The 44,930-nt window shown below is 66.4% G+C and carries 44 protein-coding genes; 20 read left to right on the top strand and 24 right to left on the bottom strand.

Annotated elements, in window-relative coordinates:
* The 3 genes from AC1D34_RS06685 to AC1D34_RS06675 all read left to right on the top strand — a co-directional run.
* Positions 1–1,246 (top strand): cation:proton antiporter domain-containing protein (locus AC1D34_RS06685; protein ID WP_476823809.1); only part of this gene is annotated, 1,246 nt, incomplete at its 5' end.
* A complete protein-coding gene (locus AC1D34_RS06680; RefSeq protein WP_476823808.1) occupies positions 1,243–2,598 on the top strand; it encodes an MATE family efflux transporter in 1,356 nt (451 codons plus the stop codon). The genes AC1D34_RS06685 and AC1D34_RS06680, both read left to right, overlap by 4 nt.
* A gap of 99 nt (positions 2,599–2,697) precedes the next feature.
* Entirely contained in the window at positions 2,698–3,657 is a 960-nt protein-coding gene (locus AC1D34_RS06675; protein WP_441488895.1) for a DUF937 domain-containing protein, read from the top strand.
* A gap of 122 nt (positions 3,658–3,779) precedes the next feature.
* Here the strand turns inward: AC1D34_RS06675 and AC1D34_RS06670 are convergent, their stop codons facing one another.
* Together AC1D34_RS06670 and AC1D34_RS06665 are read right to left on the bottom strand one after the other, a co-directional pair.
* Complete coding sequence (locus AC1D34_RS06670; protein WP_476823807.1) at positions 3,780–5,684, bottom strand: methyl-accepting chemotaxis protein; 1,905 nt, start codon at positions 5,682–5,684, stop codon at positions 3,780–3,782.
* Between the two features lie 224 nt (positions 5,685–5,908).
* Entirely contained in the window at positions 5,909–6,295 is a 387-nt protein-coding gene (locus AC1D34_RS06665) for a DUF1127 domain-containing protein (protein ID WP_441488893.1), read from the bottom strand.
* Positions 6,296–6,470: 175 nt separating this feature from the next.
* On the opposite strand from AC1D34_RS06665, the gene AC1D34_RS06660 reads away from it, so the two are divergent.
* Positions 6,471–7,352, top strand: coding sequence for a LysR substrate-binding domain-containing protein (locus AC1D34_RS06660; protein WP_069877505.1), 882 nt, complete (start codon positions 6,471–6,473; stop codon positions 7,350–7,352).
* A 6-nt stretch (positions 7,353–7,358) separates the two neighbouring features.
* Here the strand turns inward: AC1D34_RS06660 and AC1D34_RS06655 are convergent, their stop codons facing one another.
* The 4 genes from AC1D34_RS06655 to AC1D34_RS06640 form a co-directional block, all read right to left on the bottom strand.
* Complete coding sequence (locus AC1D34_RS06655; protein WP_476823806.1) at positions 7,359–7,535, bottom strand: Flp family type IVb pilin; 177 nt, start codon at positions 7,533–7,535, stop codon at positions 7,359–7,361.
* Between the two features lie 102 nt (positions 7,536–7,637).
* On the bottom strand, positions 7,638–9,017 hold the full coding sequence (locus tag AC1D34_RS06650) for a glutamate--cysteine ligase (RefSeq protein WP_441488891.1): 1,380 nt from the start codon (positions 9,015–9,017) through the stop codon (positions 7,638–7,640).
* Positions 9,018–9,209: 192 nt separating this feature from the next.
* Positions 9,210–10,382, bottom strand: coding sequence for a carboxylate-amine ligase (locus AC1D34_RS06645; protein WP_476823805.1), 1,173 nt, complete (start codon positions 10,380–10,382; stop codon positions 9,210–9,212).
* Between the two features lie 148 nt (positions 10,383–10,530).
* Positions 10,531–11,283 (bottom strand): 16S rRNA (uracil(1498)-N(3))-methyltransferase, encoded by a 753-nt coding sequence (locus AC1D34_RS06640; protein ID WP_476823804.1) that lies wholly within the window; start codon positions 11,281–11,283, stop codon positions 10,531–10,533.
* A gap of 201 nt (positions 11,284–11,484) precedes the next feature.
* Here AC1D34_RS06640 and AC1D34_RS06635 point away from each other — a divergent pair, with 201 nt between their 5' ends.
* Both AC1D34_RS06635 and ubiA read left to right on the top strand, forming a co-directional pair.
* Positions 11,485–11,961 carry a hypothetical protein gene (locus tag AC1D34_RS06635; RefSeq protein ID WP_113518927.1) on the top strand — a complete coding sequence of 159 codons (477 nt, stop codon included), beginning with the start codon at positions 11,485–11,487 and terminating at the stop codon, positions 11,959–11,961.
* A 7-nt stretch (positions 11,962–11,968) separates the two neighbouring features.
* On the top strand, positions 11,969–12,934 hold the full coding sequence (gene ubiA, locus AC1D34_RS06630) for a 4-hydroxybenzoate octaprenyltransferase (protein ID WP_476823803.1): 966 nt from the start codon (positions 11,969–11,971) through the stop codon (positions 12,932–12,934).
* Positions 12,935–13,053: 119 nt separating this feature from the next.
* On the opposite strand, the gene AC1D34_RS06625 is transcribed toward ubiA, so the two are convergent.
* The gene (locus tag AC1D34_RS06625; protein ID WP_441488887.1) at positions 13,054–13,575 is read right to left on the bottom strand and encodes a DUF6101 family protein; all 522 of its coding nucleotides are present in this window, start codon (positions 13,573–13,575) and stop codon (positions 13,054–13,056) included.
* Between the two features lie 246 nt (positions 13,576–13,821).
* Here AC1D34_RS06625 and AC1D34_RS06620 point away from each other — a divergent pair, with 246 nt between their 5' ends.
* From AC1D34_RS06620 to lpxK, 5 genes are all read left to right on the top strand, one after another.
* Entirely contained in the window at positions 13,822–14,649 is an 828-nt protein-coding gene (locus AC1D34_RS06620; protein WP_441488886.1) for a 3'(2'),5'-bisphosphate nucleotidase CysQ, read from the top strand.
* A 109-nt stretch (positions 14,650–14,758) separates the two neighbouring features.
* Positions 14,759–15,001, top strand: a complete 243-nt coding sequence (locus tag AC1D34_RS06615) for a DUF4170 domain-containing protein (protein WP_441488885.1) — start codon at positions 14,759–14,761, stop codon at positions 14,999–15,001.
* A gap of 39 nt (positions 15,002–15,040) precedes the next feature.
* A complete protein-coding gene (locus AC1D34_RS06610; RefSeq protein ID WP_441488884.1) occupies positions 15,041–15,772 on the top strand; it encodes a lysophospholipid acyltransferase family protein in 732 nt (243 codons plus the stop codon).
* Entirely contained in the window at positions 15,769–17,073 is a 1,305-nt protein-coding gene (locus tag AC1D34_RS06605; RefSeq protein WP_476823802.1) for a 3-deoxy-D-manno-octulosonic acid transferase, read from the top strand. Before AC1D34_RS06610 ends, AC1D34_RS06605 begins: the two co-directional genes overlap by 4 nt.
* Positions 17,073–18,125, top strand: a complete 1,053-nt coding sequence (gene lpxK, locus AC1D34_RS06600) for a tetraacyldisaccharide 4'-kinase (RefSeq protein ID WP_476823801.1) — start codon at positions 17,073–17,075, stop codon at positions 18,123–18,125. Before AC1D34_RS06605 ends, lpxK begins: the two co-directional genes overlap by 1 nt.
* Here lpxK and AC1D34_RS06595 read toward each other — a convergent pair.
* Positions 18,071–18,292, bottom strand: coding sequence for a DUF2093 domain-containing protein (locus AC1D34_RS06595; protein WP_113518934.1), 222 nt, complete (start codon positions 18,290–18,292; stop codon positions 18,071–18,073). The two genes, lpxK and AC1D34_RS06595, sit on opposite strands and share 55 nt — an antisense overlap.
* Before the next feature lie 99 nt (positions 18,293–18,391).
* Here AC1D34_RS06595 and AC1D34_RS06590 point away from each other — a divergent pair, with 99 nt between their 5' ends.
* A complete protein-coding gene (locus AC1D34_RS06590) occupies positions 18,392–19,213 on the top strand; it encodes a dienelactone hydrolase family protein (protein WP_441506424.1) in 822 nt (273 codons plus the stop codon).
* Positions 19,214–19,234: 21 nt separating this feature from the next.
* Here the strand turns inward: AC1D34_RS06590 and xseA are convergent, their stop codons facing one another.
* Positions 19,235–20,764 (bottom strand): exodeoxyribonuclease VII large subunit, encoded by a 1,530-nt coding sequence (gene xseA, locus AC1D34_RS06585; protein ID WP_476823800.1) that lies wholly within the window; start codon positions 20,762–20,764, stop codon positions 19,235–19,237.
* 92 nt (positions 20,765–20,856) lie between these two features.
* On the opposite strand from xseA, the gene purD reads away from it, so the two are divergent.
* From purD to AC1D34_RS06570, 3 genes are all read left to right on the top strand, one after another.
* Positions 20,857–22,137, top strand: coding sequence for a phosphoribosylamine--glycine ligase (gene purD, locus AC1D34_RS06580; protein WP_441506132.1), 1,281 nt, complete (start codon positions 20,857–20,859; stop codon positions 22,135–22,137).
* Positions 22,138–22,213: 76 nt separating this feature from the next.
* A complete protein-coding gene (locus tag AC1D34_RS06575; RefSeq protein ID WP_441488878.1) occupies positions 22,214–23,128 on the top strand; it encodes an alpha/beta fold hydrolase in 915 nt (304 codons plus the stop codon).
* A gap of 27 nt (positions 23,129–23,155) precedes the next feature.
* Complete coding sequence (locus AC1D34_RS06570; protein WP_476823799.1) at positions 23,156–24,025, top strand: patatin-like phospholipase family protein; 870 nt, start codon at positions 23,156–23,158, stop codon at positions 24,023–24,025.
* Here the strand turns inward: AC1D34_RS06570 and AC1D34_RS06565 are convergent.
* Positions 23,988–24,731: an ArsR/SmtB family transcription factor gene (locus tag AC1D34_RS06565; protein WP_476823798.1), complete on the bottom strand. Its 744-nt coding sequence runs from the start codon at positions 24,729–24,731 to the stop codon at positions 23,988–23,990. The two genes, AC1D34_RS06570 and AC1D34_RS06565, sit on opposite strands and share 38 nt — an antisense overlap.
* A 106-nt stretch (positions 24,732–24,837) precedes the next feature.
* Between AC1D34_RS06565 and AC1D34_RS06560 the strand changes: the two genes are divergently transcribed.
* The gene (locus AC1D34_RS06560; RefSeq protein ID WP_441488875.1) at positions 24,838–25,581 is read left to right on the top strand and encodes a sulfite exporter TauE/SafE family protein; all 744 of its coding nucleotides are present in this window, start codon (positions 24,838–24,840) and stop codon (positions 25,579–25,581) included.
* A 51-nt stretch (positions 25,582–25,632) separates the two neighbouring features.
* Here the strand turns inward: AC1D34_RS06560 and AC1D34_RS06555 are convergent, their stop codons facing one another.
* Entirely contained in the window at positions 25,633–26,787 is a 1,155-nt protein-coding gene (locus tag AC1D34_RS06555) for an oxidoreductase (protein ID WP_476823797.1), read from the bottom strand.
* Between the two features lies 1 nt (position 26,788).
* Positions 26,789–27,184 (bottom strand): RidA family protein, encoded by a 396-nt coding sequence (locus AC1D34_RS06550; RefSeq protein ID WP_441488873.1) that lies wholly within the window; start codon positions 27,182–27,184, stop codon positions 26,789–26,791.
* A gap of 195 nt (positions 27,185–27,379) precedes the next feature.
* Here AC1D34_RS06550 and gcvA point away from each other — a divergent pair, with 195 nt between their 5' ends.
* The gene (gene gcvA / locus AC1D34_RS06545; RefSeq protein WP_476823796.1) at positions 27,380–28,258 is read left to right on the top strand and encodes a transcriptional regulator GcvA; all 879 of its coding nucleotides are present in this window, start codon (positions 27,380–27,382) and stop codon (positions 28,256–28,258) included.
* Position 28,259: 1 nt separating this feature from the next.
* Here gcvA and AC1D34_RS06540 read toward each other — a convergent pair whose 3' ends face one another.
* Positions 28,260–28,487: a DUF4287 domain-containing protein gene (locus AC1D34_RS06540; protein WP_476823795.1), complete on the bottom strand. Its 228-nt coding sequence runs from the start codon at positions 28,485–28,487 to the stop codon at positions 28,260–28,262.
* Positions 28,488–28,583: 96 nt separating this feature from the next.
* A complete protein-coding gene (locus AC1D34_RS06535; RefSeq protein ID WP_441489224.1) occupies positions 28,584–29,012 on the bottom strand; it encodes a nucleoside deaminase in 429 nt (142 codons plus the stop codon).
* A gap of 103 nt (positions 29,013–29,115) precedes the next feature.
* Here AC1D34_RS06535 and AC1D34_RS06530 point away from each other — a divergent pair, with 103 nt between their 5' ends.
* Together AC1D34_RS06530 and AC1D34_RS06525 are read left to right on the top strand one after the other, a co-directional pair.
* Complete coding sequence (locus AC1D34_RS06530; RefSeq protein ID WP_476823794.1) at positions 29,116–31,479, top strand: pseudouridine synthase; 2,364 nt, start codon at positions 29,116–29,118, stop codon at positions 31,477–31,479.
* Positions 31,480–31,491: 12 nt separating this feature from the next.
* A complete protein-coding gene (locus AC1D34_RS06525; RefSeq protein WP_476823793.1) occupies positions 31,492–32,052 on the top strand; it encodes an RsmD family RNA methyltransferase in 561 nt (186 codons plus the stop codon).
* Positions 32,053–32,057: 5 nt separating this feature from the next.
* Here AC1D34_RS06525 and mutL read toward each other — a convergent pair whose 3' ends face one another.
* The 9 genes from mutL to AC1D34_RS06480 form a co-directional block, all read right to left on the bottom strand.
* Positions 32,058–33,863 (bottom strand): DNA mismatch repair endonuclease MutL, encoded by a 1,806-nt coding sequence (mutL, locus tag AC1D34_RS06520; protein ID WP_476823792.1) that lies wholly within the window; start codon positions 33,861–33,863, stop codon positions 32,058–32,060.
* 42 nt (positions 33,864–33,905) lie between these two features.
* Positions 33,906–35,174 carry a glucose-6-phosphate isomerase gene (locus AC1D34_RS06515; protein ID WP_476823810.1) on the bottom strand — a complete coding sequence of 423 codons (1,269 nt, stop codon included), beginning with the start codon at positions 35,172–35,174 and terminating at the stop codon, positions 33,906–33,908.
* The gene (locus tag AC1D34_RS06510) at positions 35,056–36,435 is read right to left on the bottom strand and encodes a M16 family metallopeptidase (RefSeq protein ID WP_476823791.1); all 1,380 of its coding nucleotides are present in this window, start codon (positions 36,433–36,435) and stop codon (positions 35,056–35,058) included. Before AC1D34_RS06510 ends, AC1D34_RS06515 begins: the two co-directional genes overlap by 119 nt.
* Positions 36,436–36,493: 58 nt before the next feature.
* Positions 36,494–37,786 (bottom strand): M16 family metallopeptidase, encoded by a 1,293-nt coding sequence (locus AC1D34_RS06505; protein WP_441488865.1) that lies wholly within the window; start codon positions 37,784–37,786, stop codon positions 36,494–36,496.
* 101 nt (positions 37,787–37,887) lie between these two features.
* Positions 37,888–38,547, bottom strand: coding sequence for a hypothetical protein (locus AC1D34_RS06500; RefSeq protein ID WP_441488864.1), 660 nt, complete (start codon positions 38,545–38,547; stop codon positions 37,888–37,890).
* An 86-nt stretch (positions 38,548–38,633) separates the two neighbouring features.
* On the bottom strand, positions 38,634–39,122 hold the full coding sequence (gene lspA / locus AC1D34_RS06495) for a signal peptidase II (protein ID WP_476823790.1): 489 nt from the start codon (positions 39,120–39,122) through the stop codon (positions 38,634–38,636).
* Positions 39,119–42,118, bottom strand: a complete 3,000-nt coding sequence (ileS, locus tag AC1D34_RS06490; protein ID WP_476823789.1) for an isoleucine--tRNA ligase — start codon at positions 42,116–42,118, stop codon at positions 39,119–39,121. Before ileS ends, lspA begins: the two co-directional genes overlap by 4 nt.
* Positions 42,119–42,324: 206 nt before the next feature.
* Positions 42,325–43,308, bottom strand: a complete 984-nt coding sequence (locus AC1D34_RS06485; protein ID WP_476823788.1) for a bifunctional riboflavin kinase/FAD synthetase — start codon at positions 43,306–43,308, stop codon at positions 42,325–42,327.
* 100 nt (positions 43,309–43,408) lie between these two features.
* A complete protein-coding gene (locus tag AC1D34_RS06480) occupies positions 43,409–43,852 on the bottom strand; it encodes a MaoC family dehydratase (protein ID WP_476823787.1) in 444 nt (147 codons plus the stop codon).
* A gap of 254 nt (positions 43,853–44,106) precedes the next feature.
* Here AC1D34_RS06480 and AC1D34_RS06475 point away from each other — a divergent pair, with 254 nt between their 5' ends.
* Entirely contained in the window at positions 44,107–44,490 is a 384-nt protein-coding gene (locus AC1D34_RS06475) for a response regulator (protein WP_043231142.1), read from the top strand.
* A 13-nt stretch (positions 44,491–44,503) separates the two neighbouring features.
* On the opposite strand, the gene AC1D34_RS06470 is transcribed toward AC1D34_RS06475, so the two are convergent.
* A partial coding sequence (locus tag AC1D34_RS06470) for an HAD hydrolase-like protein (RefSeq protein ID WP_476823786.1) occupies positions 44,504–44,930 on the bottom strand: 427 nt, incomplete at its 5' end.

Raw genomic sequence — 44,930 nt, 5'->3', positions numbered from 1 at the left:
CTACCTGCTCAATCCGTTCTTCCGGATCCTCGCCAGCACCGGCGCGAAGGACGTGATGACCGCGGCCGCGCTGCTGATCGTGCTCGGTGCCGCGATGCTGATGGAGCGGGTCGGCCTCTCCATGGCCATGGGCGCCTTCCTCGCCGGAGTGCTGCTGGCGGACTCGCATTTCCGGCACGAGCTCGAAGCCGATATCGAGCCGTTCCGCGGCGTGCTGCTCGGCCTGTTCTTCATGGCGGTCGGCATGTCGCTCGACCTCCAGCTCGTTTTCGAAAACGCCCTGCTGCTGGCGCTTGCAGCGCCATTGCTGGTCGCCTTCAAGATCGTCGTCGCGGCAACGATCCTGCGCGTCTCCTGCTCGTCGAGAACCGAAGCCATACGGGCTGGTGCCCTGCTCTCGCCGGCCGGCGAATTCGCCTTCGTTCTCCTGCCGCTCGGTGCTGCGCTCGGGCTACTCAACAGCCAGCAGGCGGCCCTGGCGACATCTCTCGCCGCACTCTCGATGCTGATCGGACCGGTTGCCGCCAAGCTGATCGACCTCTGGCTGACCCGGAGCGCCGCCCCGGCGGAAACCATGGAAGAGGATTTCGAAGGTGCCGGCGGCTCCGTTATGGTCATCGGGTTCGGCCGGTTCGGGCAGGTGGTGACCCAGGCGCTGCTGCTGCAGCACATCCCGGTGACGATCATCGACTCCAATGTCGAGCGCATCCGTTCGGCGTCCAAGTTCGGCTTCCGCATCTATTACGGCGACGGCACGAGACTGGACGTGCTGCGCGCGGCGGGCGCCGGGAAAGCCAAGATCATCTGCATCTGCATCGACAATCGCGAAGCGGCCTTGCGGATCGTCGAGATGGCGAGGGCCGAATTTCCCTCCGCACGGCTGCATGTGCGGGCCTATGACCGTGTCCATGCGATCGAGCTGATGAAGGCCGATGTCGACTTCCAGATGCGCGAAACCTTCGAGTCGGCCCTCGGCTTCGGGCGGGTGACGCTCGAAAGCCTCGGCCTCAGCTATGACGAGGCCAGTCTGGTCATCGACAGCGTCCGTGACCGCGACGCCCAGCGCATGGAGATCCAGTATCACGAGGGCATCGCCGCCGGCATCCAGAAGGTGCCGCGCGTCTCGCCGGAACCGCTGGTTCAGCCGAAGGCCAAGTCCAAGGCACTCACCGAGGAGACGCGCGAGGTCATCGAGGATGGCGGCGCTGAAGTCGCGGTCGGCGGCGTCGGAGAACCGGAATTGTGAACGCACCCGTCAACCCCAACCAGGCCGTCTTCGTCAGCGGCTCGACCTTTCGCCATGTCGCGGTGATGACCGCGACCGGAGCGGTCGGGCTGATGGCGATCTTCGTCGTCGACCTGCTCTCGCTGCTCTACGTCTCCTGGCTCGGCCGGCCGGCGGCGACTGCTGGCGTCGGCTTCGCGACGATCGTGCTGTTCCTGACGGTCTCGATCAATATCGGCTTCATGATCGCGGTCTCCGCGCTGACCTCCCGCACGCTTGGATCCGGAGACCGCAAGGGCGCGCGCCGGATTGCGGGCTCCGCCATGACCTTGATGGCGCTTGCCGCAATCGCGCTCACGCTGCTAGCGTTGCCTTGCCTGYCCTGGCTCCTGAGGCATCTTGGGGCGCATGGCGAGGCCTATGACGTCGCCCTCTCATTCCTTTGGATCGCCCTGCCCTCCAATCTTCTGATGGCGCTGGGCATCGGATTTTCGGGCGTACTGCGCGCCATCGGAGATGCCCGGCGCGCCATGTTCGTGACGCTCGGGGGCGGGCTCGCAACTGCAGTGCTCGATCCGCTCTTCATCTTTGGCTTTGCACTCGGCACAGACGGCGCCGCCTGGGCGACCGTGCTGTCACGTGTCATTTTTGCCTTTGTCGGCTTCCGTGGCGCGGTGAAGATCCACGATATGGTCGGCATGCCCAACCGGCAGGCGCTGCTGGCCGACACGCCGCGCACGCTCGCGATCGCCGGCCCGGCGATCCTGACCAATCTCTCGACGCCGATCGCAAACGCAGTCTTCGCCAGCATCTTCGCGCGCTTCGGAGATGGCGCGATCGCGGCAATGGCGATCATGGATCGGTTGGTGCCGGTGGCCTTTGGCGTGATCTTTGCGCTATCGGGCGCAGTCGGGCCGATCCTTGGCCAGAACTGGGGAGCCGGCCGTTTCGACCGCATGCGCCGCGCGCTCAGCGATTCCGTGATCTTCGCCGTGGCCTGCGTCTGCGTTGCCTGGCTCGCGCTCCTCCTGCTGCGCGGCCCGATCGTCGCCGTATTCCATGCCAGCGGCCTGACCGCAGAGCTGGTGATGTTCTTCTGCCTAATCTCCGGGCCGATGTGGATCTTCGTCGCGATACTCTTCGTCGCCAATGCCGCGTTCAACAATCTCGGCATGCCGATCCTGTCGACCCTCTTCAGCTGGGGGCGCGCAACGCTCGGGACGATGCCGATGGCCTGGGTCGGCGCCTATTATGCGGGGCCGAAGGGGGCGATGGTCGGCACCGCGCTCGGGGCTGTGGCGTTCGGCCTCGTCGCGCTGGTCTTTGCCTATCGCGGCATCACGCGCCTGGAGCGCCAGCCCAGGGGCGCGTGAGCATCCAGCATCGCGGCGGCCTCGCTTGCCTGCCCGCCCCGCCCTGCTATCGTTCGGGGTGCAGGCGGCGGCAGACCGCGACGAAGACGGAGAGGCGCCATGATGAACCTGTTCGAGATGATGCAATCTGCCCAGAACGGGCAGGCCATGCAGAATCTGGCTCGGCAATACGGGCTCAGCCAACAGCAGACGCAGAGCGCGCTCGACGCCTTGCTGCCGGCCTTCACCATGGGACTGCAGCGCCAGACGCAGGACCCCCGCGCTTTCGGCAATCTCGCCCAGATGATGACGGCCTCGCCCTTCGGCTCGCTCTATGACGCCGATGGCGATGGCATTCCCGACAACGCCGCGATGATGGGCAACAACGTCCTCAACCAGCTCTTCGGCTCGAAGGACGTCAGCAACGCGCTGGCCGCCCAGGCTGCGGCGACCAGCGGCGTCGGCCAGGCGGTTCTGAAACAGATGCTGCCGGTCATCGCCTCCATGATCATGGGCGGGTTGTTCAAGTCGACCAGCAATCAGGGGCTCGGCGGCATCTTCGGGCAATTCGCGGAGATGATGCAGGGCAGGATGCCGGGCCAGCAGCCCGCGCCCCAAACCCAACCGCAAACGCCGGGGAGCTCGCTCGACGCGATTCTCGGGAGCCTGTTCGGGCAGGCGGCTGGTGCCCCTCCGACACAAGGTGGCGGTCCCTTTGGCGGCGGTCCGCTCGGAGGTGGTCCTCTGGGCGGGGCAAGGCCAGGCGAACCGGCCGGGGCCGACCCGATGGGCGGGCTTCTCGGCCAGATCCTGACCGGGATGCTTGGCGGTGCAGCGGCTCAGCCCCAGGCGGCGCCGCCCCCGTCACAACCGCGTGGCCAGGCCACCAGGCCCACGGCAGAGCCTGAGCTTGAGCCGGAACCGGACCAGCCGGCGCCRTCGGGCGAAGCCGGGCCGGGGTCGATCGGCCTCGACGCGCTGAACCAGATGTTCGAGCATGGTCGCCAGGTGCAGGACGACCATCAGAACGCGCTGAAGTCGATTCTGGACGCGATGCTCGGCGGCGGGCAGCGTCGCTAAATCATCGGACCGGATATCGTATCCGGCCTGATGACTTAACCTTTTGTCTTTGCATCGGCTTTGCCGAAAACCGCAATCCACTTTTCGGGCCGATGCTTTAGGCACTCATCGCCCTGTCCCGATCAGGCGCTGCGCCGCTGCGACCATTCGATCTCGGCGCCACGGCCTTCGGACATGGCCGCAGCGATCGCCCGGAGATCGGCGACATTGTCGCGCGTGCGGAAGCTCGAGACGAGATCGTTGAGGCGCCGGATCTGATCGCCGAGTGCGCTGGCAGAGGCTGCGCTCTGTTCGGCCAGTGCGGCGTTCTGCTGTGTCATCTCGTCCATATGCGCGACCGACTGACTCATCTCGTCGATTCCATTGGCCTGCTCGGCCGAGGCCGCGGAGATTTCGGATACGGTCGCGGAGACTTTTCGCGATGCGGCCACGATCTGATCGAGCGCTTCACCGGCAGAGCGGACGAGCCCGACGCCCTGGGCCACCTCCGCTCCCGATTCCGAGATCAGCGCGCTGATACCCTTGGCGGCCTCGCCCGAGCGCTGCGCCAGCGTGCGGACCTCCGAGGCGACCACGGCAAAGCCCCTGCCGGCATCGCCCGCCCGCGCCGCTTCGACCGCCGCATTCAAGGCGAGCAGATTGGTCTGAAAGGCGATCTCGTCGATGACCGAGGTGATGTCGGAGATCTTTCGTGAGGCCGTCTCGATGCGTGCCATTGCAGCGACCGCATCATGGACGATTGCACCGCCCCGTTGCGCCACGCTCATCGCCTCATCGGCCAGCGAGACGGCCTGCTTCGATGCCTGCGCAGAGGCCTTGACCGAGGCGGCAAGCTCTTCCGTGGTTGCCGCAGTCTCCTCCAGCGAGGACGCCTGTTCCTCGGTGCGCTTCGAGAGATCGTCTGCGCCCATATTGATCTCGCGCGCCGCGTTGCCGACATCGGCCGCAGTCGCCTGGATGGTGGTGATCGTCATCGAGAGATGCTCCACCGCCGTATTGAAATCGTCGCGCAGCTTCTCATAGGCAGCGGTAACCTCCGCATCGATGCGATGGCTGAGATCGCTCTTCGAGAGCAGGTCGAGGCCCTCTGCCAGCAGCCCCATGACCAGCCCCTGCTCCCGCGCGAGTTGCTCCTGCTGCTTTGCCTGCTCGGCCCGCTCGGTCTCGATCTGCCGGCGCTGCTGCTCGGAAAGGTCTCGTCCCTCGGCGCTCTCCGCCTCGAGACGCTGCACGGCAAGGCCGTTTTCCTTGAAGACCTGAACCGCACGCGCCATCGCGCCGATCTCGTCCTTGCGCGCCTGGCCCTGAACTTCGACCGCGTAATCGCCCCTGGCGAGATCATCCATGCCCGATCTCAGCGCTTCCAGCGGCCTGGTGATCGAAAACCGGGTCAGCAAGGCAGCACCGCCCAGGCCAAGCAGGATGCCCAGGGCTGAGAGGCCCAGAATGACGATGCTCAGTTCGCTGGCCTCGGCATCGAGCGTTTCCGAGGTCGCCTGGGTTTCCGTCTTGATTGCTTCGTTGAGTTTGCCTGCGGCGGTGACGATCTCGCCAATTGTGCGATCGAGCTGGGACATGACCGACAACGCGGCCAGATCCTCGTCCTTCGCGGCCTGGGCGACGATATCGTCGATCTGCGGTTTGAGCGCGGAGAGTGCCCGGCCCATGGCGTCGAACTCGGCAGCCTTCTGCGGGAAGCTGATCTTGGCCTCGATCAGCTGGAACTGCGCACGGTCATAGGCCTTGCACACATCCTCGATGCTGGTCGCGTTCTGCTTCATGAATTCGGGATAGGCGATCGCCTTGTAGAGATCGCGCACGATGTCGGTCATGGCGCGGGTGGTCCGGCCCGAATCGAGGATCGCCGTCGCATTGTGCGAGATCAGATCGGAATATGCCTTCTGGATCCGCGCATATTCGCGGCCGGCATAGACGGCAGTTGCAACGCTGATCAATCCGAGAACGATCAGCGGGATCGCGATCTTGGTCCTGAGACGCAGATCCTGAAAGCGCAGAGAAATCCGCATACCGACACCCACCCCCCCGAGAAGCATCGAACCGGGCATCGCCGCGGCATGTCGGGAACGTTCGGCGGGAATGCTGAAAAATAGGTTACGAATGCCGATTAGGGCCAAATTGCAGGCGAAATGGCTTCAAATCCCGCTTCCGCCATGCCCGGCGAGAGCTTAGAAAGGAAAAACGGACGGAAGCACGAAGCTCCCGCCCGCAAGAAACGCGCAGTGCCAAGGGGTCAGGCGCTGCACGCAACCGTCGAATTCGAACCGGCCGCGACCGGACGCGGCGTGAGAGGCTTGGCGACAGCATTCTTCACCTGAGCCTGTCGAACGCCCTCTTCGCGCCGGAGCGAGGCGACGCCGGCTCGCGCGCTGGAGCGGGCGGCGAGAGCCGCCGAAGGGTCCTTCAGCCAGGATACGGTCAGCGCGCCGTCGATATCGGAGCGGACGAGACCGATATCCTTGAGGCCGCGCTCGTCGAGTTCGGAGAGCCTCAGCACCTCACGGCGGTGAATCAGAGCGCGCGTCAAGGCTTTCACGCCAACATAACCGCCGGCGACAACACGCGTGACGCCGGTGGCGACGAACGAGAGCGACTTCGGAACGAATGTCAGGATCAGCATGGCGACCTCCTTCAGGGGTCTGGCGGCAAAACGAGCATTTTCCGGCCCGGCTGGAGCGCACCGACGACACGGACTGGAGAATGTCTGGAGGATAGCTTTGCGCTGGCCATCAGCCAAACGAATGGTTATGATGCTTCACAGCACGGATATTGATGATCCATCGTGGGGGTGCTCCATGGCGCATGTTCTCGACGCCGACCAGCTCAAGACCTTTGTCGCCATTGCCGATACGGGCTCGTTCACTCGCGCGGCGGAGATCGTCTACAAGACGCAATCCGCCGTCTCGATGCAGATGAAGCGCCTTGAGGAACGGGTCGGGCGCCCGCTCTTCGGCCGCGACGGACGCCACGCCAAGCTGACGGAAGATGGTGAGCGCCTGCTGGATTACGCGCGCCGCATCGTGCGCCTCAATCTCGAATGCGTGGCGAGCTTCGCCGATGCAGACCTCAAGGGGCGCATCCGCCTCGGCGTCCCCGACGACTATGCCGACCGCTATCTACCCGAGATCCTGGCTCGCTTTGCTCATTCCAACCCGCGCGCCGAGGTGACGGTCGTCTGCGAGCCGACTCCGATGCTGGCCGAGCGCATCGGCACCGGTGATATCGACCTTGCCATCATCACCCATGTCGAAGGCCGCGGTCAGGGCGAGATCATCCGGATCGAGCCACTGCTCTGGGTCACCTCTGCGCGCCATACCGTCCATGAGGAGGACCCGCTCCCGCTCGCGCTCGGCCGTCCGACCTGCAATTGGCGGCAGGCTGCGGTCGAAGCGCTGGAGAAGAAGGGGCGCCGCTTCCGCGTGCTCTATGCGAGCTGGAATTCGACTGCGGTCGGTGCAGCCGTGGTCGCCGGCCTCGCCGTCTCTGTGCTGCCGGAGAGCGCGATCAGGCCCGGTATGCGCATACTCGGCCCCAGCGAGGGCTATGCAACCCTGCCGTCCTGCAAGATCGGGCTATTGCGCACGCGCTTCGACCCGTCGGTGCTCTCCAATGCCCTGGCGGAGCACATCATCCAGAGCCTCGACAACCTCGCGAGCTTCAAGACGGCGGCGGAGTAGCGGCGATCAGGGATTGAAGCCGGCCTGGATCGATTGGAAGAAGCCGGTCACCGATTGGCCGATCTGGGTCGCCCAGACGATGATCGTCATGGAGATCAGGCCAGCTACGAGCCCATACTCGATCGCCGTCGCGCCGCGATTGTCGCGGGCAAAGCGGAGAAGAAGGGTGAGCAATCGTTCCATGGCCGGATGCTCGCTCCGAAGCTTCGGAGAAAGCGTTAACGCCCGATGGCAAATGCCGCGAACCGCCGACCTTGCCTGGGAATTCCCTGGCTGATCGGCCGTTTAGATGAGCAAATCCTTAAAGACCGGCTCGACACGCTCGTTCCATTCCCCGCGATACCGGTCGGCAAGGTCCTGAGCCAGGCTGCGGCCGCTCTCGGCAATCGCGAGAACAGGATCAAGGAAACGCGTCTCGTCCTCGCCCTTGCCGTTCAGGCGGGCGCGGCGCGCGAGACCAGCGCGCGACAATTCCAGAACCTGTTGCGCAATCTCACGCGCGCTGCGGCCGGCGACTGTGGCAGAGAGCCCCGCCGCAGGCACTGCGTCGCGCAGGCCCTGACGCTCCTCGGTGCTCCAGCCTTTGACCAGGTCCCAGGCGGCGTCGAGCGCGACCTGATCATAGAGCAATCCGACCCAGAAGGCGGGCAACGCGTTCAGCAAGGCGGGCGGCCCGGCATCGGCGCCCCGCATTTCCAGAAAGCGCTTCAGCCGGACCTCGGGGAACAATGTCGACAGGTGGTTGGCCCAATCGGACATGGTCGCGTGCTCGCCCGGAAGCTGCGGCAACCGGCCGGCGAGCAGATCGCGGAAGGAGGCGCCCGTCACGTCGTGGTAGACCGGCCCGCGTTTGACGAAATACATCGGCACGTCGAGCGCCCAGTCGACATAGCCCTCGTAGGACATGCCCTCATCGAACACGAAGGGCAGCATGCCCGAACGGGCATTGTCGGTATCGAGCCAGATTTCGGAACGGACCGACTGGAAGCCGTTGAGCTTGCCCTCGGTGAAGGGCGAAGAAGCGAAGAGCGCGGTTGCGATCGGCTGCAGGGCAATCGAAACCCTGAGCTTCTTCACCATGTCCGCCTCGTCGGCGAAATCGAGGTTCACCTGCACGGTGCAGGTCCGGAACATCATGTCGAGGCCGCGYGTGCCGACCTTCGGCATGTAGTTGGCCATGATCCGGTAGCGGCCCTTCGGCATGACCGGGGTCTGCTCCCGCGTCCAGAGCGGCGAGTGGCCCAGCGCCAGGAAGCCGATATCGTGAGGCTCGGCGACCGCTTTCACATCGGCAAGATGCGCGGCGAGCTCCGCCGCCGTTTCATGCAGCGTTTCGACCGGCGCGCCGGAGAGTTCGAACTGGCCACCGGGTTCAAGCGAGATCGCCCCGCCACCTTCGGGCCCGGCCAAGCCAATGATATGGCCATCGTCAATGATCGGCTCCCAGCCGAGCCGCTGCTGCATGCCTTCGAGCAGGTGCCGGATACCGCCCGCGGCCCCGCGCCCCTCGTACGGCACGGCGCCGATATCCGCGCGGTAGAACGGGAACTTCTCGTGCTCGGTGCCGATCCGGAAGGCGGAGCGAGGCTTCTCGCCTGCCGCAATCCAGCCGATCAGCTCGGACTTCGACGCGATCGGGGTGGAATCGGACACATCGCGAGCCATGGGCGCTCCGGCAGGACGAAAGGGTGGCCGACATCTCGCACGCACCGGACGGCACGGGCGAGGCAAGCCCAGGAAGCGTCAGACATATGCGACCGCCGAACGGAGGACAACGACCTCCGTCCCGCGTTCGTGGAAGGAGATTGCTTGCGCAAATGCACAACGCACATGCCGGCATCCGGCATCCGCTTGCGTTCAGGCCACACCGCGCAGGGGCTGGCTTATGTCCTGCAGCCGGCTTGCACCATCGTTTCGTGTCTCTGACGCCAGCCAGTCGATGACTGAGGCCAGGCCTCCCGCGTCGCCCCCGGTGCGCGCGCGGGCCTCCTCGAAGATGGCGAGCTGTCGATCCGCGCTGGTGCCCTGAGCTGCAATCGTCCGGCACTCGCCAAGTTCGGCGGCGCAGCCGAGCGCCGCGGCATCGCCCGAAAGCTGATCGATCAGTTCGTCGACAAGGCTCGGAACCGAGCGCATCCCCTTGCTTTCCGGGCAGACCAATTCGCCATGGATCCCATAGCGCTGGGCCCGCCAGACATTCTCCCCTGCGATGGCGCGCGCGGCCGCGGTCAGATTCGCGTTGAGCCCGGGATTCCTGCAGAGATGGCGAATAAGGCACCGATAGAGCGCGGCGATGGCCAGCGTATCGTCCAGGCGCGTGCAGCTGTCGGCGATGCGCAATTCCAGCGTCGGATGCTTCTCTGAAGGGCGAATCGCCCACCAGATATAGCTGGCATCCTTGATCGCCCCGGCCGCGACCAGGGTATCGACATAGGCGCGGTAGTCGGCGGGTTCGAGGAAGAGCTCCGGCAGGCCGGTGCGCGGTAGTTCCGCGTAGGCGGATAATCTGTAGCCCATCAGGCCGGTGCGCCGCCCCTGCCAAAACGGCGACGACGTCGACAGCGCGAGAAACACCGGGAGGAACGGCATGATCCGCCCCATCAGCCGGATGCGCTGATCTTCGTCCGGCACCTCGACATGGATATGGAGCCCACAGAGCTGGTTCCGGCTGCCGAGCATCTGGAGTTCGCGCATCAGCCTGTCATAGCGAGCCGCCTCGGTGGCGCGCTGGCGCGACCAGGACGCGCTGGGATGCGTGCCGCAGGCGAGCAGGAGCATGTCATGCGCCAGCCCGATGCTCGCAAGGCCGGTCCGCAGCGTCGCCAGCGATTTGCGCGCCTCTCCCATCGTCTCGCAGACCGGTGTCGCCACCTCGATCTGGGACTGCAGCATCTCCCGTTGGACTTCGCTCGGAAACGCATCATGCACGGCATCGAGGAATGCCGGCGAGATCTTCCGGACGATGCCACGTGTCGTGAAATCGGACAGGAAATACTCTTCTTCGATACCGAAGCGGCAGGCTTGGCTCATCTCATCATCCTCGCGGGTCGTCGAATCACGGGAGCAGACCCTCGCGCGCAAAACCGGCCCTGAATGAGCCGGTTCGATGGCACCGCGACGAATGTGGATCTTCCTCCCCAACGACCAACGCGAAATTCGGCGCGTCGTTCCCGCGCGCTCAGCCCGATCTCGAGACCCAGTCGCCCAATGTCGCCTGGACCAGGGCAAGCGCCGCGACCGCCGCCGTATCGGCGCGCAGGATGCGCGGGCCGAGCGAGATACGGATTGTCTTGGGGCGTGACAGCACTCGCCGGCGCTCCTCGTCGTCAAAGCCACCTTCGGGACCAATCAGCAGGGCGAGCGGCGCCGGCGGGGCTTCCGCCAGCGCGCTCAGGGGACTCGCCGCGGCCATGTCCTCGTCGCAGAAGATCAGCAGGCGCTCGGGCTCGAGAGCGGCCAGCGCCGCATCGAGCGGCTGCTCGGAACGAATTTCCGGCAAGGCCAGGATGCCGCATTGCTCGGCAGCCTCGATGGCATTGGCCCTGAGGCGTTCGAGGTTCAACCGCGAGACCTGCGTGCGTCGGGTGAGCACCGGCTGCAGCACGCCGGCCCCCATCTCCACGGCCTTCTGAGCCATGTAATCGAGCCGCGCATGTTTCAGCGGCGCAAAGAGATAATGCAGGTCCGGCACGGGGGTCTGGTGCCGCAGCTGCCGCAGCGGGCGCAGGCTCGCCTGCTTCCGCCCTTCCGGAACGATCTCGGCAAGCCATTCGCCGTCGCGCCCGTTGAAGACGAGAACGCCGTCGCCATCGCGCAGGCGCAGGACGTTGAGAAGGTAATTGGCCTGCTCCCGCTCGAGAGGAACGAGCGCATCCTGTGCCAACGTGGAATCGAGATAGAGCCGATGTTTCGGCAGGTCTGGCATCGGCATAGGCGCAAACAGTCTCCCTCTTGCGACAGCAGCCGATCTTGCGATGCCATTGCGGCGGGAAAGTCGCCACATTCTTCGTCTAATCGCAAGAGTCGGTGACAGAATTCAGTTCAATGTCGCCTGACGCTTGGCGAGACCGCCCCTCTGCTGATATGGAGTGCGCGGTTCCAGGAACCCTCATCGATTGGGAGCAGGACTATTATGCGGCGATACGTGGCCTCGGGGTTGATTGCGACGCTCGGCTTGGCAGCGGCGACATTCCTCCACGTCAGCCCGGCGAGCGCTCAGGCCTCGGGCTGCGAACAGCTTCAAAAGCTCCTGCAGGAGCGGCAGTCGATCGTCGCGCGGTTGAACTCCGCGTCCAAGGCCAAGCGCAAGCTGACGCCGGCGGAGGCCTGCGGAACACTCGGCAGCCTCGTCAACAACGGCAACGCCACCCTCAAATTCGCAACCGCCAATCAGGACTGGTGCCAGATTCCGCCGACCTTCGTGGACGGCATGAAGGCCGACAATGAGAAGGCAGCCGGCTTCCGCAATCAGGCCTGCAATGCGGTGAAGCAGCAGGCGGCCATGCAGCGCAAGGCGCAGCAGCAGGCCCAGCAACAGGGCAACAATCCGTTCGGCGGCGGCGATTCTCTGACCGGCGGCCCGATGCGGGTGCCGCAGGGCGCGCTCTGATCTCGCCATGGTCCTGGCCTCGAAGCCAGCCGACATGCCCCTGGTTGATGCGCCCCTTCCCGACGCCCTGAAAGGTCATTGGGTCGATACAAGGGCGCCGGTCTGGCTGCGCCCTTATCTCAAGCTTGCCCGCATCGACCRGCCAATCGGCTGGTGGCTGCTGCTGCTTCCGTGCTGGTGGGCCGCAGGGCTTGCAGCCATCGCGAGCGGCAGCGCGTTTCCCAATCTCTGGCACGGCCTGCTTTTCATGGTTGGCGCCATCGTGATGCGAGCCGCCGGCTCGACCTTCAACGATATCGTCGACCGAAAGCTCGATGCTCAGGTGGCACGAACGCGCGGACGCCCGTTGCCCTCCGGGCAGATCACAACCAGGTCCGCCGCGCTCTTCATGGTCGCGCTGTCATTGGTCGGACTGCTGATCCTCGTCCAATTCAATCGCTTCACGATCGTGCTCGGCATCGCCTCGCTGGCGATCGTCGCGATCTATCCCTTCATGAAGCGCATCACCAACATGCCGCAATTCGTGCTGGGCCTCGCCTTCTCATGGGGCGGGCTCCTGGGCTGGAGCGCCGTGTTCGGGCAGCTCGACCCACCGGCCTACCTGATCTACGCGGCCGCGATCGTCTGGACGATCGGCTACGACACCATCTACGCCATGCAGGATATCGAGGATGATGTCATTGCCGGCATCAAGTCGAGTGCCCGCTATTTCGGGGCCTGGACGCGCGAGGCGGTCGGGTTTTGCTTCACGCTCTCTGTCGCGCTCGCTGGCGTGGCGACCTGGAGCGCGGGCGGTGGCGCCATGGCCTGGATTGGACTTGCGGCCTTCGCCGCGCATCTCGCCTGGCAGGTTTCCCGGATCCAGGGCGCGACCTCTCCGGTCGCGCTGGGCCTGTTCCGCTCCAACCGCAACGCCGGCCTCCTGCTGGCCGGCGGCTACGCACTCGATGCGTTGAGCCGCTCTTTCCTGTGAAATGAAGACCCAAGGCAGCGGCCCGAAGAGCGGTTTGCGTTCTTCGGGGAAAGCCGATGCCGACATGGAAAGATTAGATCATGGACGGGATGCGATATGCGGTCCCCTGATCTAACCGCTCAATCCGTCAGCCGCTCGCCGGAGACGATGACCGGCCGCGCTGGAAGCTGCGCGGTCTTGCGCCGTGTCAGGAAGCGTGGGCGGCGGCCATTGAGAAAGGCGTGCCGACGGCGGATGCGGATCGGCCCCAGTGCCAGCCGGCCGAGCTGAGGAAAGGGCTCGGTGATCACGCCATCGACGGATTCGAGCAACAGCGGCAAACCGCTGCTGCGACCACAGTCGCGCCAGTGTGCCACGGCATCTTCGGCATCGAAGACCGCGACACTGATCGCACGGCCATCGCCGGCCGTCAGAGCGAGTTCCAGACGTTCATCTTCGCCGGACGGATTGGCCAGCCGCAGGGCAATGCCGCGCCAACCGGGGTTTCCGCGCAAGATCCTCACCGAGGCGATGCGCTCGATGCGGGGCGCCTCGACCTGCACCGGCATCGGATTGCGCGCGACTATGCTGCTATGGTTCGGGCAGCCGAGAAGGTTCGGCGCAAAGCCGACCTCCCCGGCAGCCGGCGTGACGCTGGCCATCGGTTTTACGCCTCTCATGTCCCTGCTGCGCGGAGCCCTCTGTGAAGTCCGGGGCTCTCGTGCTTGCAGGGTGGAGAGTGGACCGCAGCCCTATCCGAGCGCTTAAGAGCTTCGGTTAAAGGAATGTGTTGCGGTCATTTGGGCGTCTAAATCGGCCGCTATCCGGCGTGATGCTTGACGGAATCTTTCGCAACTSCGCTGCTTTTTCACCTTGAAACCGCAGCAGGGAGGCTCGATAGGGAGCGCATGACTTCGCAAACGCTGCCTGTCGCCCCGGATCTTCTGCCTCACGTCCGGGAAAGCTGCATCGAGGCGGGTGCGCTGGCACTCGAACTGTTCCGCCCCGGAGCCAAGACCGCGGCCCGGACATGGTCGAAGAGCGGCGGCTCGCCCGTCACCGAAGCCGACATCGCCGTCGACACCTTCCTGCGGATCAGACTCTCGGAATTGCTGCCGGATGCCGCATGGCTATCGGAAGAGACCGCCGACGACGCGCAGCGGCTGTCGCGCCGTCTCGTCTGGGTCGTCGACCCCATCGATGGAACGCGCGCGTTCATGTCGGGCTCGCCGGACTGGGCGGTTTGCGTCGCCCTCCTTGCTGATGGCGCTCCGGTGACCGGCGTCGTGCATGCGCCCGCCTGCGGCGCAACCTATACGGCCCGACGGCACGAGGGGGCCTACTGCAACGACCGGCCGATCGCGACGACCCGCCTGACCAAGCTCGGAGGCGCTCGCATTGCGGGGCCGAAGCCGATGCTCGACGCCCTGGCGCGGATCGAGACGTTCGACGCTGCCGAGAAGATCCCTTCGCTCGCACTCAGGCTGGCACGGATAGCGGACGGCACGATCGATGCCGGGCTGGTCTCCCCTGATGCGCGGGACTGGGACCTTGCCGCCGCGCATCTCGTGCTGGACGAAGCCGGCGGCCAGCTCAGCGACGGGAGCGGCAACCCCGTCGTTTACAACCGCGAGGTACCGATCCACGGCATGCTTGTTGCTAGTGGCGCAAGCCTCGCGGAGCCGCTGCTTGCTGCAATGCAGCGCCTGCGCGAGACCCCGCCGCAGAGCGCATGAAGGCCAGCAGGCTCGGACAAATTCGACCTCGCTCAATCGGCACTCGCACCGCTCGCGCGGATAGCTTATCTGGTGCCGCGGCAGAGCCTCATTCCCGCTGGAGAGACCAATGAACGCGGACACCGACCAGAAGCAGCTTCTTCATCTCGTCTTCGGCGGCGAGCTGAGCTCCCTTGACGGCATCACCTTCAAGGACCTGTCGAAGCTCGACATCGTCGGCATCTACCCGAACTATGCGAGCGCCCATGCGGCCTGGAAGGCCAAGGCACAGGCGACCGTCGACCAGGCCCAGATGCGCTACTTCGTCGTGCACCTGCATCGCCTGCTCGATCCCGAAACCGCGAAGTCCTGAGCTGCGGGACAGGCATTCAGCGGTTCGGAAGCGGAGTTCATGGGCTTTTCCATCCTCAAGACGCGTGTGGCGCAAGAGACGCTCGGCCGGCTGCTGGCCGGCTATCTCAAACTCGTCCGCCGCACCAGCCGAACCGTTGTCGAACCGGCCGACATCTATGATCATATCCGGCCGGAGCTGCCGCTGATCATCGCGATGTGGCACGGCCAGCACATCATGATCCCCTTCGCACGGCCGGATTGGATGCCCGCCTGCTCGCTGGTTTCCCGCCACGGCGATGGCGGATTCAACGCCGTGGCGCTGCGCGAACTCGGCATCGGCGCCATTCGCGGCTCAGGGGCGCTCGGCCGCAAGGTCCGCGAGAAGGGTGGTGCGAGCGCGTTCCTTGCCATGGTTCGACGCCTGGCCGCCGGCGACACCATGGTGCTCACGGCCGACATTCCCAAGCGCGCCCGCGTCGCGGGGCCCGGCATCATCGCGCTGGCCAAGGCATCGGGTCGCCCGGTCCATCCCGTTGCCGTGGTGACGAGCCGGCGCGTCGACTTCAACAGCTGGGACCGCGCCTCGATCGGCCTGCCCTTCGGCCGCTGCGCGATCGTGGTCGGCGATCCGATCCGGATCGCGCGCGATGCCGACGAGGCCACGAGCGAAGCCGCCCGTCTCGCGCTCCAGGCCGGGCTCGACGCGGTCCATGCCCGCGCCTATGAGCTGGTCGGTTCCCGCGACCCCGGCGCGGGGCTCCGCGCTGCAACAGGAGCCAAAGCGGCATGAGCGGCAAGGGCCCCTTCCTCAGAGCCTACCGCATGGCGACTGCGCTGTTCGAGCCGGCCGCTGCAGGCCTGCTGGTCTGGCGCCGTCGCCGCGGCAAGGAAGATCCGACACGCTTCGCCGAGCGCCGCGGCTATCCCGGCGTCCAACGGCCCGACCAGACGCTGATCTGGCTGCATGGCGCCAGCGTCGGCGAGACGGTGACGCTGCTCCCCCTGATCGAGCGCCTGCAGCGGCGCGGGCTGGCCGTTCTCGTGACCTCCGGCACCGTGACCTCGGCGCGCCTGCTTGCAGCGCGTTTGCCAGCCGGCGCCATCCACCAGTACCTGCCGCTTGACGTGCCGCGCTACATGCGCCGCTTCCTGGACTATTGGCAGCCGGCCATGGGCCTGATCTGCGAATCCGAAATCTGGCCCAATATGGTGATCGAGGCACGCAAGCGGGATATTCCGCTCGTGCTGGTCAATGCCCGGATGTCGGAGCGCTCCTTCAAGCGCTGGTACAGGGCGCCCAGAACCTCACGCTACCTGCTCTCCAGCTTCGATTCCTGCCTTGCCCAGTCGCAGGGCGACGGTGAGCGTCTTGCCCAGCTCGGCGCGCCACGTGTCAGCATCGCCGGCAATCTGAAATTCGATGTCGCGGCTCCCCCGGCCGACCCGAACACGCTCGCGATTCTCGATGGGCTGACGGCCGGCCGGCCGATCTGGATCGCCGCCAGCACGCATCCGGGCGAGGAGGAGCAGATCCTGTCGGCCCATCTCGGCATCAAGCCGCATGTGCCGAAGCTGCTCACGATCATCGCTCCGCGGCACCCTCAGCGCGGCCAGGAGATCGAGGATCTCGCCCGGGCCAACGGTGTCGCCGTCGCGCGGCGCGCGGCTGGAGAGATGCCGGACCCCGATATCGAGCTCTATATCGCCGACACGGTCAACGAGCTCGGCCTCTTCTATCGGCTCTCGCAAGTGGCCTTCCTTGGCGGTTCGCTCGTGCCGATGATCGGCGGACATAATCCGATCGAGCCCGCCAAGCTCGGCTGCGCCCTGGTGCACGGGCCGTATGTCCACAACAACGCCGAGATCTTCGCCGCCTTCGATCAAGGCGGCGGTGCGCGTGAAGTTCCCGATGTGCAGGCGCTCGCAGGCGCGGTGCATCGCTGGCTCAGCGCCCCGGCAGCCGCACGGCAGGCCGCGCGCGCGGCGGGGCAAACCAGCAAGCAGCTCGGCGGCGCACTGAGCCGCACGGAACAGGCCATCGAACCGCTCTTGATGCGCGTCGCTCTGGGCCAGCGCGAGATCGACAGCTGATGCGCGCACCAGCGTTCTGGTGGCAGCATCGGCCGAGCCTTCTTGCCCGGCTGCTGCAACCGATCGGCTCTCTCTACGGCGCGCTCACCGCGCGCCGCATGCGCCAGACCGGTACGGATGCAGGCATCCCGGTGATCTGCGTCGGGAATTTCATCGCTGGCGGTGCCGGCAAGACGCCAACGGCGATCGCCCTCGCCGCGCTTGCGACCGCCCGCGGAGAAACGCCCTTCGTCCTGATGCGGGGCTATGGCGGGCGGCTCGCCGGGCCTGTCGAAGTGGACAGGCGTCACCATGATGCCAACGGCGTCGGGGATGAGGCCGTGCTGATGGCCTCTGCCGCCCGCACCGTGGTAGCCCGCGATCGACCGGCCGGAGCCGCCTTCGCGAAAGCGTTCGGCGCAAGCCTGATCATCATGGATGATGGGCTGCAGAACCCCTCGCTCACCAAACAGCTGCGGTTGGCCGTCGTCGATGGCGCGAGCGGGATCGGCAACGGCCTATGCCTGCCAGCCGGCCCGTTGCGGGCGCCGCTGGCTGAGCAGTTGGCGATGACCGATGCGATCCTGGTGATCGGCCCGGGCGAGGCAGGGGACAGGGTCGCCGCCGCGGCCCAGGAGGCCGGCAAGCCGGTTCTGCGCGGGCGGCTTGCGCTGTCGGCCGGGATTGCCGACAGACTTCGTGGTCAGGCCGTCCTGGCCGTCTCAGGGATCGGGCGGCCGGAGAAATTCAGCACGACCCTGCGCGAGGCCGGCGCCGAGATTCGCGCCGAACATGCCTTCGGCGATCACCACGCCTACACGGCCGAGGACGTGGCCAAGATCATCCGCGAGGCAGCTGCGCAGGATTGCCTGGTGGCGACCACCGAAAAGGACATGACAAAGCTCGCTGCACTCTGGCCGTTTGCGGAGCAGCACCGCCTGCTGGCGGTCCCGGTCTCGCTCGTCTTCGATGAACCGAGCGAGATCACGCACCTGCTCGATGGCGTGAAGGCGGGCTCTCAGGCACGCCCGGCGCGGCGCAGCCGCAACAGCACCGCCTCCGGAGAGACATAGGCTTCCTGCCACTCGACCGACCAGTAACGCAGATCGTCGAGCTTGATCGGGGCGCCGGTCACGGCGCAGCGCACGAAGGCGCCGGGGCGCACCACGCGGAATTCGCCGTGACCATAGTCGACGGCAGCTTCGGGTCCCGGCACGGGAGGACGCTCGCTGATGTTCATCTGTAAGATCGAAAACCGTTGCTCAGGGAATGAATTATCCGATAACTCGGAGCTGTGATAGCGTTCCTGCCGATGATGTCCAGTCTCGTCCGACACGTCATGGCCCTTACAGGCCTCGCGCTGCTTTGGTGCGCGCCCGCGTCTGCGGGCGGCTATGAGCGCGTTCGCATCCCGGTCGAGGAAGGACAGCTGGACGGTGTGCTGTACCGCCCGAACGGTCCAGGGCCATTCCCGGCCGTGGTCGCCCTGCATGGTTGCGGCGGCCTGTGGCGCGACAATGGCAAATTGTCCGCCCGGCATTCGGACTGGGGCGAGCGGCTGGCCGCCGCTGGCTACGTCGTGCTGATGCCGGACAGCTACGGCTCGCGCAGGCTCGGTTCACAATGCGGCGTCAAGGAACTGACGGTTCGGGCGAGCCGTGAGCGCGTCGCCGACGCGGCAGCATCACGGCAATGGCTGCAGGCTCGCGATGATGTGCGCGACAAGGAAATCTCCCTGCTCGGCTGGTCCGGTGGCGGCTCCACCGTCCTGACCGCGATCCGCAAGGACAGGCGCCCGGCCGACGGCCAACCCGATTTCGCACGCGCCATCGCCTTCTATCCGGGCTGCCGCTTCCAATCGGAGTCCGCGAGCTTTTCGGCCAGGCTGCCGACCCTCATCCTGATGGGCGATGCGGACGACTGGACGCCGCCAGCGCCCTGCGACCATCTCGCCAAAGCGGCACGGGCGCGCGGCGAAGCCATCGAACTCGTGCTTTATCCCGGCGCGCTGCATGATTTCGATCACCCTCGCCTCGAGGTGAAGGAGCGCAGCGACGTGGCCTATTCCGCGACCGGAACCGGCAAGGTCACGGTGGGGACACATCCTGAAGCCCGCGATGACGCGATCAAACGCGTCAAGAGCTTCCTGATGGGGCGTTGAGCGACCCCGTACCGCGCTCAGCTAGAAGAGGTCGCCCTGCCCGCTGCGCGGAACGTCCCGGCGCGGCGCACGAGCTGGCCGTGGCGACAGCCCTTCCCCGCCCGCGGTGACGGTGACATCGAAGCTGCCGTCGCTGACCTGAACGCTGAGCGCCAGGCCGGGCTTTGCCTGCTCCACGCCGCGAACGAGCGCTCCCGATCCATCGCGCACCAGCGCGTAGCCGCGCGCCAGAACAGCCTGGGGCCCCAGCGAGCGAACCAGGCTCCAGGCCGATTCAAGCCTGTCGCGACGGCGCCCCAAACCCTGGACAAAGGCGCGGCTTGCCCTCAGCGACAGCTCGTCGCTGCGCTCATGCGCCCGTTGGAGGCGCAGCCGTTCCGCCCTCAGCAAGGCGTCACGCCCGGCCCGCAAGCGGCTTGAGAGCCCATCAAGCCTTGCCACATAGGTCGCGAGCCGGACCGACGGAGATTGCCGCACGAGCCTCTGCGACAAAGCTGCAAGCCGTTGCTCGTAAGCCCGCGCGTTGCGCGCCAATGCCGGTGCAAGACGCGCCGCGGCCAGATCGAGCCGCTGCCGCGGGCCGGAAAGGACAGCCTCCGGCCCCGGCAAGGCCCGCGCAAGCGCACGCAGATCGCTGCGACGGCGATCCGAGAGACGGCGCATCGCCCCCGCCTGCCGACGGGAGAGATCGGCGATCAGCGCCATCAGATCGGCGCGGACCGGCACGACCTTCTCGGCGGCGCCGGTCGGAGTCGGCGCACGCAGGTCGGCGGCGTGGTCGATCAGGGTCCAGTCGGTTTCGTGGCCGACTGCCGAGACGAGCGGGATCAGCGAGGCGGCAGCGGCGCGCACCACGACCTCCTCGTTGAAGCCCATCAGATCCTCGAGCGAACCGCCACCGCGCGCGACGATGATCACGTCGGGGCGCGGGATTCGTCCGCCTTCCGGCAATGCGTTGAAACCGGCAATGGCGGCCGCCACCTCGGCCGCACTGGTCTCGCCCTGGACGCGGACCGGCCAGACCAGGACATGGCGAGGAAAGCGGTCCTCGAGACGGTGCAGGATGTCGCGGATGACAGCACCGGTCGGCGAGGTCACCACGCCGACGACGCGCGGCAGATAGGGAATGAGCTGCTTGCGCCCCTCGTCGAACAGGCCTTCGGCAGCGAGCCTCTTGCGACGCTCCTCAAGCAACGCCATCAGCGCGCCGACACCGGCCGGCTCGAGCGAATCGATGACGATCTGGTAGCTCGATTTGCCGGGGAAGGTGGTGATCTTGCCGGTGGCGATGACCTCCAGCCCTTCCTGAGGCCGTGTCTTCAACCGCCCGAAGACGCCCTTCCAGATCACCGCGTCGATCTTGGCGTTCTGGTCCTTCAGCGAGAAATAGACATGGCCCGAGGCGACCGGGCCGCGATAGCCCGAAATCTCGCCACGCACCCTGACAAAGCCGAAGGCGTCCTCCAGCGTACGTTTGAGCGCACCAGACAGGTCGGAAACCGACCATTCCGGCGCATTGGAGGGCTTGGTGTCGGGCGATTCGATATCCATTGCGCGACCATAACGGTCGCAGCGACGGAGCAGAAGCGTTGCCCCGCGCCGCTGCGAAGGCTATTGCGCGCGGAGCAAGCGGAGACGGCGCGATGAACATCCTTCTGATCGGTTCCGGCGGACGCGAACATGCGCTCGCCTGGGCGATATCCGGCTCGCCGCTCTGCGACCGGCTCCTTGTCGCACCCGGCAATCCCGGCACCGCGCAATGCGGCGAGAACGTCGCGCTCGACATCGCCGATCACGCCGCAGTCGTCGCCTTCTGCAAGCGGGAGAAGGTCGACCTCGTCGTGGTCGGGCCGGAAGGGCCGCTCGTCGCCGGCATCGCCGATGATCTCGTCGCGGCCGGCATCAAGACCTTCGGCCCCTCGAAGACGGCAGCCCAGCTCGAGGGCTCGAAAGGCTTCACCAAGGAACTCTGTGCCGAGTTCAACATCCCGACGGCCGCCTTCGGACGCTTCGGGGATGCAGCATCGGCCAAGGCCTATGTCAGGGCTCAGGGCGCGCCGATCGTGATCAAGGCCGACGGGCTCGCCGCCGGCAAGGGCGTGGTGATGGCACAGACCCTCGACGAGGCCGATGCCGCCATCGAGATGATGTTCTCGGGCGGCTTCGGCGCAGCAGGCGCCGAGGTGGTGATCGAGGAATGGATGATCGGCGAGGAGGCGAGTTTCTTCGCACTCTGCGACGGCAGCCATGCCCTGCCGCTTGCCTCGGCCCAGGACCATAAGCGCGTCGGCGACGGCGATACCGGCCCGAATACCGGCGGCATGGGCGCCTATTCGCCCGCCCCGGTGATGACCAAGGCCCTGGAAGACCGGGTCATGGCAGAGATCATCGCACCAACGCTCGCCGGAATGCAGAAGCGCGGCGCGCCATTCAAGGGCGTGCTTTTCGCCGGATTGATGATCACGGCGCAGGGGCCGAAGCTGATCGAGTACAATGTCCGCTTCGGCGACCCGGAATGCGAGGTGCTGATGCCGCGCCTGAAGAGCGATATCGTGCCGGCCTTCCTCGCCGCCTGCGACGGTGTGCTCAGCTCGTTCGACCTGCGCTGGCTGGACGAAGCCGCGCTGACCGTCGTTCTGGCGGCGCGGGGTTATCCCGCCACGCCTGAGAAGGGCAGCATCATTCGCGGCATCGAGAAGGCCGAGGCTATGGACAATGTCCTCGTCTTCCATGCCGGGACGAAGCAGTCCGGGACCGACATCGTTGCCGATGGTGGTCGCGTGCTCAATGTCGTTGGCCTCGGCAAGACTGTCAGCGAGGCCCAGCAACGCGCCTATGCCGCCGTCGACGCGATCGACTGGCCGGAGGGGTTCTGCCGCCGCGACATTGGATGGCAGGCGGTCAAGCGGGAGCAGGAAGGCTGAACATCCGCGCTCGTCGAGGGTTAGGATTTCAGCCAGACTGATATCAGGCCAGCGGTTACGCCAGGAGCGCTCCTCCATGAGCAATCTCGATTCACTCTTTCCCGGCTTCACGGCCCATTGGGTCGACGGGCCTGTCGGCAAGATCTTTGCGCGTTCCGGCGGTGAAGGGCCGCCGCTCGTGCTCATCCACGGTTTCCCGCAGACCCACGCCGAATGGCACAAGATCGCGCCCGAACTGGCGAAGACCCATCGCGTCGTCTGCTTGGACCTGCGCGGCTATGGCTGGTCGGCGGCTCCCCATGGCGATGGCGGCAAGGAGACCTACACCAAGCGCGCCATGGGCGAGGACGTCGTCGCCGTCATGGAAGCGCTCGGCCATATCCGCTTTGCCGTGATCGGCCATGACCGCGGCGCGCGTGTCGCCTATCGCCTCGCCCTCGACCATCCCGGCAGGGTCGAGCGGCTCGCCGTGCTCGACATCCTGCCGACGCTCTCGATGTGGGACGGCATGGACGCCGCCCGGGCCATGCAGGTTTATCACTGGACCTTCCTGGCCCAGCCCGAACCCGTGCCGGAAAACCTGATCAAGGCCAATCCCCAGGCCTGGCTCGATCATACGATCGCGAGCTGGACACGGGCCAAGGCGCTCGACGTATTCAACCCGCTCGCGCTCCGATCCTATGGGGAATCATTCGACGACCCGCATCGCATCCATGCGGCCTGCGAGGACTATCGCGCCGGCGCCACCACGGATCTCGCCCAGGATAGGGCCGATCTCGCGGCGGGAAAGACTATCCTCTGCCCGGTGCTGGCACTCTGGGGCGAAGCCGGAATACCGGCCAAGGGCGAAAGCCCGCTCGCGATCTGGCGCTCGACCTTCGCGCCCAAGGCCGAGGGGAAAGCGATCGTCAGCGGCCATTTCCTGCCGGAGGAAAACCCTGCAGCAACGCTGGAGGCCTTGAAGCCGTTCCTTGCTGGCTCGGTTGCCTGAGCAGGGTTCAGGCCGCAGCATCGCACCATGCCAAGCTCCACGACGCCTGCCGAGCAACGATCCGACAGCGCCGAGCCCAGGCTCGCGCTCGTGCTTGGGGCCGGAGGGGCACGGGGCCTGAGCCATATCGYGGTACTGGAGGCGCTGGACGAACTCGGCGTGAGGCCCGGCCTCATCGTCGGTTGCTCGATCGGGGCGATCATCGGCGCGGCCTATGCGGCCGGCCTCTCTGGCAGCGAGCTGCGGGAGCATGTGTCACTGACATTCCGTGACCGGGCCAAGGTGATCGCGCGGCTGCTCGACGCCCGCGTCGGCAAATTCACCGATCTCATGCGCGGGCTCGGCAATCCCGTGCTGATCGACGGCGAGCGGCTGCTCGACCTGTTCTGGCCGCAAGCCGTGCCCGACCGGTTCGAGGAGCTCAGATTTCCCTTCGCCGCGATTGCGACCGACTACCATCTCCATGCAGAGGTCTCGTTGACGAGCGGGCCGCTGACGCCGGCCGTCGCCGCCTCGCTGGCTATTCCGGGTCTCGTACGCCCGGTGGTGCTCGGCGGCYGTGTGCTGATCGATGGCGGAGCGATCAACCCCCTGCCCTATGACAGGTTGCTGGCGCCGGGGCGCATCGTCATGGCGGTCGACACCAGCGCACCGGCAACGATCAGCGACACGCGCGTGCCCGAGCCGCTCGAAGCGATGGTCGGCGTATCGCAGATCCTGACGCGCACCATCGTGCAGCGCATGATCGAGCGCCACCCGCCAGATATCCTGATCAGGGCCGGCATCGACGGCTATGGCGGGCTCGACTTCTTCCGAGCGCAAGCCATCCTCGACGCCTCCGAGCCGCTCAAGGACGAGGTCAAGCGAAGGCTGTCTCAGGCACTCCGGCAGGGCTGAGCGCGTCCGGTTCGTCGCAGCGAAAACCCGGCAATACCGAGATCAACGCGTCACGCCCCTCATCGGTCAGGATCACGGCACGACTGTCCTTCTTGCGCAGGACCCAGCCCGTCTCGAAGCAGCGGCATGCGAGGGCTGCGGCTAGGCTTCCCGCCAAATGCGGACGGCGCTCGCTCCAGTCGAGGCATGGGCGCAACGACGCGCGCCGGCTCCTGGCCGCCTGAGCGATGTCGATGCCGAGCGCCGCGAAAACGCCTTCCCCCGACGTCGCCAGGCCGTAGCCGCCATCGGCAACCGTCAGGTGCCCGCCCGCGACCAGCGCATCATGCAGGCCGATGCCGAGGCGCCCGGCGAAATGATCGTAGCAGGTGCGGGCCCGGCTGAGGTCGGCGCCGACCCGGGACGGCAAGCGGCGACTGGAGGGCTGGCTTCCGGCGAGGACCATCAGCCCTTCGAGCGCCGTCGCGACCTCAGGCCCGGCGAGCCTGTAATAGCGGTGGCGCCCCTGGACGGCGACCGCGAGCAGGCCGCCCGCCATCAGGCGGGCGAGATGGCCGCTCGCCGTCTGCGGCGCGACGCCGGCAATATAGGCGAGTTCCTTGGCGGTCAGCGCGCGCCCGTCCATCAGGGCGTGCAGCATGTTGGCGCGGGCTGGATCCCCCATCAGATGGGCGATCTCGGCGAGATAGGGGCCATGCGTGCTCATGCAGCCATCTTGCTCCCTTGCTCAGCCGAGGCAACCTGGAACAGTACGGTCCCCACCGTAGCGTTCGGGCGCGACAGTCCGCATCGACACTGCCACAAACAGCCTCATGGAAAACGCAGATCTCATCCTCTTCATCGCCGCCACCTTTCTTCTGGCCGGCTTCGTCAAGGGCGTCATAGGGCTCGGCCTCCCGACCATCGCAGTCGGCATCCTCGGCGTGGTGATGGCACCGGCGCAGGCCGCGGCGTTGCTCGTCGTGCCCAATATCGTCACCAACAGCTGGCAGGTCGCAACCGGCCCGGGGCTGAAGGCGATCATGATCAGGCTCTGGCCGATGCTTGCCGGCATCTGCGCGGGGACATGGGCGGGCGCCGGGTTGCTGCAACAGAGCAAGGGCGGCTCGGCCACCTTCTGGCTCGGCTGTGCGCTGGTGCTCTATGCACTGGTCGGGCTGAAGGCGGCGAAGCTGCGCGTCCCTTCCAGTGCTGAGGGTTGGCTCGGCCCCGTCATCGGCATCACGACGGGCATCGCCACCGCTGCGACCGGTGTCTTCGTATTGCCGGCCGTGCCCTATCTGCAGGCGCTCGGCCTGGACAAGGACGAGCTGGTGCAGGCGCTGGGCGTCTCCTTCATCATTTCGACGCTGGCCTTGTCGGTCGGCCTGATCGGAGCAGGCGCCCTGGATGTCGGCGTGGCGCAATCCTCGCTGCTGGCGCTGCTGCCTGCGCTTGCCGGCATGTCGGTCGGCCAGGCGATCCGCACGCGCATCTCCGCGGCCACCTTCAAGCTCAGCTTCTTCGCGGGGCTGCTGATGCTGGGATGCTATCTGGTGATCAGGACGCTCGCCTGAACGTCCTGCCAGCACCTTGGGGGTACGGCGCCAATTCGTTTGGGCGCGCCCTCAGCTTGCAATGTCGAGCAGCGCTGAACGGCGCCGTTCGGCGTTCGCCAGATCCGCGATCAGCGACAGGATGCATTTGTCGAACGGCTCCAGCGCCCGCCCCTCGCGGAAACGCGTCGGCCAGTCGGCATGGGTCAGCGCGCCACGCCCGAGCGACACGAAGTCCGCCTCGTCGCCCTCGATCATGGCCGCAGCGCGTTGCGGATCGTGCAGCGACCCATTCGCCAGAACCGGAAGCCGGGCATGCATCCGCGCCAAGGCCGCCAGACTTGGCCCGGTATCGCCGAAGGCCGGGCGCCACCCCTCGAATTCGGTCGTATGGATGTAGTCGAGGGGAAGCGTGCCCAATGCGCTGAACACCACCTCCGCTTCGCGGACACCTCCGACCCATTTGTGGAGGAAGTCATTCACCTTGGCCTGCGAGATTCGCATGCCGACGACATGATCCGTTCCCACGGCCGAGCGAACGGCTTCGGCAACTTCGACGAGGAGCTGAAGGCGGCCCGCAATGCTCCCTCCATAGCGATCCTCGCGCCGATTGATGCCCTCGGTCAGGAACTGGTCGAGGAGGTAGCCGTTGGCTCCGTGGATCTCGACACCGTCGAAGCCAGCCTCCCTCGCGAGCGCGGCCGCGCTGGCAAAGCCTGCCACCGCTTCACCGAGATCCGCCTCCGACATCGCACGAGGAATACGGTAGGGGCCATTGCCGCGATAGAACGCCATTTGCTCGCCCTTGGGACGCAGGGCGGAAGGGCCGATGCTATGGTCCCGATGGATGTTGCCTTGCGCCAGGGCCCCAGCGTGCATCAACTGCGCAACGATCCGCCCGCCTGCTTCGTGAACAGTGCTGACGACCTGTCGCCACGCCTCGACCTGTTCGGCATCAGCGAGGCCGGGCTGGTACTGGTAGCCCTGTGAGAATGCCTTGTCGGTGTAGATGCCCTCCGTCACGATCAGGCCGAAGCCGCCTTCCGCGAATGAACGGTAATAGGCGGCCATACCTTCGGTGGCACGGCCATCGACGGTTGCACTCACGCGCGTCATGGGCGCAACGACAAGCCGGTTGGATAGAGCGAGCCTGCCGATCCGGACGGGGGAGAAGAGACTCTCCTCCGCCCTCTGGCGAGGCAGGCCGGAAGCGGGGTTGCCAGTCATCTTACCGGCCCTCCCCTGGCACTGCCGCAATCGCCTCGATCTCGATCATCACCCTGGAATCGTAGAGGCCCTTGACCTCAGCGATCGTGTCGGCGGGATAAGGCGCGCTCCAGAACCTGCGGCGAAGCTCGACCACGTCCTTGAACTGAGCCTGCATGTCGGTGACGAAAATCGTCACCTTGACGACATCCTTCAGGCTGGCACCGCCCGCTTCGAGGGCACGCCGCAAATTGGAGAAGGCCTGCTCGCCCTGGGCTAGGAATCCGCCCTCCACGACCTTGCCCTCGTCATCATAGCCGGCCTGGCCCGATACGAAGAGAAGGTTGCCGACCTTGATGGCCTGCGACAACAGATACGGCTCGTAGGGGTCGGGCCGCGTGACAACTTGCTCGAACATCTTTTCATCTCATCTGTGAATGGACTGGCCGCGTCGCGAGATGAATTTCATTCATCCAATCGGTGTGCCCGTCCGGCGATGAGATGAATGTGTGCGTTCACGCCAAGGACAACAAACGCGAAATCCTCACTCGATAACTGAATCAAACTCACTCATAATCAGGCAAGTTGTGAGCTCAATCATTGGACCTCCGTGATGCGACGCCTGCCGCCCTTATCCTCGCTGCGGGCATTCGAAGCTGCGGCGCGTCATGGCAGCTTCAAACGAGCCGCCTCCGAGCTGCTGGTCACGGCCACTGCGGTCAGCCACCAGATCCGGACGCTCGAGGAGCACCTCGATGTGCGCCTGTTCGACCGCCAGACGCGGCGTGTCAGTCTGACCGAACAAGGCCGGGCGCTCTATCTCGTGCTGCGCGATGGCTTCGACGCCTTCGCCGCAGCGATCGAGCGCATTCGGTCAGAGCGGAAACGGCCGGTCATCACGATCTCGGCGACCGTAGCCTTCTCTGCGAAATGGCTGGTGCCGCGCGTCGCCGGCTTCCAGAAAGCCCACCCCGGCATCGATCTGCGGCTGCACGCATCAGACGATGTTGTCGATCTGCACTCGGGCCAGGTCGACCTGGCGATCCGATATGGCCATGGCAGCTATCCCAATCTCGACGCGCGCCAACTCATCGCAGACCGGTTCGCCCCGGTGGTCAATCCGGTGCTGGACGTCCACCAGCCCGCCGATCTCACGAAGGTGCCGCTCATCCATTTCGAATGGCGCAGCGCAGATCCCGATCATCCGACCTGGCCGATCTGGTTCGAGCGGACAGATATGCGGCCCGATGCGAAATCGGCCTTGCGCTTCACCGATGAAAGCCAGGCGATCCAGGCTGCAGTCGCCGGCCAGGGAGCGGCGCTGCTCAGCCTGGCGCTCGTGAGGGAGGAACTCGATGCAGGCCGGCTCATCCAGCCATTCGGCCCAACGCTACAGGGACTGACCTATTCCGTGGTGACCCTGCCGAGCCGCTCCAAGGAGGCGCTTGTGCACGCGGTTCGCGACTGGCTGATTGCGGAAGCAGCGCGTTAGCTCAATCACCCGGCTTCTTCTTGCCCGTGAGCAGGGCATAGATCGCCATGGCGTGGCCATGGCCGAGATCGAAATCCGCTTTCAGCCAGTCTACGACCTGCCCTGCCTTGACGCCCGGCCTGAGCCTGCCCGCTTCCGAGAGGCCCTTCGCGTCGGCAAGTGCCTGCAGCTCCTCAGGCCCCTTGCCGGTTTTCTGCTTGATGGTGTCGAGATAGGCCTGAAAGGACATTGCGTCTCACGATGTTCGTTTGTCGGGAGCGGAACCGTAGCGACGCTGGATGCATCCGCAATCCCCAGGGCGGGACAGGCGCATAATCCGCCCCCCCTAACGCCGCGCCTTGAAGAACCCGCGCAACAGATCCGCCGCCTCGCTTTCAGCGATGCCGCCATAGACATCCGGCGCATGGTGGCATGTCGGGCTGGCATAAAGCCTGACACCGTTCTCGACCGCGCCTCCCTTGGGATCGGAGGCGCCGAAATAGAGTCGCCTGATCCGGGCGAAGGAAATCGCGGCAGCGCACATCGGGCAGGGTTCGAGCGTGACGTAGAGATCGCAGCCGATCAGCCGTTCGCTGCCGATTTCTTCGCAGGCGCGCCGCAAGGCCAGCATCTCGGCGTGTGCGGTCGGATCCTTCAGCTCGAGCGTGCGGTTGCCGGCACTGGCCAGGATGGTTCCGTCCCTGACGACCACGGCTCCGACCGGCACCTCGCCCCTGGCACCTGCCGCCCGGGCCTCCGCGAGGGCGAGATCCATCCCCTCCAGCTCGGCACGCTTCGATTGCAGCATGAAACCTCTGCTTTGGCGCTCGCGAGGCATGATACGCTCTGCTACAAGCGCCGGCTGTGCAGGAGCGATGATGAGCGACGACAACAACCAGAAAAGCCGTGGTCCACGCAAGGGCGGTGGAGCTGGCGGCAAAGGCGGCGGGTTTGGCGGAGGCGACGGCAAAGGCCGTGGCCCGTCACGCGGTCGCCCACCTTCGGGCGGAGATCGCCCGCCATTCCGTGGCCGTTCGGGCGATGACAGGCCGCGCCGCGATGCCGGGAGCGAGGGCGAACGCCCCGCCCGTCGCTTCGACAGGCCCGCAGGCCAGCGTGACGGCGCACCGCGCCCGCCGCGCGAGGGCGGCGAACGGCCGTTCCGCAGCAGGACCGAGGGCGAACGCGCTCCGTTTCGTGCGCGTTCGGGAGATGATCGCCCTTCGCACAGGACATCCGAAGGCGGCGAACGCCCCGCCCGGCGCTTCGACAAGCCGGCCGGCCGACGCGACGACGCCCCGCGCCCGCCGCGCGAGGGCGGCGAAAGACCGTTCCGCAGCAGGACCGAAGGCGAACGCGCCCCGTTTCGTGGTCGCTCGGGAGATGATCGCCCTTCACACAGGACATCCGAAGGCGGCGAACGCCCCGCCCGGCGCTTCGACAAGCCGGCTGGCCGACGCGACGACGCCCCGCGCCCACCGCGCGAGGGTGGTGAAAGGCCGTTCCGAGCCCGCTCCGAGGGCGAGCGCAGCACGAGCCGTCCGCCCCGCGAAGGTGCGGCCCCCCGCGGCAGGAGCTTCGGCGACCGGGATGCTGGCGCACCGCGCTTCGACAGGCCACGCGCCGAGCGGCACGACCGTCCGCGCGGCGACGACCGGGCTCATCGTCCGCGCCGCGAGGATGCCGAGCCCCAGGCACCGGGCGCAGTCCTCCTGCCCTCGATCGAGCCGGAGCGCATCGCCAAGGTGATGGCGCGCGCCGGCGTCGCCTCGCGCCGCGATTGCGAGGCGATGATCGCCGAAGGCCGCGTCAGCGTGAACGGCAAGGTGATCGAAAGCCCGGCACTCGATGTCGGACCGAGCGACGTGATCCTCGTCGATGGCGAGCCATTGCCGGCGCGCGAGCGCACTCGGCTCTGGCTCTATCACAAGCCGCGCGGGCTGGTGACGACGAACCATGATCCCGAAGGCCGCCCGACCGTATTCGAGGCCCTGCCCGAGGACCTGCCGCGCGTTCTCTCGATCGGCCGCCTCGACATCAACACCGAGGGGTTGCTGCTGCTGACCAATGACGGCGGACTGGCACGCGTGCTCGAGCTGCCGGAAACCGGCTGGCTCCGGCGCTATCGTGTGCGCGCCTTCGGCAGCATCACGCAGGACAAGCTCGACACACTGCGCGATGGCGTCACCATCGACGGCATCAGCTACGGGCCCGTCCTGGCACGTTTCGAACGCGAGCAGGGCTCGAACACTTGGCTCGTGGTCGACCTGAGAGAGGGCAAGAACCGCGAGGTCAAGACCGTCCTCGAGCATCTCGGCCTTGCCGTGAACCGGCTGATCCGGGTCTCCTTCGGGCCGTTCCAGCTCGGCGATCTGCCGGAGGGTGAGATCGACGAGATCCGCTCCCGCGTGATCAAGGACCAGCTCGGCGAAGAGCTAATGGCCAAGGCCGGCGTCGATTTCGAGGCACCGCGCCGCGATGAGTTGCCGGCGGCGCCCAAGCGCGCGCCTGCGGGCGAGGATCGCCCGCGCCGCCGCGAGGGTGGCGAGGAGCGTGGGGCGCGCGGCAGTGGGCGTCCGGTTTCGCAGGACACCCGCAGCGAGAAGCCTTGGAAGCGCACCGTCTGGCGCGATGAGGAGGCCGAGCCGCAACGTGAGCGCCGCTCGGCCCCAAGGCGTGGCGCCGATCCGAAGGAGGCGCGGCAGGCCCGCGAGGCGACCGGCCAGATCGAACGCAAACGCGACAAGGCGATTGCCGATCCGAAGGGACGCCGCGTGCTGGTCGAGCGCGTCAGCGCGCCGGCACGAGAAGAAGCGCCCGCCCGCCCGGCTCGTGCCGAGCGTACCGGGCCGGGAGCCCGCGGAGCGCGCCCGCAGGAGCGCGGCGCGTCACCCCGCGGCCTTGGTGACCGGCCTCAGCGCCGTCCACGCGATGAGGGGGCCGGCGGACAGGATCGCAGCGACGAGCGTCCATGGCAGGAGCGCGCGCCACGCGGCGAACGCCCTGAGCGCGCCCCTCGTGAGGGACGCGAGCGACCCGCCCGACCTTTTGCCGAGCGTCAGGGCGATGACCGTCCGCGCGGTCGCAGCTTCGGCGACAGGCCAAGCGGCGGCAGACCGTCCGGCGACCGCCCGCACGGGCGCGGCGCTGGCGGCAAGCCCGGCGGCGGACGTCCCTTTGGCGGTAAGCCCGGCGGCAAGGGACCGCGTCCCGGTGGCGGCGGCCGCGGCAAGCGTGACTGAGAGTAGCGCCTGATGAGAATCGTCGGCGGCCGCTTCGGCGGCCGGCCCCTGGCCGGCCCCAAGCCGGGTATCGGCACGATCCGCCCGACCTCCGACCGGTTGCGCGAATCGCTCTTCAACGTGCTCGCCCATGCCTATGACGACGTGGTCGAGGGCGCGCGCGTGCTCGATCTCTTCGCCGGAACCGGCGCGATGGCGTTCGAAGCGCTCTCGCGCGGTGCCGGCTTTGCACTGCTGGTCGATGACGGCACCGAGGCACGCGGCCTGATCCGCGAGAACCAGATGACGCTCGAGCTCGCCGGCCTGAGCCGTATCTTCCGCCGCGATGCGACCAAGCTCGGCCCGATCGGGCCGATGGCGCCTTTCCAGCTCGTCTTTTGCGATCCGCCCTATCGCAAGAATCTTGGCGAGAAGGCGCTCATCTCGGCACGCGATGGCGGCTGGCTGGCCGCTGGTGCGCTGATCGTGCTTGAGGAAGCGGCGGGGGTCGAGATCGCCCTGCCCGGCGACTTCGAGGAGCTGGAGCGACGCGACTATGGTGAAACCCAGGTCTGGATCCTGCGGGCGCCCTGAGGGCTTCACCGCCGCCCGAACAGCTTCTCGATATCGTTCAGCTTGAGCTCGACATAGGTCGGGCGGCCATGGTTGCACTGGCCGGAATTGGGCGTGACYTCCATCTCGCGCAGGAGCGCATCCATCTCCTCGGGCCGCAGGCGCCGGCCGGCACGCACCGAGTTGTGGCAGGCCATCGTCGCCAGCACATGGTCGAGGCGCCGTTCGAGCGATCCTGAATCGCCATGCTCGGCGAGCGTATCGGCGACGTCGCGAACTAGCTTCTGCAGATTGCCGCCAGCCAACGCGCTCGGCGCCTCGCGCACCAGCACGGCACCGGATCCAAAGGATTCGATGGTCAGGCCGAGCGAAGCAAGGTCACCGGCGACAGCGATCAGGCGGTCGGCGTCGACCGGATCGAGCTCGACCACTTCCGGCAGCAGCAGAGCCTGGCGGGCAATACCCGTCCTGGCCCTCTCGGCCTTCAGCCGTTCATAGACCAACCGCTCATGCGCCGCGTGCTGGTCGACGATGACCATGCCGTCACGTGTCTGGGCGAGGATATAGGTTTCATGGACCTGCGCCCGCGCGGCGCCAAGCGGGCGGTCGAGGGCATCCTGCGCCGGCTCGGCGACATGGGCTCGCGCATCGGCCGATGGCATCACGAAACCCGTGAAATCGGCCTGCCGCGCCTCGCCGAACCCGGCCGATGGCGACGCCCAGGCAGGTGCGGACGGCAGCATTGGACGCTGCACTGACGGCTGCTGCCCGGCCCCAGAGAAGACCGCGCGGAAGGCTTCCAGCGTCCGGGCGCCACCTGTCGTCGTGGCGCGGTGCCCGGCCTCGGCCAAGGCGGCCTTCAGGCCGGATACCACGAGGCCGCGGACCAGGGCCGGATCGCGGAAGCGGACTTCGCTCTTGGCCGGATGGACGTTGACGTCGACGAAGCGCGGATCGCAGATCACATCGAGAAACAGCATCGGGTGCCGGTCGGAGGGCACCACATCGGCATAGGCGCCGCGCACCGCCGACAGCAGCAGCTTGTCCCGCACCGGCCGGCCATTGACCGCCAGATGCACGCCGGCAGAGGTCCCTCGATGGAAGGTGGGCAGCCCGGCGAAACCGGTGACCCGAATGCCCTCGCGCGCCACGTCGAGCCGCAGCGCATTCTCGGGAAAATCACGGCCGAGCGCCCGCGACAGCCGGCGCAGCAGCCCTTCCTCGCCGATCGCCTCAGCTGGCCAGTCGAAGCCGGTGACATGGTCACCTTCGAGGGAGAAGCGGATGGTCGGATGGGCGATGGCATGTCGCCGCAACATCTCGGAGACGGCCTGCGCCTCCGCCCGATCGCTCTTCAGGAACTTGAGGCGGGCCGGGGTGAAGATGAAGAGATCGCTGACCTCGATGCGCGTGCCGGGCGCAGCAGCGGCCGGACGAACCACGCCCTTCTCGCCAGCCTCGACGACGAGGCCGTGGCCCTGCGAAGCCTCGCGCCGGCGCGTGGTGATCGCAAGCCGCGCCACCGAGCCGATCGACGGCAGCGCCTCGCCGCGGAAACCGAGAGACTGGATCGCGAAGAGATCGCCATCCGGCAGCTTCGAGGTGGCATGGCGCTCGACCGACAGCGCCAGATCCTCGGGCGACATGCCGGAGCCGTCATCGACGACGCGGATCAGCTCGCGGCCGCCGGCCGCAATGGTCACGGCGATCGCGCGCGCACCGGCATCGATGGCGTTCTCGACCAACTCCTTCACGGCAGCAGCCGGCCGTTCGATCACCTCGCCGGCGGCGATGCGATCGACCAGGATAGGATCGAGACGGCGAACGGTCATGCTGAGCCCGGCAAAAGGGAGCGAGCGCGGAAACCCGAATCGTCAGCCGCGCCCTTCGGCAAGATAGCGCTTGGCGAGGAGTTTCGCCTCTTCGACCGCCGGCTGATCGAACGGATCGACGCCCATGGCGTAGCCCGTCAGGATCGTTTCCAGCATGAAGTGCATGAGGATCTCGCCATGCACCGTCTCGTCGACATGATCGACATGGAGGCGGCGCACCGCGCGGCCGTTCTTGGCGAAGGTATCGATCATGGCGACGCCCTGCGCCGCGACGAGATCGCCGATCGTCTTGCCGGCGAAACCGTCCTCGCCGATCTTCTTCGCCAGAGCAGCATCGATCCCCGGGCCCCTGCCCTTGGTGCTGAGGGTCAGAACGGTGAAGAACTTGTCCTTCGGCCCGGCGAGATAGAGCTGCTGCTGCGAATGCTGGTCGACGGGCCCGAGCGCCGCGACCGGCTGGGTGCCCTGTCCGTCCTTGCCGAGGCTCTCGGCCCAGAGCTGGACCCACCAGCGCGTCAACAGGGCGAGCTTGTCGGCATAGGGCATCAGCACTGCGATGCCCTTGCCAGAGCGCATGGCGGCGAGGTGCAGGGCCGCACCCAGCGCAGCCGGGACCTCGCGGACGCCCTTACCCGCCAGCAGGGGAGCAAGTGCCTTGGCCGCACCGTTGCGCAGGGCTTCGATATCGAGGCCGAGGATCGCGGCCGGCAGCAGACCGCAATTGGTCAGGACCGAGTAGCGCCCACCCACGCCGGTATGATGGTCGAGGAAGGGTGCATCGAACGGCTCCAGCAGGGCACGCAGCGGGTGCAGCTTGCCGGGCTTGGCCGGCTCGGAGAGCCCCTGGAAATGCCGGCCAATCTCACCATCGGGGATACCGGCGGCGCGCAGGGCGGTGATCGCCGCGATGCTCTGCAGCAGGGTTTCTCCGGTGCCGCCTGATTTGGAGATGGCCACGAACCTGGTCGACTTGAGCGGCAGTTTCGTGAGCAGGGAGGCAAATGTCTCAGGATCGAGATTGTCGATGAAATGCACGCGCGGCGTGGGCGCGAAGCTCGACAGGCCGGCAATGCCGTAGCCGGCGAGCTGGGCCAGCGTCTGGCCACCGAGGCTGGAGCCGCCCGTGCCGAGGATCAGGATATCAGTCGCGCCTTCGCGCAGGCGTTTTGCGGCAGCATGGACTGGTGCCAGATCAGCCGTATCGGCCGGCAATCCCAGCAGGGGCAGCGACTTCGCGTCTGCCTCGCCCTTCAGCCGCGCCAGCGCGGGCGCGAGAGCGGCCAGTGCCTTCTCGAAGGCAGCATCGGGGATGCCACCGGCGCGGGTCGCCGAAGAGCCGTTGCGCAACGCGCTTGATGTCGGCGAGCGTCACGGCGGCGAAGAGCTGGTTGCGCTCGGCGAGGAATTCCGGGCCGAAGCCGTTCACCGCCAGGCCCAGCAGCTCGGCAGCGATCTTCGGCGAGGTATCGAAGCGCAGGGGATATGAGCCGATGATGTAGCGCTTGGCCTCTTCGACCTCGTGCTCGGTCGGCCCCTCGGAGGCAAGCTTCATCATCTCCTCGCGAATGACGGCAAGCGACTCGGCCGCGCGGTCGTTGCGCGTCGCGGTGCCGCCGACCAGCATGGCGCTCTCGCGCAGCGGCAGCAGGCTCGACGACACGCCATAGGCAAGGCCGCGCTTCTCGCGCACTTCAAGGAACAGGCGCGAGGTGAAAGCGGAGCCACCCAGGATATGGTTCAACACGCTGGCGGTGATAAAATCCGGATCGCGGCGCATCAGGCCCGGACCGACGAAGCGCAGCACGGTCTGCGGCACATCGAGATCGATGACATGCGTCTCGCCAAGCCCCTGCACGGGAACGGGGTCGGTCGGGACCGGTCGAGCTGTGCCGATCGGGAGCGCGGCAAAGAGCTGATCGAGCCGCTGCGCCAGTTCTTCCGCCGTGATGTCACCGACCACGACGATCTTGAGGCCGGCGCGGGTCAGCAACTCGCGCGAGAGCGACTTCAATCCCGCGGGCTTCGTGCGCGAGACGCTGTCGATATCGCCCTTCTCCGGACGGCCATAGGCGTGGCCAGGATAGGCCGCCGCATAGAGAGCATTGCGGCAGAGCGTCTCCGGATTCTGCGCCTGACGCTGCAGGCCAGCGACGACCTGCGACTTCACGCGCTCCACGGCATCAGCATCGAAGCGCGGCGCGTTCAGCGCCAGGGCCAGCAGCGAGAACGCCTCGTCGCGATGGCGCGACAGGGTCTGCAAATGGCCGTGGAAATCGTCGCGACGGGCGTCGAAGCCCAAGCTGATGGCGTGGTCGGCAAGCTGGCCGTGGAATGCTTCCGCGTCGAGATCGCCAGCCCCCTCATCGAGCAGACCCGAGACGAGGTAGGCGCTGCCGGCAGCATTGGCGGGGTCGCGTGTCGCACCACCGTCGAAGGCGAAATCGATCGCGATCAACGGCAGGCTGTGCTCCTCGACCAGCCAGGCCTCGATACCGGAGGTCGAGCGGACCTGCTGGACCGCCACCGAGGGGCCGGCAAGCGTGGAACCCGGGGTGGGGATGGGCGCGTTCATGTCGCTTCCTGACGGTGGGACGATGTCATCCCACCCGCATGAGAAAGGGGGCGCGGACTCAAGCTGCCGGCAAGAGCAGCCCGGTGACCGAACGGTCGGGCCGCAGATAGCGGCGCGCGGCCTCGATGACGGCCTCGCGTGTCACGGCTTCGATCCGTTCCGGCCAGGCCAGGACGTCCTCGACGGTTTCGCCGACGGCCAGCGAGGCACCGAAGATACGAGCGAGCGAAGATTGGCTGTCCCGGGCGAAGATGGTCTCCGCCACCAGCCGCGTGCGAGCGCGGCTCAACTCGATCTCGCTCGGCCCATCGGCAAGGAAGGTCGCGAGCGCCGCATCCAGGCCAGCTTCGAGCGCAGCCATGTCGATGCCCGGGCGTGGGCTGGTCGACATCTGAAAGGCAGCACGATCGACCATCGAGCCCATGAAATAGGCGCTGGCACCGGCTGCGAGTTCCTGCTCGACGCAAAGCTGGCGATAGAGCCGCGACGTGGTGCCGCCGCCGAGGATATCGGCCACCAGTTCGAGTGCGAATGCCTCGCTGCGATCGCCGCTGAGATAGGTCGGCGTGAGCCAGCCCCGCCGCAGGGACGGCTGGCGCACACGCGGATCGCTGAGCGAGACCCGGCGCGCCGCGCGCGGAGCGGGCTCGGCCGGGCGCTTGCGCACCGGGGCCTGTCCGCGTGGCGCGATCTGGCCATAGGTCGCCTCGGCAAGCGTGCGCACCTCGTCGAGATCGGTATCGCCGGCGACGACCAGGATCGCGTTCTCCGGCGTGTAGAAGCGCTGATAGTAGGTGAAGGCGTCGTCGCGCGTCAGGCCCTCGATCTCGTGCTCCCAGCCGATGATCGGCGTGCCATAGGGATGATGCACGAAGAGCGCGGAGGAGAACTCCTCCCCCAGTTGTGCAGCCGGGTCGGCATCGACGCGCATGCGTCGCTCTTCGAGCACGACATCGCGCTCGGGCGCGACCACGCTCTCATCGAAGGCGAGCCCGGTCATCCGGTCCGCCTCGTAGTCCATCATGGCGCGCAGATGTTCCTTCGGCACGCGCTGGAAATAGGCGGTGTAATCGAAGGAGGTGAAGGCGTTCTCCTGGCCGCCATAGCCCGCGACGATCTTGGAGAACTCGCCGGCCGGCCAGCGCGCCGTGCCCTTGAACATCAGGTGCTCGAGGAAATGCGCGATGCCGGACTTGCCGGCCGGATCATCGGCCGAGCCGTTGCGGTACCAGACCATATGGGTGACGACCGGCGCGCGCCTGTCCGGCACGACCACGACGTCAAGCCCGTTGGCGAGCCTGAAGGCTTCGACTGGAACCGACAAGCGTGCAGTCGGAGTATGAACCGTCATTTCAGGGTGGCACCTTCGCGGCAGGAGTGACCTTCGATATAGGCGCGATTACGCGCCGCGCCAGCGCGCGGCGCTCGCCATCACGGTTTTTCAGCGAAGGGTCAGGGCGTGCTCGGCGACGGCAGACCCTGCACGAATTCCTTCTGGCCCGTGCTGTTGGTGTCTTCACGCGGCCCGCCCCGACCGGGTCCGAGCGGCGCCGTACCAGCCGGCTTGCGGTAGCCGGTCGGCGGATCGCTCAGCAAGCGGCGCTGCGGCTCCTGGCCATGAACCAGGTTCGAGGTATCGGTGGCAGCCTGGCGCGCCGCCAATTCACGACCGGCACGGATCGGACCGATATTCTCCTCGAAGGTCTTGCTCTGGGTCTCCGGTGGTGCCTGAACCTGTCCGCCGGTCACGCGACCGCGACGCAGTTCCTGCTGGCTGAGCAGCGGGGTCTGGTTCAGCTTGTATTTCTCGCGCTCGGTCGCCGGAATCAGAGCGTCCTTGGCGTCCGCACGGCGGGCTGCAACATCGGGATCATTCGGCCATGCAGCCGTACGCTGCGAGGCCGGATCTTGCGGACGCGGCAAGGCGGAAGACGGCGGCACCACCAGCGGCGGGCGCTGGCGATACTCGATATCGGGCCCCTCCCCCGGCATCAGTCCAAAGGTCCGCATGGCGTTCTGGAAAAACATGCCTTCCTGAGCCGAGGCGGGAAGCGCGGCCGCGATCATGCTCCCAGCGAGCAGGATGCGGATTGCGCGAGCGCGATTGGCCATCTCAAAACCTCCGTGAAGGAACCTGCGTTCCTGTCCGTGTTTCGCCGTGTTGCACCAAGGGAAGGGCAAAAGCATGGCGACGCGCCTCAAGCCTGTGCAGACTTTGAGGCGTCAGGGCGGAAGGACTCATACAGGAGACCGAGCACACCGACAACGATAGCCGCATCGGCAATGTTGAAGATGTACCAACTGAAGCTGCCATAATGCAGGTGAACGAAGTCGACGACGGCACCGTACACAGCCCGGTCGACGCCGTTACCAAGCGCGCCGCCGACGATGAGTGCGAGACTTGCGACCGTCAGCCGGTCCGTTGCCCGCCACATMCAGCGGCTAAGCCAGATCGCCGCGACGACGGAAAGCAGCACCAGCAGCCAGGGCCCGAGGTTCCCCTCCTGCTGGAACAGCCCATAGGAAATGCCGCGGTTCCAGGCCAGCACGATGGTCATGAAGGACGTTAGGTCATAGGGACCGGTTTCWCCCAGGTGCAAACCGAAGACCAGCCAGAGCTTCAACGCCTGGTCCAGCACGAAGACCAGCGCGACGATCCAGATCCCGAAGCGGCGCAGCGACGTCATCGCCCGGCCGCCTTGCCGAGCTCCCGCAAGGCCCTGGCGTCGCGCGGAGTGACATCGGGATGGTCGCGCTCGGCGGTCGCTGGATCGAAATACTTCCAGGAGCGAGCGCATTTCACGCCGCTGGCCCGGACCGGGACGACCGCGACGCCGGGCACCTCCGGAAGCCGGAAGCCATCCTCGGGCCCTTCGCCCGCAACAATCTTGACACCCGACGTGATGCAGATCTCGGCGAGATCGACCCCCGACAGCGCCGCCAGCAGGTCGGGATCGGCGATGTGAACCTCCGGCGCGGCTTCGAGCGACGAGCCGATGCGCTTGGCCGCTCGTTCCAGTTCGAGTGCCCCGGTGACGACACGCCGAACGCGGCGGATCTTGCTCCAGCGCTCGGCCAGCTCCGGATCGAGCCAGCTCTGCGGAGCCTCGGCAAAGGCTTCGAGATGCACGGAGCCACCCAGCGTCTTCAGCTCCGGATAGCGCTCGAGCCAGGCTTCCTCGGTGGTGAAGACCAGGATCGGCGCCAGCCAGGTTGCGAGACAGCGCAGGAGATGGTCGACCACTGTCAGCGCACTCTTGCGGACATGGCTCGATAGCGGGTCGCAATAGAGCGCGTCCTTGCGGACGTCGAAATAGAAGGCGGACAGCTCCGTGTTCATGAACTGCGAGAGCRGCGTCACGACCCGCTTGTAATCATAGGTCCGATAGGCCTCCTCGACCTGCGGCCCGAGCTCCGCAAGGCGGTGCAGCATCAACCGCTCGAGCTCGGGCATCGACGCCGGYGAGGCGACGCGGATGTCCTCGCTGAAATGCGCGAGCGTGCCGAGCATCCAGCGCATGGTGTTGCGCAGCTTGCGGTAGGTCTCGACGAAGGTCTTGAGGATTTCCTTGCCGATGCGCAAATCGTCGGAATAGTCCGCCGCCGCGACCCAGAGGCGCAGGATGTCGGCGCCGGATTCCTTGATGACGTCCTGCGGTGCCGTGACATTGCCCTTCGACTTCGACATCTTCTCGCCCTTCTCGTCGAGACAGAAGCCGTGGGTCAGCACGATGTCATAGGGCGCCCGGCCGCGCGTGCCGCAGCTTTCGAGCAGGCTCGAATGGAACCAGCCGCGGTGCTGGTCAGACCCTTCCAGATACATCACCCGGTCATTGCCGCCCTCGCCGCGCCGGCGGGCCCGCAGGTCCGGACGCTTCTCCAGCGTGAAGGCGTGGGTCGAGCCTGAATCAAACCAGACATCGAGCACGTCTGTGACGCGCTCATACTTCTGCGGATCGTAGCCGAAGGGCTTCAGGAAGCGCGCTCCGTCGACATCGGTGAACCAGGCATCGGCCCCCTCGATCTCAAAGGCATCGGCGATGGCAGCGTTGACCCTCGGATCGACGAGGATCGTGCCGCTGTCCTTCTCGACGAAGACGGTGATTGGCACGCCCCAGGCGCGCTGGCGCGAGACAACCCAGTCAGGACGGTTGGCGATCATGCCGGTGATGCGGTTCTCGCCGGCCGCCGGAACCCATTCGGTTTCCTTGATCGCCCTGAGCGCGCGGTTGCGCAACGTATCGACATTTCCGCCCGGCGTGGACGGAACATCGGGACCGCCCAGCGCTTCGCCGAGCGGCTTGTCCATGGCGATGAACCATTGCGGCGTGTTACGGAAGATGACCGGCTTCTTCGAGCGCCAGCTATGCGGGTACTGATGCTTCAACCGGCCGCGCGCGATGATGGTGCCGCTCGCCGCCAGCGCCTTGATCACGGCGTCGTTGGCGTCGCCCTTCTCGCCCTTGTCGGTGATGACCTGCCGGCCCTCGAAGCCCGGCGCATCCTTGGTGAAGCGACCATCGGCATCCACGGTGTAGGGGATATGCGTATCGATTCCGCGCTCGGCGAGCTTGCGGCCACTCGCCATCCAGATATCGAAATCCTCGCGACCATGGCCGGGAGCGGTGTGGACGAAGCCCGTACCGGCATCGTCGGTGACATGGTCACCGTCGAGCAACGGCACATCGAAATCGTAGCCGTGGCCGCGCAGCGGATGGGCGGCGGTCAGGCCATTCAGCTCGGCGGCATCGACATCGCGCACCAGTTCGAAGGCGTCGACCTTGGCCGCCTTGAACACGCTCTCGGCGAGAGCCTTCGCCAGCACATAGGTCGCGCCGACCTTCGCCCAGTTGCCCTCGGCCGCCGCGGTCACCCGATAGAGCCCATAGGCGATCTTGTGGTGGAAGGAGATCGCCCTGTTGCCTGGGATCGTCCAGGGGGTCGTCGTCCAGATCACGACCGAGGCGCCGGCCAGAGCATCCGCTCCCGACGCGACGGGAAAGGCCACGAACACCGTATCGCTCGTATGCTCCTCGTACTCGACCTCCGCCTCGGCCAGCGCGGTCTTCTCGACCACCGACCACATCACCGGCTTGGAGCCGCGATAGAGCTGGCCCGTTTCGGCGAACTTCATGATCTCGCGGGCGATCTGCGCCTCGGCCGGGAACGCCATGGTCAGGTAGGGATCGGCCCAGTCGCCCTCGACACCGAGGCGTTTGAACTCCTCGCGCTGAACGTTGACCCAGTGCTCGGCAAAGGCACGGCATTCCTTGCGGAATTCAACGACCGGCACATCGTCCTTGTTCAGGCCCTTGGCCCGGTATTGCTCCTCGATCTTCCACTCGATCGGCAGGCCGTGACAATCCCAGCCCGGGACATAGTTGGCATCATGGCCGAGCATCTGCTGCGAGCGGACGACGAGGTCCTTCAGCACCTTGTTGAGCGCATGGCCGATATGGAGATGGCCGTTCGCATAGGGCGGGCCATCATGCAGGATGAACCGGTCGCGGCCCTTCGCGCTCTCGCGCAGCTTGCGATAGAGCTCGATCGTCTGCCAGCGGGCGAGCAGTTCCGGCTCGCGTTGCGGCAAGCCGGCGCGCATCGGGAATTCGGTCTGAGGCAGGAACAGCGTCTGCGAATAATCAACGCTTTTCGATGGGGCGGAATTGGATTGGTCGTTCATGATCCGGCTCGGGCAGCTGGACTGGCGGGCCATGCATGGCTGGCGCGTCACCGGTCCTTAAGGACAAGGGAAAGCGGCGGTCATCCCGGCTTGCGCGGACGCCTGCGATCAGCGCAGGGCAGCGTCAGCCGGGCCCGTAATTCGCCGGAGCAATTCTATGATCTGGGCGCAATGAGCGAGCATGAACGGCTTCTAACAGGGGCAGGTTAAGGAAGGAAGGGCGGTGTTTGCGCCAGAATGGCGCGGGCCCGGGCACTGTCCTTGTCCATCTGCATGATGAGGGCTTCGAGCGAGTCGAATTTTTCCTCGCCCCGCAGCCAGGCGATCAGTGCGACATCGACGATCTTGCCATAGAGATCGCCTGCGAAATCGAAGAGGAAGGTCTCGAGCCGCGGCGCACCGTCATCGAAGGTCGGGCGACTGCCGAAGCTCGCCACGCCGTCGCGCCAGATGCCGTCGACCTTCATCCTGACGGCATAGATGCCGAATTTCAGGCGGCAATCACGGGCGAGATGCATGTTGGCGGTGGGGTAACCGAGGTCACGCCCACGCTTGTCGCCATKGGCGATCTCGCCGCGCACGAACCAGGGCCGCCCAAGGAACGCCGCTGCGCGGCCGACATCTCCGGCTTCCAGCGCGGTGCGGATCAAGGTCGAGGAGACCGGCTCCCCCGCCCAGGAATAGGGCGGGACCACCGTGACCAGGACACCGCGCGCGCCCGCCCTCGCCTGCAGCATCTCGGGCGAGCCGGCGCGGCCCTTGCCGAAATGGAAGTCGTAGCCGCAGACGAGCCCCCCGACGCCGAGCCGCTCGAGCAGCAGGTCATCGACGAAACTCTCGGCGCTCACGGCCGCAATGGCGCGATCGAAGGGCAACACGAAGCTTCGCTTCAGCCCGGCCTGGGCGAGCAGCTCCCCCTTGACGTCGGGCGGCGTCAGCCGAAAGACCGGCTGCTCGGGGCTGAAGACCGATCGGGGATGCGGCTCGAAGGTGAAAGCGGCAGCCTCGCGGCCCTGCTTGGCCGCCATGGCGACCGCGACATGAGCGAGTTCGGCATGGCCGCGATGGACACCGTCGAAATTGCCCAGCGCCAGCACCGCTCCGCGCAAGCTGTCCGGAACCGGGCTGTCGCCATCGAGGACGAAAACATGAGGCCGGCCTGAAGAAGGCGCGGCGGCAGGACGGGTCATGGCACGAAGGGTTCCGCCTCGGCGGGGCACGCCCGCGCGCGGCAGTCAATGGCGGTTCAGGCCAGCAGCGTCAAGGACACCGGACGCAAGCCCCCCTGCTTCAGGCCTTTGGCTTTGCCGGCGGCAAGGCGACCCAGGCCTCTCCCTCGAGCACGGCCTTGCCGTCGACGACACAGTCGCAGAACAGGCGCGCGCGCCGACGCTCGGCAACGAGTTCGACCACTTCGACCCGCGCCGTGACGACATCGCCGATCTTGACTGGAGCGAGGAACGTAAGCGTCTGCGACAGGTAGACGGCGCCCGGCCCTGGCAATTTCGTGCCGAGCAGCGCGGACACGAGACTCGCGGTCAGCATCCCGTGCGCAATGCGCTGGCCGAACTTCGTGCCCGCCGCGTAGCGCTCGCAAAGATGGATCGGATWGGCGTCCCCCGAGAGATCGGCGAAGAGCGAGACATCCCGCTCCATCACCGTGCGCATCAGGCTTTCGCTTTGGCCGATCGCGAGGTCTTCGAAAGCATGAACCTGATAGGAGACTGCGTTCATTGGTCCGGCTGCCGATGCAATTTCTATGTGCCGCCCTTGTTGCGGCGCAACATAGAATGCCACAGCCCCGGCGCCTCGGCCATGCGACTTTGGTGCCGCCGCCGGAGCGATGCTTCCCCTACGTCAGTTTTCGTTCAAATTAACCGCTTCGAAACGCCAGTGCCCTATCACTCCCGGCATGGTCGCCACTCACTGAAGGCGGTCCGCGCGCGGGTATTGCCCCGCGCTGCAGTCGTTACGCTTGGAGCACCAGAATGGCTCTCGATCCGTCCATGCCCATCCTCGTGGTCGACGACTACCAGACGATGGTCCGGATCATTCGGAACCTGCTCAAGCAGCTCGGATTCGAGAATGTCGACGATGCGTCGGACGGCTCGACCGCCATCGCCAAGATGCGCGACAAGAAATACGGCCTCGTCATCTCCGACTGGAACATGGAGCCGATGACCGGCTTCGAGCTGCTCCAGCGCGTGCGCGAGGAAGATGCCCTCGCGACGACGCCGTTCATCATGGTCACGGCCGAATCCAAGACCGAGAACGTCATCGCCGCCAAGAAGGCCGGCGTGAACAACTATATCGTCAAGCCGTTCAACGCCCAGACCCTGAAGGTCAAGATGGAAGCGGTCTGCCACGCCTGAGCGTGGCCGAACGTCACCAGACGAGTTGCGGAATCGCGTAATCCGGGCGGGCATGCTGCCCTGCGAACCAGCCGTGGCGCTCTTCCCACGATTTCTCGACAAGATCCTGGGCGTGAATGCCCGCCAGCACCATGACGCTCGCCGCGCCGAAGGCGTTCGCCCCGGCGATGTCGGTTCGAATGGCATCACCAATTGCGCAAATCCGGTCTGGCGGAACGGGCTTGCCACGCCGCGCTTCGGCGATATGCAGCGCCATTTCGTAGATCGGGCGATGCGGCTTGCCGGCATAGATCACCGTGCCGCCGATCTGCTCGTAAGCCAGCGCGAGCGAGCCGGCGCAGGGCACGATCTTGCCACCGCGATCGACCACCAGATCGGGATTGGCGCAGATCATCACGAGATCGCGTGCGACGAGATCGGCAAAGAGGCCGGCATAGGTC

It is taken from the genome of Allobosea sp. P1_A7 (assembly GCF_056406775.1).
The sequence above is the reverse complement of the archived record's forward strand: the minus strand, read 5'-3'. Positions and strand labels throughout refer to the sequence as shown.

What these genes read in the sequence shown, in the direction of transcription:
- AC1D34_RS06660 (WP_069877505.1), top strand. Translation starts at nt 6,471, where the DNA reads ATGGCGCATGTTCTCGACGCCGACCAGCTCAAGACCTTTGTCGCCATT.
- AC1D34_RS06525 (WP_476823793.1), top strand. Translation starts at nt 31,492, where the DNA reads ATGAGAATCGTCGGCGGCCGCTTCGGCGGCCGGCCCCTGGCCGGCCCC.
- AC1D34_RS06665 (WP_441488893.1), bottom strand. Translation starts at nt 6,295, where the DNA reads ATGCTGATCCTGACATTCGTTCCGAAGTCGCTCTCGTTCGTCGCCACC.
- AC1D34_RS06655 (WP_476823806.1), bottom strand. Translation starts at nt 7,535, where the DNA reads ATGGAACGATTGCTCACCCTTCTTCTCCGCTTTGCCCGCGACAATCGC.
- AC1D34_RS06560 (WP_441488875.1), top strand. Translation starts at nt 24,838, where the DNA reads ATGGAAAACGCAGATCTCATCCTCTTCATCGCCGCCACCTTTCTTCTG.
- AC1D34_RS06645 (WP_476823805.1), bottom strand. Translation starts at nt 10,382, where the DNA reads ATGAGCCAAGCCTGCCGCTTCGGTATCGAAGAAGAGTATTTCCTGTCC.
- AC1D34_RS06530 (WP_476823794.1), top strand. Translation starts at nt 29,116, where the DNA reads ATGAGCGACGACAACAACCAGAAAAGCCGTGGTCCACGCAAGGGCGGT.
- AC1D34_RS06475 (WP_043231142.1), top strand. Translation starts at nt 44,107, where the DNA reads ATGGCTCTCGATCCGTCCATGCCCATCCTCGTGGTCGACGACTACCAG.
- AC1D34_RS06555 (WP_476823797.1), bottom strand. Translation starts at nt 26,787, where the DNA reads ATGACTGGCAACCCCGCTTCCGGCCTGCCTCGCCAGAGGGCGGAGGAG.
- AC1D34_RS06500 (WP_441488864.1), bottom strand. Translation starts at nt 38,547, where the DNA reads ATGGCCAATCGCGCTCGCGCAATCCGCATCCTGCTCGCTGGGAGCATG.
- AC1D34_RS06535 (WP_441489224.1), bottom strand. Translation starts at nt 29,012, where the DNA reads ATGGATCTCGCCCTCGCGGAGGCCCGGGCGGCAGGTGCCAGGGGCGAG.
- AC1D34_RS06615 (WP_441488885.1), top strand. Translation starts at nt 14,759, where the DNA reads ATGAACGCGGACACCGACCAGAAGCAGCTTCTTCATCTCGTCTTCGGC.
- AC1D34_RS06670 (WP_476823807.1), bottom strand. Translation starts at nt 5,684, where the DNA reads ATGCGGATTTCTCTGCGCTTTCAGGATCTGCGTCTCAGGACCAAGATC.
- AC1D34_RS06620 (WP_441488886.1), top strand. Translation starts at nt 13,822, where the DNA reads ATGACTTCGCAAACGCTGCCTGTCGCCCCGGATCTTCTGCCTCACGTC.
- AC1D34_RS06595 (WP_113518934.1), bottom strand. Translation starts at nt 18,292, where the DNA reads ATGAACATCAGCGAGCGTCCTCCCGTGCCGGGACCCGAAGCTGCCGTC.
- AC1D34_RS06540 (WP_476823795.1), bottom strand. Translation starts at nt 28,487, where the DNA reads ATGTCCTTTCAGGCCTATCTCGACACCATCAAGCAGAAAACCGGCAAG.
- AC1D34_RS06565 (WP_476823798.1), bottom strand. Translation starts at nt 24,731, where the DNA reads ATGAGCACGCATGGCCCCTATCTCGCCGAGATCGCCCATCTGATGGGG.
- AC1D34_RS06605 (WP_476823802.1), top strand. Translation starts at nt 15,769, where the DNA reads ATGAGCGGCAAGGGCCCCTTCCTCAGAGCCTACCGCATGGCGACTGCG.
- AC1D34_RS06550 (WP_441488873.1), bottom strand. Translation starts at nt 27,184, where the DNA reads ATGTTCGAGCAAGTTGTCACGCGGCCCGACCCCTACGAGCCGTATCTG.
- AC1D34_RS06590 (WP_441506424.1), top strand. Translation starts at nt 18,392, where the DNA reads ATGGCCCTTACAGGCCTCGCGCTGCTTTGGTGCGCGCCCGCGTCTGCG.
- AC1D34_RS06575 (WP_441488878.1), top strand. Translation starts at nt 22,214, where the DNA reads ATGAGCAATCTCGATTCACTCTTTCCCGGCTTCACGGCCCATTGGGTC.
- lpxK (WP_476823801.1), top strand. Translation starts at nt 17,073, where the DNA reads ATGCGCGCACCAGCGTTCTGGTGGCAGCATCGGCCGAGCCTTCTTGCC.
- AC1D34_RS06625 (WP_441488887.1), bottom strand. Translation starts at nt 13,575, where the DNA reads ATGGCCAGCGTCACGCCGGCTGCCGGGGAGGTCGGCTTTGCGCCGAAC.
- xseA (WP_476823800.1), bottom strand. Translation starts at nt 20,764, where the DNA reads ATGGATATCGAATCGCCCGACACCAAGCCCTCCAATGCGCCGGAATGG.
- AC1D34_RS06510 (WP_476823791.1), bottom strand. Translation starts at nt 36,435, where the DNA reads ATGAACGCGCCCATCCCCACCCCGGGTTCCACGCTTGCCGGCCCCTCG.
- AC1D34_RS06640 (WP_476823804.1), bottom strand. Translation starts at nt 11,283, where the DNA reads ATGCCGATGCCAGACCTGCCGAAACATCGGCTCTATCTCGATTCCACG.
- purD (WP_441506132.1), top strand. Translation starts at nt 20,857, where the DNA reads ATGAACATCCTTCTGATCGGTTCCGGCGGACGCGAACATGCGCTCGCC.
- AC1D34_RS06505 (WP_441488865.1), bottom strand. Translation starts at nt 37,786, where the DNA reads ATGACGGTTCATACTCCGACTGCACGCTTGTCGGTTCCAGTCGAAGCC.
- AC1D34_RS06635 (WP_113518927.1), top strand. Translation starts at nt 11,485, where the DNA reads ATGCGGCGATACGTGGCCTCGGGGTTGATTGCGACGCTCGGCTTGGCA.
- AC1D34_RS06610 (WP_441488884.1), top strand. Translation starts at nt 15,041, where the DNA reads ATGGGCTTTTCCATCCTCAAGACGCGTGTGGCGCAAGAGACGCTCGGC.
- gcvA (WP_476823796.1), top strand. Translation starts at nt 27,380, where the DNA reads ATGCGACGCCTGCCGCCCTTATCCTCGCTGCGGGCATTCGAAGCTGCG.